Raw genomic sequence first — 57,671 nt, 5'->3', positions numbered from 1 at the left:
TCGCCATCAAGCGGCTCGCGCAGCCGCGCGACATCACCGAGCTCCTGCTCTTCCTGACCTCGGAGGCGGCGTCGTTCATCACCGGCTCGGAGTTCGTCGCCGACGGCGGGCTGCTCCTGGGACCCGCCGTCCCGGCTGACGCTGCGTGATCGGCGCCGCGCCGCTCCACCACCAGCCGCACTCACAGGAGGACCCGTGGACGAGCGCACACGCCGCGCGCTGGAAATCACCCCGGCGTCGTCGGCCCGAGCCCGCACCATCGACATCACCACGACGGGCGCACGCACAGGGCTCGCGCGACGCATCGAGATCTGGTTCTACAGGGCCGGCGGACAGGTCTACCTGACCACCCAGCCCGCCCGGCGCAGCTGGTACGCGAACCTGCTGGCCCACCCCGACTTCACCTTCCACCTCAAGAACGAGGTGCGAGCGGACCTGCCGGCCCGGGCCGAGCCCGTCCTGGACCCAGAGGAACGTCGACGCATCTTCAGCGAGATCGTCGCGGACCTCAACCAGCCGCTGCACCGGGGCTACCTGGCGCAGCCCGTCGAGCCGGTGGAGCAGTGGGTCACCGGCAGCCCACTGGTGCACGTCACCTTCCACGACGACGAGGAGCCGAACGACGCGTGAAGAAGCGCGCACCGGGTGGTCAGGGACTGGTCAGCTCCGAGATCGGCCACGGGGCGATGGGCACCTCCACGGCGTACGGGTCCAGCGACCAGCCCGACCCGTCCCGGGCCATCGCCGCTGCCCGTGAGGCCGAGGCGACTCACTACGACACCGCCGAGCTGTACGGCTGGGGCGAGGACGAGCGGATCGCCAGCACGACGACGACCTCGTGGTCGCGCACCCGGCGCGACGCGGTCGAAGGCTGCGGCGGGGGTGCGGGTCGGGCTGCCGCTGACGTGTTCGGAGTCCGTGCACGCAGCGTCGGACTCGCGCTGCTGCCTGCGCGAGTCGATGAACAGCACGTGTCGCAAGGTTCGAGGCTCGACCGCGGCAGGACCCCGCTCGGGGGGAGGTGCCCCGCTCGTGCGCGCCTCCACGGCCGAAGGAGGTGCCGACCCGTGCCGGGAGTGGCGCTCGCGGCCGTCCCCGCGGCGCACCGCGCACCGCGCTCTCGGCACCGGCTCACGCCGGCACACCAGAGGCCCGCTTGATGAAGCTGTCGAAAGCACGGTCGGGCAGCGTCCTGCGCAGGAGGACCAGCGGCTTCGCTCCGAAGCCGACGCGGTAGCGGGTGCGGGGGCGACGGCTGGTGGCGGCGGTGGTGACGGCTTCGGCGATGACGCTGGTCGGCGAGGTCGACCGAGCGTCAGGTCGTGAGCTGCTGGCGAGGGAGGCCGCCATCGCGGTGGCCTGCTCGCGGTAGGGGCCCGAGCCGGAGGTGGCTCGCAGCTTGTCGGCCGCGATCGCTCCCCACTCCGTGCGGACGGATCCGGGCTCGATGACGATGACGTCGATGCCGAAGCGTCGCAGCTCCAGCCGCAGGGCGTCGCTGAGCCCTTCGACGGCGTACTTGCTGGCGTGGTACCAGGCGCCCATCGGGGTGGCGAACTGCCCTCCCATGGAGGCGATGTTGACGATCCTGCCGCTGCGTCGAGCGCGCATGGTCGGCAGCACCAGCTGCGTCATCTGGGCGAGCCCGAAGACGTTGACGTCCATCTGCGCGCGTGCTTCGTCGAGGGGCACGTCCTCGAGCGCGCCGTACGAGCCGTAGCCCGCACCGTTGACGAGGACGTCGATGCGGCCGTGATCGGTGAGGACCTGCTGCACGGCGCTCTTGGTGGAGGTGTCGTCCGTGACGTCCAGCGCCAGGGGGTGCACTCCTGCCTGCGCCAGGTCGGACATGCGGTCCACCCGGCGCGCTGCGCCGTAGACGGTGAAGCCCGCTGTGCGCAAGCGGCGGGCGGTGGCCTCACCGATGCCCGAGGAGGCTCCGGTGACGAGTGCGACCTTGGTGGTCATGAGTCTTCCTTCCGGTGCGCGAGCCGGCGCGCGTGAGGGGCGGGAGCGAGCGGTGGTGCCGTGCGGCGAGCGGAGCGGAGGTCAGAGCACGGCCGGCTGGTCGGCACTGGCCGCAGGGTCGGCGAAGAGGTCCTCGTCCGTGCGGGCCCGCCACGCGCGCTGCTGCACGGCCTGGATCCACGGGACGATCCCCTCCGGGACCACGGTGCGGAACATCGGCGACTCCGCCTCCACGACGTTCACCAGCGCTTCGACCGCGACAGCGGGATCGAGCTGCTCGCGCAGGCCCTCGCTGAGGCCGGCGAGCAGCTGCGGCGGCGAGAACGAGGCGGCCGGGTCGAACCAGCGCAGCATCGTCTCGGCACCCCGATCGTTGAACCCCGTGCCGAACAGTCCCGGGTTGAGCGTGCACACCTGGACGCCGGTGCCGGTCAGCTCCGCCTTGAGCCCTTCGCTCAAGCTCTCCAGCGCGTGCTTGGTCGCGGTGTACGCGGCGGCGAGAGGTACAGTGACCAGCCCGCCCATCGACGAGACGTTGACGATCCTGCCCGAACCACGTGCCACCATGCGCGGGACCACCGCCTGGCACATCGCCAGCGTCCCGAACACGTTGACCTCGAAGTTGCGGCGCACCCGGGCCAGCGGGATCTCGGCCACGGGACCGGTCTCCATGACCCCTGCGTTGTTGACGAGGACGTCGAGGTCCTCGCGGGCGACCACGGCGACGTCCGTGGCGTCGGTGACGTCGAGCACGAGCACCTGCAGGTGCACGCCTCTTCCGGCGGCAGCCGCGAGCAGTTCGGTGGCCTGCGGGGCGATCTGCACGGCGGCGAGCACGTCGTGACCGCGCTGAGCCAGTTCGAGGGCCGCGCCTCGCCCGAAGCCGGTCGCTGCTCCCGTGATGAGCACTCTCATGGTTCCTCCACCTGGTGTCGTGTGGTCGCTGACAGGGGTCGGCTGTGTCGTGCGGTCTCCGCTGCGCTGCGGAGCGCACCCGTTCGAGTGCCGCCGGGCTCGACGACCCGCGCACGTCCCCGCGTTCAGGCCGCGCCGGCGGTGCCGGCGAGGCGGAGAGAGCGGGCGGAGCGGTGCAGGCGCAGCGCGGAGGTGAGGAAGAAGACGGCGCCGAGGACGGCGTAGCCGGCGAGCACCGAGAGCGTGGCGTCACCGCTCCCCGTGGCGGTCACAGCGAACATCGCACCGGCGAGCACCGACAACCCCCCGCTGAGCAGCATGGGCCAGCGACCCCGTGCCCGTCCGCGCACGAGCGCGACGAGGAGCTGGGCCGCGCCCGCAGCGATGGCCCAGATGCCCCAGACCAGCAGGACATGCTGGGTGTCGCTCCCCACGGTGGCCAGGACCACCGCGGCCAGTGCGCTGATCGCGACGTTGGCGCGCACGGCGATCCGGGAGCGCGCGCTCCCGGTCGCGTCCCAGCGGTCGAGCATCAGCGCGAGGACGTCGATGAGCGGGTAGGTCACCAGCAGCACGATCGTCACCGTGCTCGGGGCAGGTCCGGATGAGGTGAGCGCGAACGCGGCGGCCCACGCGAGGGCGGCGGCGGCACGTGCGAGGTGCAGGCGCCGCAGGCGCCGCGTCGGGTCCAGGGCGGGTGGTGTCGGTGCTGCCGGCGTCGTCGCTGCGCTGCTCGCTGTGCTCACGGTCTGGCTCCCGGGGTCCGTCGGTCGGCGTGCGTCGCCGGTCAGCGCCAGACCGTAGGCAGGGGCAGTGGAAGGCGAGTGGAGCGTTGTGAACGGCTCCCCGGGAGCCTCAGGGCAGCAGGGGGTCGCGACGGCGCGCGAACAGGGGGGCGCCGCGCCGCAGGGACAGCTCACGGGCTGCAGCGACCTGCTGCTGCACCGCGTCGCCGTCTTCACCGCGGGCTCGCATCAACGAGGCGTCGATCATCAGCAGCAGGCCTTCGGGGTAGCGCTGCCCGTAGCGCTCCAGGCACTCGTGAGCTCGGCCCAGCGATGCGGCAGCCGTCCCCAGCTCGCCGGCGGCGATGGCCATCTCGGCGTGCAGCCCGAGCCAGAGCGCCGCGCAGGAACGCACCGGTCGCGTCAGGTGCGTGTCGATGAGCTCCGCGGCCCGCGCCAGGGCCTGCGCGGGGTCCTGGCCGGTCAGCGCCCGCGCCCAGCACAGCCCGAGCCGCACCTGCGGGGCGTGGAAGACGTACGAGGCGTCGGGGTCGGCCTGCACACCGCGCAGCGCCCCCTGCAGGGCCCGCTGCGGCCGCCCCGCCATCGCCGCGGTGCGCACGGTGTGCATCGCCCAGACGGTGGTGGCGAAGGGCTGCGCGTCGGCGCGCAGCTCGAGCTCGTCCAGCAGCGTGCGGGCACGCTCCTCGTCGCCGTGCACGGCGGAGACCTCGGCGAGCATGGCCAGCGCGTGCAGCTGCAGGTCCTGGGCGACCGGGTCCCCGGAGGCACCCGAGGTGGCTCCGGCCAGCAGGTGGCTGGAGGCGAGCAGGTCGGTGTGGGCTGCACCGACGTCGCCGTCGCTGTACTGCTGCAGGCCCCACGCCTGCAGGCCGTAGGCACGTACCAGCCTCGACGACGAGGCCTGAGCGCGCTGGTGCAGCGCCCGGGCGATCGGGGTGCTGCGCCCGGTGTCCAGAGCCTGGGAGTGAGCTGTCCAGCGCGAGAAGGTGAACATCGTCGCCTCCTCCTCCCGGCCCAGCTCGCGGGCCAGGTGCTGAGCCCGCTGCAGCAGGTCGAGGGAGTCCAGGCCGTACATCGAGCGCATCCCCGTCACCGCGACGAGCTCACCGAGGGCCGACAGCTCCAGGGGTGCCGCCCCGGCCGCGCGCGCGGCCTGCACGGCGAGGCGGAACCAGCGTTCGGCGGCTTCCAGCGCCGTCCTGAGCACCGCCAGGCGCCCGGCGCGCAGCAACGCCGTGGCCACGCGCCGCGGCTCGGCGAAGGCGCCGGCGGACCACAGGTGGTGGGCCACCCGCTCCAGGACCGCATCGTCACCGCCGAGCTGCTCCAGCGCGTCCGCGATCCGCAGGTGCAGCGGCCCGGTCTCGTGAGCCGGCACCGCGTGCAGCACGCTCTCGCGCACCAGGTCGTGAGCGAAGCGCACGCTGGATCCGCTGCACCCCTCGAGCTCCAGCAGGCCCAGGGCGGTGATCGGCTCGAGGGTGGCCAGGCAGGTGTCCAGGCCGAGGCCGCAGACCGCGGCGAGCAGCTGCAGCTCGCCGTCGCGGCCGATGAGCGCGGCGGTGCGCAGCAGGCGCGCCGCCGACTCCTCCAGCTTGGCGACCCGGCTCGCCACGACGTCCCTCACCGACCCCGGGACGGCGTCCTGCACCCCTGCTGCGCCGGGTGCGGTCGTGGGCTCCACCCCCAGCCGCGCGAGTTCGCGCACGAAGAACGGGTTGCCGCCGGTGCGGTCGTGCACGTCCAGCGCCGCGCCCGAGCCGATCGCGACGCCGGTCTCCTCGCGCACCAGCTGCGCGACCTCCCCGGGCGTCAGCGGCCCGAGGTGCATCCGGCGGTGGCCCGGCGCCCGGGCCAGCACCGCCAGCGTGCGTGCCAGCTCGCTGCCCGGCACCGGGTCGCGGTCGCGCAGGGCGGCGAGGACGCCGACGCCTCGCGGCGCGCGCGCCACCAGGTGCTCCAGCAGGCGCAGCGAGGCGGTGTCGGCCCACTGCAGGTCGTCGACGACCAGCAGGACGGGCCCGGCCGCGGCGACCTCGGCCAGGAGCGTGCGCACCTGCTCGAAGAGGCGGAACTGCGCGCTGGCGTCGGGCGCGACCGGGCCGTCCACCGCTGCGCCGGCACCCACCAGCAGGGGGGCGAGGCCCTGGGCGGCCGGCGAGGCGAGCGCGTCCGCGGGAGCCGCAGCCGTCAGCTCCTGCAGCACCGAGGTCCACGGCCACAAGCTCGGCACGCCTCGGCCCTCCTGGCAGCGGCCCCAGGCGACCAGACCGCCACGCGTGGTGACCTCAGCGCCGGTCCACCGCAGCAGGTGCGTCTTGCCCGCACCAGGCTCACCGTCGATGACGGTGACCGTCGTGCCACCGTGGAGCAGCGTTCGCGCTGCGTGGTGCAGGTGCGTGCGCTCCTCGCGGCGACCGACCACCTGCTCCTGGTGAGGCGCTCTCGCGGACCTCGCCTCGGCAGGCGGGGCCGGCACGGTGCGGGTGGTGGCCAGCTGGCGGCGGCCGGTGCGCTGCACCAGGGCCTGCTGGTGCGCGGCGCGCAGCGCGTCCCCCGGCTCCACTCCCAGCTCGTCGGCGAGGCGAGCGCGCACCCGTGCGTGCACGGCCAGTGCCTCAGCTCGCTGCCCGGCTGCGGTCAGCGAGCGGATGAGGCTGGCGTGGACGCGCTCGTGCAGCGGCGCGGTGCGCGCGGCCAGGCGCAGGGCCGGCAGCACCTGCAGCGCGGCGTCACAGCCGATGGCCAGGTCAGCGGCCCTGATGCTGTTCTCGTGCAGCTCCTCGTCGAGACCGGCGAAGACCGCCGCCGCAGCCGGCTCGTGCGTCAAGCCGTGCCCCGAGCGGTCGCGCCACTGGCTCAACGCCCGCACGTACAGGCGCACGGCGTCCTCCGGCCGGCCGCCGGCCTCCGCGGTGCGCGCTGCACCGACCAGGCTCCGGAACACCGCGAGGTCCAGGACGTCCGCGTCGGCGCGGCACAGGTAGCCGCCCCCGTGGCGCAGCAGGTGGGAGCCGGACGCGCGTGCCGGCAGCTCCGGCTCCATGACGCGTCGCAGTGAGCCGACGTACTTGTGGACCACGTTGAGAGCGCTCGGAGGCGGCCGATCGCCCCAGAGCATCTCGATCAGGTCGTCGGTGGACACCGGGCGGCCGGAGAGCGCCAGCAGGAGCGCGAGGAGGCGGGTGCGCTGCAGGGGACCGGTGTCCACCTCCGTGCCGTCGCGCCACACGCGCACCGGCCCCAGGACCTGCAGGCGCAGCGCAGGACGTGCCAGGGGGCCGGCACCCGTACCCGGGTCGAGCGCGCTCGTCGTCACGGCCGCCCATCCTCCAGCGCGCCGCCCAGGGGCCGGTGCGGGTCCCCGCTCGCCGACGCGCCGCTCACCCTCCCCGCGCGACGGGTTCGCGGGTCCGACCGCTCCGCGGTGCGCGCGCCGGCGGCGAGGGGCCGGCCGTCCCGGCTGTCGATGCGCACGCGGGGCGGCGGGGCGTCGACCGGGCAGCACATCGGGTGCAGGGCAGCGGCCGGCCCGGTGGGGCGCTGCTCCGAGGGTCCACCGGCCGGGTCCGGGGAGCGCAGACCGGTCCAGGCGATCCCGGCGCCGAGGAGCGCCAGCACCGCGCACGCCAGCACGGCCGCGGCGAAACCCCGGCTCAGCGCCTGCGGATCGGTGTAGTCCTCACCGCTCAGGCCCACCAGCAGCGGCAGGCCGCTGACGGCGGCCAGCTGGGCGGTGCGCGCGACGGCGTTGCTGACCCCCGAGGCGGCACCGGCGTGCGCGGCCGGGGCGGCGGCCAGCGCCGTCGCCGTCACCGGGGCCACGGTCGCGCTCAGCCCCACGGCGACGACGAGCACCGCCGGCAGCACGTCCCCGAGGTAGGAGGCGCCGGGCTCGATGCGGCGCATCAGCAGCATCCCGGCGGCCATCAAGACCGGACCCGCGGTCAGCGGCAGCCGGGGCCCGGTGCGCTGCGCCAGCCGCCCCGCCCGGCTGGACAGCAGCAGCAGCACCAGCGTCATGGGCACCGTCGCCGCACCGGCCTGCAGCGGGCTGTAGCCCAGCCCGTTCTGCAGCTGCACCACGAGCAGGAAGAAGACCCCGCCCAGCCCCGCGTAGACCGCGAACGTCACCGCGTTGGCGACGACGAACCGCGAGGAGGCGAGGACGGCCGGCGGCACCAGCGGCTCGGGGTGGCGCCGCTCGACGAGCACGAGGGCGAGCGCGGCCGACACACCCACGGCCAGCGCGGCCGCGACCAGTCCCCACGGCCCCGTGGTCGCTCGCACCAGGGCGTAGGTGAGCCCGCCGAGCGCCAGCACCGTCAGCACCGCTCCCGCCGCGTCGAGGGGCGCCCGCTCCCGCTGCGCGCGGGGGTCGCCGGCCCCGGTCGGCGGCCGGGGCGCGGGGCGCGGCTCGGGCAGGTGCCGGACGGCGGCAGCGGCGGCCAGCAGGCCCAGCGGCACCGGCAGCAGGAAGACGGCCCGCCAGGAGGACTCCACCAGCAGCCCGCCCAGCAGCGGGCCGACGGCTCCGGCGATGCCGCCCAGCGCCGACCACGACCCGATGGCGCGGGCGCGGTCGGCGGGGCGCAGCATCGACTCCAGCACGGCCAGGCTGCCGGGCACCAGCAGCGCCGCACCCACGCCCTGCACGGCGCGGGCGACGACGAGCAGCGGCAGGGTCGGCGCGAGCGCGCACCCGGTGGAGGCCAGGCAGAACAGCAGGGCGCCGGCCACGAAGGTGCGCCGACGGCCGAAGCGGTCACCCACCGCCCCGCCCAGCAGCACCAGCGACGCCAGCGCCAGCAGGTAGGCGTTCAGGACCCACTGCAGACCGCTGACGCCGGCGTCGAGGTCGGCGCCGATGCTGGGCAGCGCGACGTTGACCACGGTGGCCTCGAGCTGGGCCAGGGCGCTGCCGAGCACGGCGACGACCAGCAGCCAGCGACCCCGGGCGCTGGCCAGGGCCAGCTGCGGCACGGCCGGCGCGGTGCCGGCGCTCACGACCGCTCCGCCCTGGAACGGCCGGGGTTGCACCGCAACCGCTCGGGAGCCACCGGCGCCGAGCCGCCCAACCCGCCCACCTCGCGCACCCCGTCCACCTCGCACCTCGTCCGCCTCGTCGGCGCCGTCGCCCGGCTGCGCCCACGATCGCCGCGCCACCGGATCGCCGTCCAGATCCCACTGCTGGAACGGGCACCGTCCCGCGCGCTCCGACACGCTGGAACCGTGCGCGCCACCGCCGGTCCGGGTCAGGACGACCTCTTCCTCGGCATCGACCTGGGCTGGGTCGAGACGTCGAAGGGCCGCACCGGCCTGGCGGCGGTCGACGGCAGCGGCCGGCTCACCGCCTGCGCCCGCGTCCGGACGGACGACGAGATCGCCGCGTGGGTGGCGCAGCAGCCCGGGCGCGTGGTGGTCGCGGCCGTGGACGCGCCGCTCGTCGTGCCCAACGCGACCGGCTCGCGGGAGCCGGAGAAGCTGATGGGCAAGCACTTCGGCAGCTTCGGCGCCTCCGCCTACCCGTCCAACCACGCCCTGGTGGGCGCCCGACCGCGCGCGCAGCGGCTGGCGGAACGGTTCGGGTGGGCCGTGGACCCCGCCGCACCCACCGGCGGGACCGGGACCGTGTGCATCGAGGTCTACCCGCACCCGGCGATGGTCGGGCTCTTCGTGCTGGGCTACCGGCTGGGTTACAAGAAGGGCGGCACCGCACGACGAGCGCCCGCGTTCGCCGAACTGGCGGGGCACCTGGAGTCGATCGCGGTCCTGCGGCTGGCCGAGCACCCGAGGTGGCAGGAGATCCGGCGGACGATCGCCGCCCCCGCGCCCGGTGACCTGAACCGCGTCGAGGACGAGGTGGACGCGGTCCTGTGCGCCCACCTCGCCTGGCTCTGGCACCACCACCGGGAGGCGCTGCACGTGTACGGCAGCCTGGAGGAGGGCTACGTCGTCGCGCCACCACCCCCGACGCACCGGGCGGTGCGCCCGGTCGCCGCGCGGCCGCCGGTGGCGCCTCCCCGCGAGCCGCCACCGCGGTAGTCCTCACCGGCCGCCGGTGCTGCTCCCCTGCAGCACGGGCACCGCGCGGCTCTCGCGCACGCGCGCCGGGTCCGGCACGACGACCACGGGCACGTCGGCGCCGTGGAGGACGGCGTGGCTGGTCGAGCCCAGCAGCGCGGAGGCGAACGCCCCGTGCCCGCGGCTGCCGACCACGAGGAGCCGCGCCCGCTGGGAGACGTCCAGCAGCGCGTCGGAGGCGAAGGGGTCCTCCACCACCCGGGTCTCCACGAACAGCCCGGGGTGCTCGCGCCCCAGCCGCAGCACCACCGCCTCCAGCTCCCGGCGCGCGTCGTGCAGCCCCTGCAGCGCGCGCCGCTCGACGTCCCGGGGCGTCGCGGCGCGCGGGGGCACGCCGCACGGCTGCCAGGCGCGCACGACCAGCAGCTCCTCGGCGTCGCGCCGGGCCAGCGCGGCGGCGAAGCCCACCGCCGCGTCGGCGGCGGTGGAGCCGTCGTGCCCGACCACCACGCCCCGCGCGGCGTCGGGGGGCGCCGCGCGCACCACGGCGACCGGGCACGGGGCGTGCGCGGTCAGGAACAGGGCCGTCGACCCCAGCGCACCGGCACGGCGCCGCGCGTGGCTGCGCGCGCCCAGCACGAGCAGCTCGGCGCGCCCGGAGGCGTGCAGCAGCGCGCGGCGGGGACGGTCGTGCACCACCTCGGTGGACACCGTCAGCGCGGGCGCGGCGTGCAGGGCCTGCCGGCGCAGCTGCTGCAGCACCCGCTCGTCCACGCCGTCGAGCTCCCGCAGCGCCTCGGCGGGCGACCACCCGAGCGCCTCGGCGGCGCCGGGGTGCTCGCCGACGTGGACCAGGTGCAGCGCGCACCCGCGCCCGAGCGCCTCCGCCGCGGCCCAGCGCACCGCCGGCCACGCCGAGTCCCGGTCCGCCACCGCCACCACGACCGCGCCCATCGGTGCTCCTCGACCAGCGGTGCCGCGCGGCGGTCCGGCGCCGCCCCGGCGCGCGGGAGGGCCGCGCTGCCGCGAGGGTGCGCCGGCGCCGGGCGGACCGGCAGGGACCAACGTCCCCGGGTCCGGCCCGCTCGCCGCCGGGGCGCGGCGTCAGCCCAGCAGCAGGCTCGCCGTGAAGCCGGTGGCCACCAGGGAGCTGGCCAGCAGCAGCAGGGAGGCGCCCGCGGGCGCCGACACGAGCACGAGCAGGGTGGCGCTGACGGCGAGGAGGGCGCCGAGCAGCATGAGCGCGCTGGCGGTCGCGTGCGCGGCCCGGCGCCCGTCGACGCCGACGGCAGCGGCCCCCGGACGCGCCGGCACGGGCTCCCGCCCTCCCTGGATCCTCACGGTGGGTACATCGCTCATCACATCGAGGCGTTACGCGGGGGACCGCCGCTCCGGGGTGCGATCGACCGGCCCACCTCGGGGGGTCGCGGACCTGACCGATCGCCGTCCGCGCGGCGCGCAGCCGCCCTATGGTTGAACGGTGCACGGGTCGAGGACCATCGGAGAGCGGTGGGCCGGCCTCGGCCTCGTCCAGCGGGAGGGCGCGCTGCGCCCGGACGAGCGCGAGGACGCGCCCCCCGGGGTCGTCGACGAGCCGTGCCGGCGCGGCGTGCGCTCGTGCGGCTGACGCCGCGCCCGCGGCGCGCACCCTCGCCCCCGAGCCCGGCGAGGACCGAGCACCCGGCCGCCGGCGCGCTGCCCCGGCACGTCGCCGACGCGATCGCCGCGTTCGTCCTGGACCGCTGCCGCAGCGGCTCGTGGGCGCTGGACGAGCAGCAGAGCGCCGCGCGCGCCGGCCAGGCCGACGTCGTGCTGCGCTACCGCGACGCCGTGCGCGACGGGCACGAGCTGACCGCCGACAACCTCGCGCACGCCCTGCTCGACATCGCCGCCACCTACGGCCACCACGCCCGCTTCGACCGGGCCTGGCTGCACTGGCAGCAGATCGTCGCCGGCCTGGAGGAGCGCGTGGGACCGGGCGCGGGGGGCCGGGGAGCGCCGCCGGCCGGGTGAGGCACCCCGCCGGCCCCCCGGGCCGTCCGGGACCGAGGTCCCTGGTACCGGCCGGGCGGCCGGCGCAGGCTGCGTCCGGCCGCGTCGCCCGCACCCCCACCAGGAGGACCGCCTTGCTGCCAGGACCGGACCGCGAACCCGCCCGCACCGCGGTGGTGACGGGTGGGGCACCACCCCGGCGGTGGTTCGACCCCTGGGGCACCGCCACCGGTGCGGTGCTGCGCGCGGCGCGGCACCGCTCGCCACTGCTGCCGCGCGCGCTGCTGGTGGAGGCCGTCGCGCGCCTCGTGCTGCTGGCCGCCCTCCTCGCGGTGTCGGCGTGGGCGCTGCTGACGGCCCCGGCCGCCGGTCAGCGCGCCGCCGACGCCACCCGCCGCCACCCGCCCGCGGTCGAGCTGGTCGCCGCTCACGTGGAGCGGCTGCCCGCCCACCGGGCCCCGGGGGGCCGCCTGGGCGCACCGCGGTGGCTGGTCGCGTACGCCTGGGAGGGCGGGGCCGTCCGCCGGGAGGTGTTCCCCGAGCAGCTGACCGCCGCGGGCGCCCCCCGCAGCGGGCGGACCGGGGACGTGGTCCTGCTCCGGGTCGACCCGGCCGACGGCGCGCTGGCCCACGAGCCGGTGACGCCCTGGCGGGCGCGGGACGCCGCCGTCACCAGCCGGATCCTGCTGGTGGTGCTGCTCACCGGCGCGCACCTGGTGCTGCTCCTGCTGCTCGCCGGTGCCGTCCAGCGCCGGCGCGCGAGCGCCTGGGAGCGCGACTGGCTCGCCGTGGACCCCGGACGCCCGGCGGGCGGCGGGACGTGGCGGTGAGGGGACGGGTGGGGGGACGGGTAGGGGGACGAACGTCCCTCGCGACGCGCCGCCCGCCCGGGCAGCGTGGGCACCGGCGAGCAGAGCACCGGGAGGTGCGGGCGGTGGTGCGACCCCCGCGCGCGCGGTCCGGCTGGGGGACCGCCCGCTGCGGGTGGCTCCGAGGACGTGGCCCCCGCGGCGGGCCCGCACCCGCGGCACCGGCGTCCGCTCACCCGTCCCCCGGCAGCGGCACGCTCCACACCAGGCGGGTGCCGCGGCCCTCCGCGGTCAGCGGCGAGGTGGCGGTGCACTCGCCGCCGCGGCGCCGCGCGCGCTCGCGCAGGTTCGCCAGCCCGCTGCGGCGCGTGGCCCCGCCCATGCCGGCGCCGTCGTCGGTGACCGCCACGCGCAGGCCCTGCGGCCCGACGCCCACGTCGACGTCGACGCCGTGGGCGTGCGCGTGGCGGGCCGCGTTGCTCAGGGCCTCGCGCAGCACGGTGGCGACCTCCCCGGTGAGGGCGGGGTCGACGACCGTGTCCAGGGGGCCCTCGAAGCGCACCGCGGGGCGGAAGCCCAGCGCGGGCACCACCTCGTGCGCCACCGCCAGCACCTGCTGGCGCAGCCCGGTGGCGGCGTCGTCGCGCCGGCGCAGCTCGAAGATGGCCGTGCGCAGGGCGCGGATGGTGCCGTCGAGCTCCTCGACCGTGTCGACGAGCGCGTCGCGCTCCTGCGGGTCGCGCTCGCGCGCCGCCCGGGCGGAGAGGGTCAGCCCGACGGCGAAGAGGCGCTGGATGACGTCGTCGTGCAGCTCGCGGGCGATGCGCTGGCGGTCGTCGACCAGGAGCAGCTGCCGGCGCGCCTCCTGCGCCAGGCGCAGCTCCAGCGCCAGGCCCACGTGCCCGGCGAAGTCGGCCACCATCGCCTGGTCGGCGGCGTCGAAGGGGGTGCTGCCGGGGCGGCGGGTCAGCGAGAGCACCCCGGCGCGGTCGCCGCCGGCGCGGGGCACGCGCACGAGGACGCCGGGCCCCAGCGGCACGCCGGGGGCCGCGTGGGCGCGCCCGCCGGCGGCGCCGTCCTCGACGAGCAGGTCGCGGTCCTCGCTCAGCGCCAGCCCCGACAGCGAGCGCTCGCGCGGAACGGTGGTGCCCAGCAGCGCCGCCGCGCCCTGCCCGTCGGCGGCGACCACCTCCAGGTCACCGCCGTCGGGGCCGTCCGGGCCGGCGGGCCCGGCCAGCAGCACCACGGCGAGGTCGGCCCCGGCCAGCTCGCGCGCGCGCCGGCAGATCAGCGCGAACGGGTCCACGGCCGCCGAGAGCAGTTCGCGCACGATGGCCGCCGACGCCTCCAGCCAGCGCTGGCGGCGCTGCGCGACGTCGTAGAGGCGGGCGTTGTCGATGGCGACGCCCGCCGCGGACGCCAGGGCGACGAGCAGTTCCTCGTCGTCGGCGCTGAACTCGCTGCTCCTGCCGTCGCCGCCCACCTTGTCCGCGAGGTACAGGTTGCCGAAGACCCTCTCCCGCACGCGCACCGGGACGCCGAGGAAACCGCGCATCGGCGGGTGCCCGGACGGGAAACCCGCCGAGGCGGGGTGCTGGGTGAGGTCCACCAGGCGCAGGGGTTCGGGGTGGGTGATCAGCTGCCCCAGGAGCCCGGCGCCGCGCGGGAGGCGGCCGATCGCGGCGGCCGTGCCCTCGTCGACGCCGACGGCGAGGAACTGCGCCAGCGTCCCGTCGCCGCCGATCACCCCCAGCGCGCCGTATCGGGCGCCGACCAGCCGGCAGGCGACCTCGGTGATGCGGCGCAGCAGCACCGGCAGGCTCACCTCCGCGCTCACGGCGCGGGTGGCCTCCAGCAGACCGCGCAACCGGCTCTGCGTCTGCAGGACGTCCTGCGCCCGCTCGACGAGCTGCTCGAGCAGCTCGTCGAGCTCCAGGCGCGCGATCTGCGGGAACGCGATGGCGTCCTCGCCGGGTGGCGCGGCTCGCCCGCCCTCCCGGGCGGCCGCGCGGCCCCCGGTGCCGACCGGTCCTGCCACCGGCGTCACCCCCCGGACGACGAGCAACCACCACCCCGTCGGCGGCCGCACTGCCCGCTCGTCGAAGCCGACCCTAACGACGTCGCCGCGCGCTGTGAACCGGCCGACGGGCCCCTCACCCCCCGGCGGGCCCACCCGCCCGCCCGCCCGTCGCGGCGCGAGCGGGCCCGGCGCGCGGCCCGGGCGGCGGGACGACGAGCACGGGCACGCCGCTGCGGCGCAGCACGTCCTCGCTGGTGGAGCCCAGCAGGGCGGGGTCCTCCGCGCCGTGCCCACCCCTGCCCACCACGAGCACCCGCGCCCCGCGCGCGGCGTCCAGCAGGGCGCCGGCGGCGTCGGCGGCCTCCACCGCGCGGGTGCGCACCTCCACGTCCGGGTGCCGCCGCGCCACGCGCTCGGCCTCGTCCTCGAGCTGCCGGCGCCGGCGCTCGCCGAGCAGCTCCGCGCGGCGCAGCAGTTCCGAGGGGCGCCAGGTGGCCACCTCGTCCTCCACCGCGCTCACCCGGACCAGCAGCAGCTCCTCACCGAGCAGGTCCGCCTCGGCCGCGGCGAGGTCGGCGGCGTGCTGGGCGCCCGGGGAACCGTCGCACCCGGCGACCACGCCGCGCGCGGGCCCGCCCGGCGACCGCGCCGGGACGAGCACGACGGGGCACGGCGCGCGGTCGGCCACGTCCCGGGCGGTCGACCCCAGCCCGTGGCCGCCGGCTCCCACGACGAGCACGGCGGCGTGCCGGGCGGCGGAGAGCAGCGCCTCGCGCGGGCTGCTCCAGGAGAACGCGCCCGTCACCGCCGACCCGCCCGGCACCGCCGACCCGCCCGGCACCGCCGGCCTGCCGGAGGTGGCGGCCCGGGTCGCCGCGGCGAGCACCTCGTGCGCGCGGCGCTCGACGGCCTCGCGCTCGTGCCGGCCGAAGCGCTGCGGTTCCGGCACGCAGTGCACGAGCACCAGACCCGTGCCGGCGCGGGCGGCGCGCTCACCCGCCCAGGCGACGGCCGCCTCCCCCGCGGGACGCCCGTCGACCCCCACCACGACCGTGCCCACCGGGTCGCCCACCGGGTCGCCCACCGGGTCGCCCACCGGGTCGCCCACCGGGTCGCCCACCGCAGCGTCCACCGGCACCGCCCCCTCGTCCCGGGCCCGGCGGCGGACCCGGTCGCCGCCGCGGGCTCGCGGGCGACCCTGCTGCGGCGCGAGGGGGGTCGGCAGGGCCGAAGGTCCCGCTGCGCGACGGCCCCGCGGGCAACCCGGCGAGGGGTCCGGCACGAACCCGGCAGGGACCCGGCGCAGGACCGGCGGGGAGCCGGCGGGTGGGCACGAGGGCCCTTGACGAGCCCGCGCGCGGAATGTTCCCTCGAACTCGAAGGACGAGGAGGCGGTCGTGAGCGGGGGCAGCGGGGGTTCCGCCCGGGTCCCGCGCGCGCCGCGGGACCGCGGCGGTGCCGGGCGCGGGCTCCGCGCCCTCGCCCTGGCGGCGCTGAGCGCCTACGCCGTCGCGGTCGCCGTCGGGGCCCTGACCGCACCGGTCACCGTCCTGCTGGCCGCGGCGGTGGCGGCGCTGCTGCTGGTGGTGGTGCCGGTCGCCGCGGACCCGGGGCTGACGGCGGCGGACCGGCCGCGGCACCTGGTGCTCGCCCTGGTCGCCGCCGTGGCGGGCCTGGGGCCCTTCCTCGCGGGCGTGCACGGCCTCGGCCGCGCCGGTCAGGTGCTGGCGGCCTTCGTCACGGCCTCCTGCGGCGCACTGGTGGTGCACGCGCTGCTGCACCCCGAGCAGGCGCGCGCCGCGCTGGCCGCCGCGCCGCCGCCCGCCGGGCCGACCGCCCCGGGCACGGCGGGGCTGCCGGAACTGCTGGGCGCCCTCACCCTGGAGGCGCTGTGCGAGGAGTGGAACTCGTTGCAGCGGCGCTGCGCGCAGGGGGACGCGCGGTCCCGCGCCGAGGCCTCCACGGCCGCGGCGCTGGTGCTGGGGGAACTGCGCCGGCGCAACCCCGACGGCGTCGAGCGGTGGCTGCGGGAGGACCCCGGCGCACCGCCCGACCACCACCTGCGCGCGCGCCCGCCCGAGACCGCTCCGTGAGGCGCTCGCACCGCGGCCGACCCGCGGGAGCCGGCTACGCGGGTCCGGCCGCCACGACCGCCACCGGTGCGCGGGCGGTGTGCAGCAGGGCGCGCGTGACGGCACCGGTGGGCGCCACCGCTCGCGCGGAGGGGTGGCGGTCCCCGCGAGCGCCCAGCACGAGCAGCCGCGCACCGCGGGAAGCGCGCAGCACCGCGCCGGCGGTGCTGGGCGCGCGCACGGAGAGCGGGTGGACCCGCACGCCGGGGCAGGTCTCGAGGGCCAGTTCCACCGCCTCGTCCAGCAGTGTCGCGCTGCGCCCGGCGAACCAGGCGACGACGGGCCCGGCGGTCCCCGCGGCCTCCCGCCCGGCGGTCCCCGCGGCCTCCCGCCCGTCGCCGGGGGCGGAGCCGCCCCCACCGGGCGCCGTCGACGGACCGCCGGGCCGGCTCGCCGCGCCGGGTCCCGGGTGCACCGCCAGTCCGGGGTAGGTGTCCAGGTCGTCCCAGGCGTGCAGCACCGTCAGCCCCTCCCCGGACCGCTCGGCCGCCCGCGCGGCGAAGCGCACCGCCGCGCGCGCGTCGGCGCTGCCGTCCACGCCGACGAGCACGCCCGACGCGCCCCGCACCGGGTCGTGCGCGAGCACCACGAGCGGCACCGGGCAGGTGCCGGCCAGCGCGGCGCTGGTGGAGCCCAGCGCGAGCCCGGGCGCGCCCGAGCGGCCGCGCGCGCCCACGACCACCAGGTCGCTGCCGGCGGCGGCCCCGGCCAGGACGTCGCGGGCGCGCCCGTGCACCGTGTGGGTGCTCACCCGCAGCCCGGGGGCGGCCTCGCGCACCGCGGCGCACGCCTGCTGCAGCACGCGGGCGGCGGCGCGGGCGACCGCCGCCCGGTGCTCCTCGGGGGTGCCCGGCAGCAGGCCGTGGTGCACGGCGTGCAGGACCCGCAGCTGCGCGCGGCGGCGCGACGCCTCCCGCGCGGCCCAGCGCAGCGCGGCCCCGGAGCTGTCCGGGTCGCACACCCCCACGCTGACGACGCCCCGCTCGCTCACGGGTGGGCTCCGCGGCGCTGCACCGTCGTCAGGCGGGGCGCCGGGGGGTGCTGTGCAGCGAGTCGGCGGTCAGCAGGGCGGCCTGGGTGCGGCTGTGCAGGCCCAGCTTCGCCAGCACGGTGGTGATGTAGTTCTTCACCGTCTTCTCCGCCAGGTGCAGCTCCCCGGCGATCTGCCGGTTCGTCAGCCCCTGGCTGACGAAGGTGAGCACCCGCCGCTCCTGGGCGGTCAGCTGCGCCAGGCGCGGGTCCGCCGCCAGGGGGTCCTGCAGCCTGCGGCGCACCTGCGCCACCGCCCGCTCGTCCAGCAGCGTCCCCCCGGCCGCGACCGCGCGGATCGAGCGCTTGAGCTCGTCGACCCTGATCTGCTTGAGGAGGTACCCGGCCGCCCCGGCCAGCACCGAGGTCAGCAGCGCCTCGTCGTCGTCGTAGGAGGTGAGGATCACGCACCGGGTGCGCGGGGAGACCATCCGCGCCTGCCGGCACACCTCGGCGCCCGAGCCGTCCGGCAGCCGGCCGTCCAGCACGGCCACGTCCGGCTGCAGGACGGTGATGCCGGCCACCGCCTCGGCCGCCGTGCCCGCCTCCCCGACGACCCGCACGTCGCCGTCGGCCTCCAGCAGCGAGCGCAGCCCCGCGCGCACCACCGCGTGGTCGTCGGCCAGGAAGACGTCGATGCCCCCCACGGAACCCCTCCTCCCCGCCCGCCGCGCACCGCGGCGCCCGGGCCACTGTGGACGCCCGCGCGGCCGCCCCGCACGGGACCTAGGTCCTCCTGGACTCGGCGGCGCGGGGGCCGTGCCCGCCGTGAGGAGGGGGCGCGGCGGGCACGGCACCGCCCAGTGCAGCACCGCCGCGCGGCGCCCGCACCGCCCGGGGCGCGGGACGGCACACCCCTGCCGCACCGCCGGCGCCGCTCGCCACGGCGCCGCTGGTCACGGCGCCGGCGTCGCGGGGCGCTCCACGCCGGCGCGCAGCTCCTGCAGGGTGGGCTCGCGCAGGACGCGGCCGTCGGGGGCCAGCACGACGGGCACCTCGGCGCCCGCCGCCCCGGCACCCGCGCCCACGTCCTCCCACAACCGCCGGCCCTGCGGGTCGGAGCCGGGCTCGAGCCACTCGAAGGGCACCCCCGCCCGCTCGAGCAGGCGGGCCAGCTCGGCGCTGGCCGGCCAGTCGCGCTCGCCGACCACGCGCAGGCCGTCCGCGCGGCCGATCAGCCACGCGCGGCGCACCAGGAAGGCGCGGGTGATCAGCTCCCCGAGCTCGGGCTGGCGCGCCAGCAGCGCGCGCAGCTGCTGCACGGTGAGCACCACGACCTCGGCGTCGGTCAGCGCGACGAGGGACCTGTTGGGGCGCTGCCCGCTGAGCATGTTGAGCCCGCCGAAGAACCGGTCGGGGCCGAAGACCACCACGACCCGCGCCTGCCGGTCCCGCCGCGGGTCGAACGCGCCGTCGCCGACCGGTCCCTCGACGATGCCGACGCGCCCGTCCGTGACGACGACGAAGTCGTACTCGAGCCCGCCGGCGCGCACCAGCACCTCGCCCGCGCCCACGCGGCGGCGCCGGCCGGCGCGGCGCAGCAGCGCGACGTGCGCGGGCGACAACCGCGGCGAGCTGGCGTCCTCGGGTGTCTCGTGCAGCGCGTCGACCTCCGGCAGGGACGCCGGCGGGGTGAACGTCAGCGACGCGGGCGCCGGCTGCGGCGCGACCGGCGCCGGGGCGGGCCCGGGCGCGGTGCCGGGGTCGGCGCCGGGGCCGGCGCCGGGCGCGGTGCGCCGCGGGTCGCCGGCGCGCAGGGCCGCGGCCAGCGCCTCGGTGTCGCCGGGACCCTCGTGGCGCACGCCGTTGACGAAGAACGTGGGCGTCCCGCGCACGCCGCTGACCTCCGCGCCGGCGACGTCCTCGCGCACCCGGGCGGCGAAGGCGCCCTCGCCCAGGTCGCGGCTGAAGCGGCCCAGGTCCAGCCCGAGGGCGGCGGCGTGCTCGAGCAGCTGCGCCGCGTCGAGCTGGTCCTGGTGGGCGAAGAGCCGGTCGTGCATGGGCCAGAAGGCGCCCTGGGCGTGGGCGGCCTCGGCCGCCTCGGCGGCCAGCTCGGCGTGCGGGTGCACGTCCGGCAGCGGCAGGTGCCGGAAGACGTAGCGCAGCTCGTCGCCGAAGAGCGCGCGCAGCTCCTCCACGACCCCGGTGGCCCGCCCGCAGAACGGGCACTCGAAGTCGCCGTGCTCCACCAGCGTGAGCGGCGCGTCCACGCGCCCGCGCACGTGGTCGCGCGCGGGGTCCACCGGCGGGTCCAGCAGCGACGGGCGCGCCGGCACGCGCCGGCGCAACCCGGCCAGCTGGAACCACGCCGTGCCCAGCAGCACCGAGAGCAGCGCCGCGGTCAGCACCCCGACCATCGCCTCCTCGCGCAGGCGCTCGTCGGTGAAGGCCAGGTCCGCCACGAAGAGGGAGACGGTGAAACCCAGACCGCTCAGCGCCGCACCGCCCCACACCGCGCGCAGCCCCACCCCGGGCGGCAGCGCGCCCAGGCGCAGCCGCACCGCCAGCGTCGAGGCCAGCCCGATGCCGAGGAACTTCCCGCCCACCAGGCCGGCGACCACGCCGATCGTCACCGGGGAGGTGAGCGCGCGCACGAGCAGGTCGCCGCTGAAGCGCACCCCGGCGTTGGACAGCGCGAACACCGGCACGATGACGTACGCGCTCCACGGCGTCAGCAGCGCGCCGATGCGCTCGTTGGGCGAGATGGAGCGCTCCACCGACAGCTTCGCCTGGCGCGCGGACTCCACCCGCGGGGCCTGGCGGAAGGCGCGCACCAGCGCCCCGGCCGACTCCACCTCCTCCCGGCGCGGGGGGTAGGCGCTGACCAGCAGGCCCAGGACGACACCGGCGATGGTCGGGTGCACCCCGGAGGCCTCCATCGCCAGCCAGGTCAGCACCGTCAGCACGAAGTAGAAGGGCCCGCGCCACACCCGCGCGCGCATCAGCGCCCAGAACAGCACCGCGCACGCGGCCGCGGCCGCCAGCGCGAGCAGGTCCACGTCGCTGGAGTAGAAGAACGCGATCGCCGCCAGCGCGCCGATGTCGTCGACCACCGACATCGACAGCAGGAACACCCGCAGCTGGGTGGAGGCGCGCGGGCCCACCAGCGCCAGGGCGCCGAGCAGGAACGCGGTGTCGGTGGCCATGGCCACGCCCCAGCCGTGCGCTCCGGGACCGCCCGCGTTGACGAGCCAGTAGACCAGCGCGGGCACCGCCAGGCCCGCCAGCGCGGCCAGGGCGGGCACCGCCAGGCGGCTGCGCTGGGTCAGCTCCCCCATCGACAGCTCCCGGCGCACCTCCATGCCGACGATGAAGAAGAAGAACACCATCAGCCCGTCGTTGACCCAGTGCCGCAGGTCCAGGTCCACGCCGTGCCCGCCGAGCTGGAACGAGAGCCGGGTGTGCCACAGCGCGTCGTAGCCGCCGCCGGGCACGTTCGCCCACACCAGCGCCAGCACGGTCGCACCCAGCAGCAGGGCCGAGCCGGTCGCCTCGGTGCGCAGCAGCCGCCGCAGCGGCACGGACAGCTGGGCGACGAGGTGGCCCGAGGACCTCGCCGGGCCGCGCGGCGCGGTGCCGGTGGCGGCCCCGTGCCCGCCGTGCCCGCCGCCGCGTCGTGCGGAGCGCGTTGCTGGTGTCACCGTGAGCCCCCTGCCGTCCCGTCCCCCGCCGACCGCCCCCGGTCGGTCACCCGATCACGCGGCCCCGGCGGCGTCAACGGGTCCCGCCGGGTCGGTCGGGGTGCGGGCGCCCCCTCAGCCGGGACCCGCGCCCCGCTGCGCGTCCGCCTGCGTGCCCTCCTGCGCGTCCTGCTGCGCGTAGGAGGGGGCCGCGCGCCGCTCGACGGTCACGCGCTCGCTGCCGAGGCCCTCGACCGTGACGTCGTCCACGGCGACGAGCCGCCGCGTGGCCGGGTCGAAGTGCAGCACGGACAGCTGCAGCGGCAGCGGCTCGCCACCGTCCAGCGCGCGCAGCCCGGCGCCGCCGGAGGAGCCCTGCGTCAGCTCCAGGGTGCCGTGGACGGTGCGGTGCCGGCGCTCGTGCACGTGCCCGTCCAGGACGAGCGGGACGAGCCCGTGCAGCGGCCGCGCCATCGCCGGCTCGTGCACCAGCGCCACGTCGACGGGCTCCGGGGACTCCCGCACGGCCCGCGCCAGCAGCTCGCCGGCGCGGGCGAGCTCGCGGGCCGCGCGCTCCGGGGCGGCCCCCACCCGCTTGACGGGCGTGAAGCGCGGGTCGCCGGTCCCGGCCACGCGCAGGCCGGCGACCTCGGTGATCGCGCCGTCGTCGAGGACCGTGACACCGGGCAGCGACGCCAGGTACGCCTGCGTCGCGGCGGAGTCGTGGTTGCCGCGGACCCACACGTAGGGCACCGGCAGGTCCGCCAGGGGGGCGAGCAGCCCGTTCTCCACGTCCGTGCCCAGGTCGGTGGAGTCGCCGGTGTCCAGCACCGCCCGCACGTCGAACTGCTCGACCAGCGAGCGCACCAGCGGGCGCACCGCGGCGTTGTTGTGCACGTCGGAGACCCACAGCAGCCGCGTGGCGCCCTCCCCGGCCGGCTCGGTCAGGGTCCGCAGGCGCGCCCACAGCCCGGTCGCGTTCGAGGTCAGCTGCACCAGCCGCTCGCCGTAGGTGTCGAGACCGGCGCGCGCCTCGCGCACCGCGCCCACCAGGTCCGGCACCCGGGCCAGCGGCCCGGTGCCCGTGGGCCGCGCGAGCGCCTGCGGGCGGGCGGTGCCCGCGGTGACGGCACCGCCGACGGCCAGGGCGGCCAGCACCGCGGCGCTGCCGCCCCCCACGGCGCGCGCGTCGCGGAAGACCGCCGCGCACGTCAGCGCCCCCGCGCCCAGCGCCACGAGCGCGCTGCGCAGCACCAGGGCGCGCAGCGCGGCCCGCACGTCCCCCTCGACCTCGCCGGCCAGCCGCCCGCGCTCGGCGGCGTCGGTGAGCAGCCCGCGGGCCGCGGGCAGGTCGACCTCCTCCACGCCCACGCGCAGCGCGAAGGGCCCCGCGTGGGTGTCCATCCTCAACGACCCCGCGGGGGGCAGGGCGACCCGCGTGCCCCCGCGGGCGGACAGCGCCAGCGACAGCCGCGCCCTCACCGGCCCGACGTCGCGGCGCACGCCGCCGGCCGCGACGACCGCCGCCGCGGCCGCCGAGCAGGACAGCACCACCACCGACGCGCGGCGGGCCAGGCGCCACCCGCGCCCCGTGCCACCGGTGCCGCCGGTGCCCCCGGTGCTGCGCGAGCCGGTGGGCCGGGTGCCCAGGTGCTCCAGCAGGCGCCTGGTGGTGCTCGTCACGTGGGACCCCCGTGTGCGTCGAGCTGCGCGCGGGCCGCAGCGGCCGCACCGACCGGCGGGGCGCAGCGTGGTGGACCGGCGGCCGGCGCCCCACGCTGCCACCCCGGGTGCGGGGGCGCGAGCGCGTCCTCGGCGCACCGCGGGCCGGGCGCGGCGGTGGTCCCGGCGCGCCCCCACCGCCCCGGCCGTCCGGGGCGTTCCACCCGCCCCGACCGCACCCCCGCCGGACCTGGCACGGACCTGACGGCACCGCGGGACGGGGACCGCGGCGCTGGCAGGCTGGCGGCTCGCACGTCCCCGATCCCCACGGTTCCCGTACGCACCGCAGCTGCAGGCCACCGGTTCGCAGGACCGGTGGGACCCACCGGACCAGGAGACCCCCGTGCCCGTGCACCCCACCGTGACCGTCGACGGAACCCGCCTCACCGAGCGCTGGTCCAGCGACGTGGACCGCTCCTGCGACGTGCTCGGGGTGCTCATCACCCGCCCCGACGGCAGCTCGTACGACGCCACCCGCCGCACCGCCGTGCCCTTGGGCGCCGCACCGCGCACCTTCACCACCGACCTGGGCGAGCTGGAGGCGGGCACCTACCGGGCGGAACCCTTCCACCTGCTGGGCGGGTCGTGGTCCCTGGGCGGCGCCGTGCCGTTCACGGTGGGCAGCGGGGAGCGCGGGCACGCCGGTGCGCGGGACCCGCGGGCCGCGCCCGCCGCGCTGGCCGTCAGCGCCATGCCCGCGACCGCCCGCACCGGGTGGGTGCGCGTGTACGCCGAGGACTTCACCACCTACGCCGCGCGCGGGCAGTTCCAGGCGAAGTACCCGGCGGTGAAGGACTACGGCAACAGCACGGTCAAGCAGGACACCTTCCGGCGCGGCGCCTACAACGCGGCCGCCACCATGAGCGCGCACGACTCCGTGGCCGACTGCCACTTCCGGGTCGTCGACGGGGTGCCCACCGGCAACGTCATCGTGCCGCACGACTGGTTCAACGCCACGCCCGGGCACCGCTTCGAGATGCGCTACCGGGTCACCAGCTCCACCAGCCCCAACGGCTTCAAGATGGCCGCGATGCTGTGGCCCTCCTCCGACGTGTGGGCCGAGGGGGAGGTCGACTACCCCGAGGGCGACTTCACCGGCCGCCAGCAGGGGTTCGTGCACCGCACGATCGCCGGGCGCGAGGACGAGAACGCGCACTGGTTCAACGGCGCCTCGAACTGGGCCTGGCACACCGCGGCCATCGAGTGGACCAGGGGGCTGCTGGTGTTCACGCTCGACGGGCGCGAGGTCTCGCGGTACTCCGGCAGCAGCGTGCCCACCACGCCGCACCAGTGGCGCCTGCAGGTGGAGACGGAGCTGAACCACGAGCCGATCGCCTCCACGGCGGGCGGCCACCTGGAGATCGACTACTTCGTCATCGAGCGCAAGCGCTGAGCGAGCGGGCCGGCGCCGCGGGGGCCGGCGCTGCGGGGCCCGGTGGGGCGGGCATGCTCGGGGAGTGAGCACCCACCCCCCGCCCGGCCCGGGGTCGATGACCCGCGGGCTGACGCTGCTGTTCGCCGTCGCCGGCGGGCTGGCCGTCGGCAACCTGTACTGGGCCCAGCCGCTGCTGGACTTCATCGCCGGCGACCTGGACGCCCCCACGAGCAGCGCGGGGTGGCTGGTGACGCTCACCCAGCTCGGCTACGCGCTCGGGATCCTGTTCGTCGTCCCGCTCGGCGACGCGCTGGACCGGCGCCGGCTCGTGCCGGCGGTGCTGCTGTGCTCGGCGGTGGCGCTGGCCGCGTGCGCGGCCGCGCCCTCGCTGCCGTTCCTGCTGGTGGCGACCACCGTGCTGGGCGCGACCACCGTCGCCGGGCAGCTGCTCACCCCGCTGGCCGGGGACCTGGCCGGCGACGCCGAGCGCGGCAGGGTGGTCGGCACCGTCGTGGCCGGCCTGCTCACCGGCATCCTCGTCTCCCGCACGGTCAGCGGCGCGGTCGCCGGCGTCGCCGGGTGGCGGGCGGTGTTCGTCGCCGCCGCGGTCGCCGCGGTCGTCCTGGCGGCGGTGCTGCACCGCGCGATCCCCCGGCTGCCGCCGCGCCCGCGCACCCGCTACCGCGCGCTGATCGCCTCGGTGGGCCTGCTCGTGGTGCACGAGCGCGCGGTGCGCTGGACGCTGGTGCTGGCCGCCACCGGGTTCGCCACCTTCACGATGTTCTGGACGGCGCTGACGTTCCTGCTCAGCTCCCCGCCGTTCGAGCACCCCGTGCAGGTCATCGGCGCGTTCGGGCTGGCCGGGCTGGCCGGGGCGGTCGCCGCCCAGCGGGTGGGCCGGCTGCACGACCGCGGCCGGTCGCTGCCGGCGACCGGCGTCGCGTGCGCCCTGCTGCTGGTCTCCTTCGTCGTGGCCGCGCTCGGCGCCCGCTCCGCGGCGCTCGTGCTGGTCGCCGTCGTCCTGCTCGACGTCTCCGTGCAGGGGCTGAACGTCCTGAACCAGACCCGGGTGCTGGCCGTCTCCCCCGGGCAGCGCAGCCGGCTGAACACCGCGTTCGTCACGGGCAACTTCACCGGCGGCGCCCTCGGTTCGTCGGCCGCGACGGTGCTGTGGTCGGCGGGCGGCTGGCAGGCCGTGTGCACCGCGGGCGCGGCCCTGAGCGCGTTCGCGCTGCTGGTGTGGCTGATCGGGCGGCGCGGCCCGCTGCGGGACCCGCAGCCGCGGAGCGCGGCCGCCGGGAGACCGGCCTGAGCGGCGCCGTCCGCTCCCGACGAGCGCCCCCGCCCCTTCCGCGAGAGCCTGGCCCCTCGTCCCCGCCGCGACCGCGGGCCGGGGCAGGTCCTGAGGAAGGGTGCTCATGTCCGAGCGTCAGACCGTCATCCGTTCCATGCACGACCTCGGCCTGGCGGCCTGGTTCGGCGGCTCCCTGTTCGGCGCCGTCGGCCTCAACGGCGCCTCGGCCGCCGTGTCCGACCCGGGCGACCGCACCCACGTGGCCACCGCCGGCTGGGCGCGCTGGGCGCCGGTCAACGCCGCCGCCATCGCCGTGCACAGCATCGGCGGCATCGGCCTGATCCTCGGCAACCGCGGGCGCGTGGCCGCGCAGGCCGGCACCCGCGGCAACACCGTCGTCAAGGCGGCCCTGACGCTGGCCGCGATGGGCGTGACCGCGTACTCCGGCTCGCAGGGCGCCAAGCTGGGCACCGACTCGCACGCCCCGGCCGCCTCGGGCGTGGACCCCTCCCCGGAGACCCCGGCCGACATCGCCGCCGCCCAGCGCCGGCTGAAGGTGCTGCAGTGGTCGATCCCGGCCCTGACCGGCGTGCTGCTGGTCCTGGGCGCCCAGCAGGGCGAGCAGCAGAAGGCCGAGCAGGTCGGGCGCGGCCTGCTCTCCAACCTCAAGCTCTGAGCACCCCGGGCGCCGGCCCGGCCCCGCGGGGCCGGGTCAGCGCCCGCCCGGCGCGGGCCGGGCCAGCACCAGCACGGCACCCACCCCCACCACGACGAGCACGCCGTGGCAGGCGGCGATCTGCGGCGTGCTGAGCACCCCGGTCAGCCGCCCGGCGAGCAGCCCGGGGACGGCGGCGCTGCCGTAGCTGAGCAGGAAGACCGTGGAGAGCGACCCGGCGCGCTCGGCCGGCGCGGTGCGCGCCAGCAGGCTGCGCATGGCCGCCGTCTGGGCGGCGCCCTGCGCCACGCCCGCCAGCAGGCTCGCGGCGAGGAAGGGCACGACCGCCCCCGCGGCCAGGGCGGCCAGGACCCCCGCGAAGCACAGCGCGTAGGCCAGCGCCCCCAGCCGCACCGCCCGGTCCGGGCGCAGCCGGGCCGCCAGCGGACCGCCCAGGACGCTGAGCAGGGTGAACGAGCCGAACACCGCACCGGCCGTCAGGGCCGCGCCCGAGCCGAGCTGGTCGAGGGCGATCGAGGGCCCGAACGCCTGGTAGAAACCCCCCACGGACCAGGTGGCCAGCACCAGCGCCGCCACGACGAGCAGGGCCCGCCGGGCCCCGGCCGGCACCAGCACGCGCGGGCGCAGCGAGGCGGCCGCGCGCCGCGCCGTCGTCCGGCGGACCGTCTCCGGGCTCAGCGCCACCAGCGCGGCGGCCGCCAGCAGCAGGCCGCCCACCACGACGTAGCCGAGCTGGCGCGGCGCGGGCGCGTGGTCCACCAGCGCCCCGGAGACCAGCGCCCCCACGGGGATGCCCAGCATCGGGGCGGTGCCGGTGACCGCCGCGGGCAGCCACCGGCGCCGCTCGGGCGCGGAGTCGACGACGAGCGCGCCCAGCGCGCTGGAGGCCAGCCCCGTGGACAGCCCCTGCAGGAACCGCCCGCCCGCCAGCTCGGCGAGCCCGTCCACGTCCAGCAGCACCGCGAGCCCCAGCGCGGAGCCGAGCAGCGCGGCCACCCCCACGGGCCGGCGCCCCAGGTGGTCGGACAGGCGCCCGAGCACCAGCAGCGACAGGGCCGCCGCGGCGAGGTAGACGACGGTGGCGACCGTCAGGTCGGCGTTCGTCAGCCCGTCGCGGGCGCGGTAGTCGTTGTAGTGCGGGATCGGGGTGCCGGCCGAGGCGAAGACCAGGACGAGCGCGGCGCACGCGACGGCGAACGCGGCGGTGCGCGGCAGCCGGCGGCGCGCCCGGGCCCGCGCGGCGGTGGGGGTGGACGTGGTGGGCTCCTCCGGGGTCGTGGCGCCGCCCGTGCTCGGCGCGGCCCGGCGGCCACCCTCCCACGGCGCCCGGCGCTGCGCTTGACGCCCACCCGCGCCGCCTCCTACCGTCGGCGCACCATCCAGAGCGGCTGAGAGACCTGGCTCGTCGACGCCGCAGCAACCACCCGTGAGGGCAGGTGCTCCCGCCAGGACCGATGGAGGAACGCGTGTCCGCACACCTCGGGGAGCCCGCCCCGTCCGGCGCCGCCCGGGCGCTGACGAGCAGCCACCTCACCGCGCGATGGCACGTGGACCTCATGCGGTGCACCAGCGCGATCTGTCGCTGACCCCGGCCCGCACCACCCGCGGCACCACCCGCCGCACCGCGCCGCTCCCCCGGCACGCGCCCGTGGAGGGCGCACAGCCCCCAGCACCCGCCGCCCGCACGTCCCCGCGCCGTCGAACGGAACAGCCATGACCCTCAGCACCGCCGCGCCCGCCCCCGTCGCCGCCCCGCGCGCCGCCGAGCCGGCCCCCGCCCCCCTCGACCTCGAACCGCTCGACCTCGAGCCGCTCGGCCCGTCCTTCGGCGCGCGCGTCCACGGGCTCGACCTCGCGCGCGCCACCGACGCGCAGGTGCGGGCGCTGCGCACCGCCCTGGCCGAGCACAAGGTGCTCTTCCTGCCCGGCCAGCACGACCTCGACCCCGACAGCCAGGTGGCCTTCGGCCGGCGCTTCGGGGACGTGACCGAGTCGCACCCGGTGGTTCCCGGCGTGGACGAGGAGCACCCCGAGATCTACGCGCTGGACAGCGCCGAGGGCGGTTTCGCCGACGTGTGGCACACCGACGTGACGTTCGTGCGCCGCCCGCCGCTGGGGTCGGTGCTGCGCGCCGTGGTGCTGCCGCCGCTGGGCGGGGACACCCAGTGGGCCGACCTGCAGCTGGCCTACGAGTCCCTCAGCGCCCCCGTGCAGCGCCTGGCCGACCAGCTCACCGCGGTGCACGACGGGACCCGCGAGTTCGGCTACTACCTCGCCCAGCGGCAGGGCCGCGAGACGACGTGGGAGGGCGAGCGGTTCCGCGCCCTGGTGCCCGTGGAGCACCCGGTGGTGCGCGTGCACCCCGAGACCGGCCGCAAGGGCCTGTTCGTCAACCCGGGTTTCACCTCCCACATCGCCGGGGTCTCCGACGCGGAGAGCCGCTACCTGCTCGACCTCTTCTACGCGCACACCACCAAGCCGGAGCACGTCGTGCGCCACCGCTGGTCCGTGGGCGACGTGGCGATCTGGGACAACCGCTCCACCGTGCACTACGCCACCCGCGACTACGGCGACCAGCGCCGCGTCATGCACCGCATCACGCTGCGGGGCGACGAGCCCCGCGGTCCCGTGGTGGGCTGACCCGCTCCGGCCGGACCCGCGCCACCACCCCGTCACCCGCTCCCGCCCCGGGGCCCCGCAACACCGAGCGGACCCCGGGGTCGCGGGAGCACCCCGGATGAAGAGGAACCATGCGCTTCGCGCCCGCTCGACCCCGCGCCCGATCGATCCTGCTGACCACCGCCCTGGCCGCCTCGCTGGCCACCGCCGGTTGCGGCGGGGACTCCTCCACCGGCGCCTCCGGCGAGGAGGGCATCACGGTGCAGACCGCCCAGTTCAGCTGGAGCGCCGCCGCCCTGACCAACGCGATCCTCGCGCGCATCGCCGCCGACCACCCCGACCTGGGCGTGGCGGAGCTGGAGACCACCCAGCTCGACCCGGCCGCCGCGTGGGCCGGCGCCCAGCGCGGCGACGTCGACCTGCTGACGGAGGTCGCCCTGCCGAACCAGCAGGCGTTCGCCGACGAGGCGGCCGAGCAGGTCGACATCGTCTCCGAGACGTACGGCAACGCCTCCCAGGGCTGGTTCGTGCCGCGCTACGCCGTCGAGCCCGGCGGCGAGCTGGAGGGCCTGCGCAGCGTCACCCAGCTGAACGACTACGCCGAGCAGCTCGGCGGGAAGTTCTACGACGCCGACCCCGGGTACGTCACCACCGAGCAGAACACCAAGCGTCTGCAGGGGTACGGGATCGAGCTGGAGCACGTCGTGGCCGGCGAGGCGGCCGAGCTGGCGCAGCTGGAGCGCGCCTACGGCCGCGAGGAGCCGATCGTGCTGTACCTGTACCACCCGCACGCGGTCTTCGCGCAGTACGACATGGTCCAGCTGGAGGAACCCACCCCGTACACCGACGGCTGCCTGACCACCGGCGACGGCGCCTGCGCGATGCCCGCCTACAGCGCCAACATCGCCGCCAGCAAGGAGCTGCAGGAGCAGGCACCGCGCTTCACCGCGCTGCTGGAGGACTTCCGCCTGCCCCTGGAGGACGTCGAGGCCCTGCAGAAGGCCGTGGACGTCGACGGCGAGGACGTCGAGGAGGTCGCGGCCACGTGGGTGGAGGAGAACCGCTCGACGGTGGACTCGTGGGTGGCCGGGGCGTGAGCGAGGTCCCCGCGCTGCGGGCCACCGGGCTGACGAAGGTCTTCGGCGCGCGCGCCCAGGAGGCCCTGCGCCTGGCCCGCGAGGGCGTCGGGCGCGCGGAGGTCCAGCGGCGCACCGGCGCCACCGTGGCCGTCCACGACGTGAGCTTCACCGTGCAGCGCGGGGAGTTCTTCGTGGTGATGGGCCTGTCGGGCTCGGGCAAGTCGACGCTGGTGCGCCTGCTGAACCGGCTCGTCGAACCCACGGCCGGGTCCGTCGAGGTCGGCGGGCGCGACCTGGGTTCGGCCGGCGCCGCGGAGCTGCGCCACCTGCGCAACCGCGAGGTCGGCATGGTGTTCCAGCACTTCGCGCTCTTCCCGCACCGCACGGTGCGCGAGAACGCCGCCTACGGCCTGGCGGTGCGCGGCGCGAGCGCGGCCGAGCAGCGCGAGCGCACCGACTGGGCGCTGGAGACGGTGGGGTTGCTGGACCGCGCCGACGCGCTGCCCGAGCAGCTCTCCGGCGGCATGAAGCAGCGCGTCGGGCTGGCGCGCGGGCTGGCCGCCGACACCAGCGTGCTGCTCATGGACGAGCCGTTCTCCGCGCTGGACCCCCTCATCCGGCGCGACATGCAGGAACTGCTGCTGCGCCTGCAGTCCGAGCTGCGCAAGACCGTCGTGTTCATCACGCACGACCTCAACGAGGCGATGCGCCTGGGCGACCGGATCCTGCTGCTGAAGGACGGGCGCGCGGTGCAGCTGGGCACCGGCCCGCAGATCATCTCCGCGCCCGCCGACGCCTACGTCGCCGACTTCGTCTCCGACGTGGACCGCACCCGCGTGCTGACCGCCGGCGACGTCCTGCGCGAACCGCGCCTGACGGTGCGCCTGGGCGACCCGGTCGCCGACGTGCTGCGCGCCCTGGGCGCCGCGGAGGCCACCGGCGCGTACGTCCTGGACGGCGAGCGCCGCATCGTCGGCGTGGCGCTGGACGAGGCGCTGGCGCGCGCGGCCGCCGAGGGCCGCACCACCGTGCGGGCCGGGGACCTCGTGGCGCACCACGTCACCACGCCGCCGGAGCGCCCGCTCATCGACCTGCTGGCGCTGCTGGGCCGGCACCCGGTGCCGCTGGCCGTCGTGGACGAGCGCTCGCGCCTGCTGGGGGTGGTGCCGCGCGCGGCCGTCCTGGACGCCCTGGCCGCCACCCCGGCCGCGCCCCCCACCACCGTCGACCTGACCGACGGCCCGACCGGCGGACGGACCGGCGGACGGGCCGCCGGTGCGGCCCCCGCGACCTCCACGAGGAGCTGACGTGCCACGCATCCCCGTCGGGCAGTGGGTCTCCGACCTCGTCGACCGGCTCCTGCTCGTCGCGCCCTGGCTCTTCGACGGCGTCTCCGCGGCGGTGGAGGCCGTCGTGGACGCCCTGACCGCGGCGCTGAGCGCCCCGCCCGCGTGGGTGTGGGTGGTCCTGCTGGCCCTGGCGGGCCTGCTCGTGCGTGGCTGGGGCCTGGCGGTGGGCACCGCCGTGGCGCTGGGGCTGGTGCTCTCCCTGGACCTGTGGGAGGAGACGGTGCAGACCCTGTCGCTGGTGCTGGTGGCGGCCGCCGCCGCGATCGCCGTGGGCATCCCGCTGGGGGTGCTGGCCGCGCGGCACCGCGGGGTCAGCCTCGTGCTGCGCCCGGTGCTGGACTTCATGCAGACCACCCCGGTGTTCGTCTACCTGATCCCGGCGGTGTTCTTCTTCGGCGTCGGCGTGGTGCCCGGGGTGGTGGCCACGGCCGTGTTCGCGCTGGCGCCGGCGGTGCGGCTGACGGAGCTGGGCATCCGCCACGTCGACCGCGAGGTCGTCGAGGCCGCGCACGCCTTCGGCGCCCGCCCCGGGCAGGTGCTGCGCGGGGTGCAGCTGCCGATGGCGCTGCCCTCGATCATGACGGGCGTCAACCAGGTGATCATGCTGTCGCTGTCGATGGTCGTCGTCGCCGGCCTGAGCGGCGCCGCCGGCCTGGGGGCCGTCGTGGTGCGCGCGGTGACCCAGCTCGACGTGGCCACCGGCGTCGAGGGCGGCCTGGCCGTGGTGCTGCTGGCCATCCTGCTGGACCGCTTCACCGGGGCGCTGGCCGCGCGCCGCCCGGCCCGGCGCCGGCTGCCGGGCCCGGCCGCGGTGCCGGGCGGGGGGCGGCGGGGGCGGGCGCCGGGCTGACGCCCGGGCCGGGGACCGGGCCGCCGACCGGCTCGTCCCGAGGCGCTCCCGCGCTCACCCCTCGCGCGGGGCGGTGCCCGCGCCGGGCTGCAGGAGCTCGGCGACGTCCGCGGCCCACGCGGTGGCGTCCACCGCCTCGCCGGCGTCCTCGTCCGGGCGCCCGCCGCGCTCCGCGCGCGGCTCGAACCACACGGTCTTGCCCGGTCCGTCGCCCTCGGAGCGCACCTGCACGCCCCAGCCGGTGGACACCGACGCGACCAGCTGCAGGCCCCTGCCGGTGGTGGCCGAGGCGCCCGGGCGGCGCACCTGCACCGGCACGGGCGAGCTGTCGGAGACCTCCACGCGCACCCGGCCGTCCTCGCCGACGCGCACCGCCACGGAGAACGCGGTGCGCGCGTGCAGCACCGCGTTGGTCACCAGCTCCGAGACGCCCAGCTCCGCCGAGCCCTCCAGCTCCGGCGCGCCCAGCTCGGCCAGCGCCCGGCGCACGTGGCGCCGGGCGGTGCCCACGGCGCTGGCCACGGAGTCCAGCACGAGCGGGGCGCCGACCAGCCGGCCGTCCGCCGCGGCGCCCGGGCCGGGCGCGGTCGTCTCGAGGGGCGCGGGCAGCGGGGGCAGCGCGGGCTCCGGCTCCTCGGGCGCCCCGCGCTGCGAGGGCCCGTGCCAGGAACGCGGCTCGGCGCCGGCGAGCTGGGCGAGGAACTCCCCGAACACCCAGCGGCGCAGCGCCACCAGCTCCTCGGGCGCCGGCAGCGTCAGCAGCTGCTCGGAGCGGCAGAACCCGTCGGCCTCCTCCAGCACGTCCAGCAGGTCGCGCACGTACCCGGCCGAACCGGGTGCGGCGTCGTAGGCGACGTCGAGGAACTCCCGCCCGGCCGCCAGCGCCTCCTCCATCGCGCGCGTGGGCAGGGCCCGCTGGGGCGCGTAGGTGGTCTCCAGCTCACCGGCCAGCTCCAGCAGGCGCGCCGGCAGCGAGCTCGCCGGCCGCTGCCCGCTGATCCGCACCAGGGCCAGCTCGCGCAGCAGGCCCTCCACGTGCCGGCCCAGGCGCTCGCGCGAGCGCAGCGGCACCCCCAGCAGGTGCACCCGCACCGTCGCCCCGTCCCCGTCCCCGGCTCCCCCGCTCACCCCCCGACCATGGCACGGGCGGCGCGCGCCCACCGCGCGGGGCGTGCTGGTGCGGCGTGCTGGTCCGGCGTGCTGGTCCGGCGTGCCGGCGGGCGTGCCGGAGCCGCTCCCCGCGGCGGGGCGTGCCGCTAGGGTCGGAGCGGGTGCGTCGGGCAGCCCGGTCGGCGTCGTCGACCCAGCGGGCGTGCGCCGGCGCCGACGGGGCCGGAGCGGTCCCGCAGCGCGCGGCCGCGGCACGGCCGGGATCGGAGCGAGATGGACACCGCCGTCACCGCCCTCGTCGTCGTGGGGGCGCTCGTCGTCCTGGCGCTGGTGGCGCTCGTCGCCGTCAAGACGCGCTACAAGATCGCCAGCCCGTCCGAAGCGCTGATCATCGTCGGCAAGAAGGGCAAGCCGGTCACCAACCCGCAGACGGGCGAGGTGAGCACCGACCTGTCCGGGCAGAAGGTCGTCATGGGCGCGGGCGTGTTCGTCAAGCCGCTCGTGCAGCAGGCGCACCGCCTGTCGCTGTCCTCGGTGCGCATCCCCATCTCCATCCGCGGGGCGGTCTCGCGCCAGGGCATCCGCCTGAACGTCGACGGCGTGGCCATCGTCAAGGTCGGCGGCACCGAGGACCTCGTGCGCGCCGCCTCCCAGCGCTTCCTGCAGCAGCAGAAGGAGATCGAGCCCTTCACGCAGGAGGTCCTCGCCGGCAGCCTGCGCGGCGTCATCGGCACCCTGACGGTCGAGGAGATCATCCGCGACCGCGTCGCCTTCGCCCGCCAGGTGGAGGAGGAGGCCGTCACCAGCCTGAACAACCAGGGCCTGGTGCTGGACACGCTGCAGATCCAGGACGTCAGCGACGACGGCAACTACCTCAAGGACCTGGGCCGGCCCGAGGCGGCCAACGCCCGCCGCGCCGCGGAGATCGCCGAAGCCAACAACGCGCAGGAGGCGCAGCAGGCCAAGGCGCTGTCCGACGCCAAGATCGCCGAGGCCCAGCGCGACCTGGCGCTGCAGCAGGCGCAGTTCCGCGCCGACCAGGACAAGGCGGCCGCCGAGGCCGACGCCGCCGGTCGCCTGGCCGAGGCCGCCGCCCAGCAGCAGGTCCTGCAGGAGCAGGAGCGCGTCGCGCAGCGGCAGGCGGAGCTGACCGAGCGCAAGCTGGACACCGAGGTGCGCAAGCCCGCCGACGCGCGCCGCTACGAGGCCGAGCAGCAGGCGCTGGCGCAGAAGACGGCGCGCGTGCTCTCCGCCGAGGCCGAGCAGCAGGCCGCCGTCGCCGCCGCGCAGGCCGAGGCCGAGCGGGTGCGGCTGTCCGCCGAGGCCGAGGCGGCCCGGGTGCGGCTGGCCGCCCAGGCGGAGCTGCAGCGGCGCACCGCCGACGCCGACGCGGTGCGCCTGGAGGGGCAGGCGCAGGCGGAGTCGATCTCGGCCACCGGTGCGGCCAAGGCCGAGGCGCTGCGGAAGGAGGCCCAGGCGCTGAAGGAGTTCGGCGAGGCGGCGCTGACCCAGCGCGCCCTGGACGTGCTGCCGGAGCTGGCGCAGGCGCTGGCCAGCCCCATCGCGGGCATCAAGGACCTCACCGTCATCTCCAACGACGGCGCCGGGGCGCTCAGCCGCTCCGTGGGCTCCAACGTGCAGGAGACCCTGGAGGTCCTCAGGCGCACCACCGGCCTGGACGTCACCCGCCTGCTGCACGGCCTCGGCGCCGAGCAGGCCGGTGAGCGGGCCGCCCGGGCGGGCGAGCAGGTGCGCCCGCTGGACGGCAGCCGGGTGCGCTCGGCGGAGTCGGCGCCGCGGTGAGCGCGGCACCGCCCTGCGTGCAGGGGCACGGCCGGTCGGGTGGTCGTGCACCGCGCGGGGCGGTCGGGGGCCGGCAGCGCCCGGCGGGCACGGCGCGCGGCGATAACCTCCCCGGCGTGCTCGCAGCGCTCCGGTCCGCCAGGGCGCTGGGCCCGCTCCTCGTCGCCGCGCTCGCCGCGGGCGCCTTCTGGACCGCGCGCGGGGCGCTGATCGACGACTCGTACATCACCCTGACGTACGCGCGCAACGTCGCCCTGAACGGCACGTGGGGGCTGCTGAGCGACGTGCCGTCGGCGACGGCCACCTCGCCGCTGTGGGTGCTGCTGCTGGCCGGGGTCACCGCGCTGGTGCGCGAGCCGCTGTGGGCGCTGGGGGTGCTGCACGTGGCCGTGGCCGCGGCCGGCACCGCCGTGCTCGGCGCCCTGGCGCGCCGCACGGGCCTGCCGGCGTGGACCGCGCCGGCGGCCGCGGCGGCGGTGCTGGTCAACCCGCTGCTGCTCAGCGCGGTGGGCATGGAGTCCCTGCTGCTGGTCGTGCTGCTCGCCGCGCTGGCGCTGGCGGGCTCGGCCCGGCGCCCGGTCGTCTTCGGGGTGCTGGCCGGAGCGGCGTTCCTGACGCGCATGGACGCCGCCGCCTCGATCGCGGTGCTGGCGCTGCTCAGCCCCGGGGTGCTGCGCCGCCTGCACGTGGCCGTGCCGGTGGCGCTGGCCGTGGCGGCGAGCTGGATGACGTGGAGCTGGTTCCACCTGGGCACCGCCGTGCCGGACACGTTCGTCATCAAGGGCCAGCAGCACAGCTGGGGACCGTGGTCGGTCGCCAACGGGCGCGCGTGGTTCATCGAGCTGTACGGCGACGACGCCGTCGTCGCCTTCGCCCCCCTGGCGCTGGTGGTGCCCGCGCTGGTGGTGCTGGCCGTGCTGGGCCGCCGGCTGCTGCCGTGGCTGGCGCTGACGCTGGCGGGGCTGGCGCACTGGGGCACGCTGGTGCTCATCGTCGTGCCGCCCTACCACTGGTACTACGCGCCGGCGCTGGCGTCCGGGTCGATCGGCGCCGTGGCGGCGGTGGCCGCCCTCGCCCCGCGCCGCGCCGCGCACCGCCGCGGCTCGCGGGCCGCGGCGCTGCTGGGGCCGGCGGTGGTGGCCGCGGTGGTGCTCGCGCCGGCGCTGGTCGTCGACCTCGGCCGCGCCCTGCCGTGGCGGGTGGCGCCCGTGCAGACGAACTGGGCCAGCTCCGCGGCCTACGACGCCATGGGCGAGGGGCTGCGCGAGGAGCTCGACGGGGACCGGCTGCTCACCTTCGGCGAGATCGGGCACCTGGCGTACCTGTGCGACTGCGTGGTCGACGGCTTCGCCGACCCGGCGCTGGTCGAGGACGGCGTGCGCGAGGCGCTGGACGACGCCGGCTCGTGGATGCGCCCGGTGCTGGAGCTGAACTACCGCCACCGCGACTTCTCCCAGCGGCCCGTGCCGCTGGTGGGGCACCTGGCGGTGCTGCCGCCGACGGAGCGGGCGCCGTCGCCGTCGTGGCCGCTGGACCTGCTGCCCGGCGGCGGCACGGTGCACGTGGTGCGCGACCGCACCTAGCGCCGCACCCGGGGCCGCGGGCCGCTCGCGCTCAGTCCGCCCGGCGCCGGCGGTAGGTGCGCGTCTTGTGCCGGTTGCCGCACACCCCCATCGAGCACCAGCGCCCGCCGCCGCTGCGGGAGGTGTCGTGGAAGGCCCACCGGCAGTCCGGTGCAGCGCACAGCTTCAGCCGGCCCCAGCGCCCCGCGGCCACGCCGGCCGCGACGGCCTCGACGACGGCGTCCAGGCCGGGCACGCCGGTGCCGGCGCCCAGGCGCAACCGGCCGGCGGGGTCGGGCACCAGGCGCAGCGGGAAGCCGGCCAGCGCCCGGGCGGCGCGCGCGGCCGCGGCGGCGTCCCCGGAGCCGGAGCCGGAGCCGGCGCCGCCGTCGGCCTCGAGCCCGGTGGTGAGCGCCGCGCGCAGGGCGTCGCGCAGGGAGCGGGCGGCCGCCAGCTCGGCGGGACCCGGCGCCCGCTCGCCCGCGGGCAGGCCGTGCGCGCGCAGCCAGGTGTCGAGGGCCTCGGGCGAGGTGAGCTCGTCGGCGCGGGTGTGCTGCTGCCCGTGCCGGTGGAAGGTGCGCTCGTCGAGGGTGTTGAGGAACCGCTCGACGAGGTCGAGCCCACCCGCGGGAGCGCCCGCGGGCCCGGTCGGGTCGGCGGGCGCGGTCTCGAGCACGACACCACTGTACGACGTCAGTGGTGTTGACGGGTGCCGACACCGGCAATACCGTTCAACGGTGTCGATTCCCCTGGAGCACCCGACCACCTCCGGCGCCGGCACCTCGCGCGCGCCGGCCGGCCCGCCGCGGCGCCCCGGCCGGGGGGTGGTGTCCCCGTGAGGCCCCACGCCCTCGCCCGCACCGACCCGGCGGCCGTCGACGACCTGCGCGAGCGGCTGCAGCGGTACCGCCGGGTGCCGAGCGTGCAGCTCACCGGCACGCCGTCGGGCGGGCTCGGCGTGCCGGCGCCGCTGCTCGAGGCGCTGCTCGCGCGCTGGCGCGACGGGTTCGACTGGCCCGCGCAGGAGGAGCGCATCGCCGCCCTGCCGTGGTGGCGGACCGAGCGCACCGCCGTCCCCCTGCGCGCGGTCGTCGCCCCCGCGGCCGGCACCGGGCCCGCGCCGGTCGTCGTCCTGCTGCACGGCTGGCCCGACTCCGTGCTGCGCTTCGAGCGCCTCCTGCCGCTGCTGCGCGACGTGACCGTCGTGGTGCCGGCGCTGCCGGGTTACCCGTTCGCCGCGCCGGTGCCCGGCGGCGGGCTGCCGCCGGTGGCGGCGGCCGACGCCGTCGCGGACGCCCTGGCCGAGCTGGGCGTGCAGCGGTGCGTGGTCTCCGCCGGCGACGTGGGCTGCGACGTCGCCGAGGCGCTGGCCGCGCGCCACTCCGGGCTCGTCTCCGCGCTGCACCTGACCGACGTCTCGCAGCACCACTTCCTGCACGACCCGCCGCAGGACCTCGACGCCGAGGAGCGCGCGTACGCGGCCCGCGGCGCCCGCTGGCAGGCGGCCGAGGGCGCGTACATGCACGAGCAGTCCACGCGCCCGAACACCCTCGCGGTGGGCCTGGGCGACTCCCCCGCCGGGCTGGCGGCGTGGGTCGTGGAGAAGCTGCTGCGCTGGAGCGACGGCGACGGCTCGCTGACCGACGTCTTCAGCCTCGACGAGGCGCTGACGTGGGTGAGCGCGTACTGGTTCACCGGCTGCATCGGCACCTCGTTCACGCCCTACGCCGCCGGTGGCGCGAGGGGCTGGCCGCGCGTGGAGGTCCCCACGGTCGTCACGCTCTTCCCCCGCGACCTCGTCAACGCACCGCGGCGCTTCGCCGAGCGGTTCTTCGACGTGGTCGCCTGGCGCGAGCACGAGCGCGGCGGGCACTTCGCGGCGTGGGAGCGCCCGCACGACTACCTGTGGGGCGTGCGCACCGCGCTGGAGGTGGGGGGCGGGGTCTGAGGCGCGGAGCACCGCGACCGGGCGCGCCGTCCGCGCGGGCGCCGCAGGAGCGGCGTCCGCGCGGACGGCGGGGCGCGCGAGCGGGCGTCAGCGCACCGGGCGGGCGCACCACCGGTGGTCGCGCCGGTCGTGGTGGCCGTGCCCGCCGTGCCCGCGCCCGGGTGGGCAGGCCCGGCGCAGCGCCGGGGCGGTGGTGGGGGCGACGTGGCCGTCGGCGACCTGCTCGAAGGCGTAGGCCATGCCGATCAGGTCGGCGTCGGCCCACGCGCGTCCCATCAGCTGCAGGCTGACCGGGGCGCCGTTGGCGTCCACCCCCGCCGGGACGGCGACGGTCGGCACGCCGGAGCCGCCCGAGGGGGTGTCGCGGCGGCCGAAGCTCGAACGGTTCCCGCCGCCGTCGTTCAGGCTGATCTCCGAGAGCAACCCCGGGTACACCACGGCGTCGACGCCCTGCTCGTCCATCCAGGCCGCGATGTTCGCCTTGTACTGCGCCCGGTAGCCGCGCCAGGCGGCGACCTCCGCCTCGGTCATGCGCTGCTTGCCCTCGCAGAACTCCGGCGCGTAGCGGGTGTAGGGCAGCTTGTCCTGCGAGCAGACCACGTCGGCCGGGGAGTCGAACCCCAGCTCCGGGTGGGACTCCAGGTAGCGCGCCCAGCCCTCCCAGTTGGCGTCCACCGCCGGCCGCTGCGGGGCCACGGGGCCCTCGGCGAGCTCGACGACCTCCGCGCCCGCGGTGCGGAGGTGCTCCAGCGCGCCCCGGGTCGCCTCGATCGTGGTCGTGGTGCCGTACGGGTCCTCCCAGGCTGCGGGCAGCAGGCCGATGCGCTTGCCGCGCAGCGCCCCGGCGTCCAGCACGCTGCGCCAGTCCTGCGGGCGGTGGGCGTCGGCCTCGGCGGTCTCGGGGTTCTGCGGGTCGGTTCCGGAGGTGACGTTGAGCAGGTCGGCGAGGTCGGGGACGGAGCGCGCCATGCCGCCGGCGTAGTCCTGCAGCCACACCAGCGGCATCACGCCACGGTCGGACTGCATGCCGTCGGTGCCGCGCAGGGTCACGAGGCTGGCCGCGGTGGCCGGGGCGTACAGCGAGTCCCCGGTCTGCGAGCCCAGGGCCGCCGCCGCCATGCTGGTGGCGGTGGCCACGGCGGACCCGCCGGAGGAGGCCAGCGCCGAGCGGGAGGGCTCGAAGGCGTTCCACACGGTGCCGTAGGCGCTGTCGGAGTACGACCCGGACGTGGCGTACTCCTCCATGCTGGCCTTGCCGATGACGACGGCCCCGGCCTCGCGCAGCTTCGCGACCTGGTACGCGTCCTCGGCGGGACGGAACCCCTCGAACGTCAGGGAGCCGTTGGTGGTGGGCATGTCCTTCGTGTCGTACAGGTCCTTCACCGCGACGGGGATGCCCAGCAGCGCACCGTCCTCGCCGGCCGCGCGGCGGGAGTCCGCGGCCGCCGCCTGCTCCAGGGCGTCGGCGGCGACGGTGGTGTAGGCGTTGAACGCGAACTGGCCCTCGTCGTAGGCGGCGATGCGGTCCAGGTACGCCCGGGTGATCTGCACGGAGGTGGTGCGCCCGGCCCGCAGGTCCGCGCGCAGCTCGGCGATCGTCTTGTCGACCACGTCGTAGGGGGACGTGGTCACCGCGGCGGGCTCGCGCGGGGCCGGCGGCTGCGGCACCCGTGCGGCGCCGCGCCCGCGGCAGTGCCCCGGGCGCGCTCCGGCGGCCGCCGGGGAGAGGTCCTCGAAGTTGGTGATCGAGCAGACCTGCGCGCGCGAGAGCCCCTCGAGCACCGGCTCGGCGGCCAGCTCCGCCGCCGCGGCGCCCACCTCGTCGAGCTCGGCGCCGAGCGTGTCGGGGGTGACGGGCTCACCGACGACGAGGAAGTGCAGCAGCGAGGCGCTGGCGCCGGGGGCGAGGGTCAGGGTGTGCACGTAGGCGGGGAAGTTCGCCGCGTGCCCCTCGGTGCCCATCGGCTGCGAGAACGTGTCGCGCAGCCAGTTCCCGGTGCGCGTGAAGGAGCCGGTGACGGTGGCGGTGGGCCCGCCGGTGGTGGCACCGGCCTCGGTGCCGCTGGCGGAGGCGGTCCACACGTCGTCCGCGGCCACCGCGGCGTCCCCGCTGGAGGTGGTCACGACCCGGCTCGCGGTGGTACCGGTGGCGCCGTACCCGGTCTGCCCGCCGAAGGCGACCTGCACGGTCAGCGCACCGCGGGTGGTGTTGGTGAAGGTGTCCAGCCAGCGGCCGGAACCCCGCTCGCGCAGGACGTCGACGGTGCGCGAGACGCGCACCCCGCCGAGGTCCACCGACCGAGTGCTCTCGAACCGGCCGGTCCCGCGCTCGACGAGGCCGAAACCGCGCAGCAGTTCGCCGTCGAAGCGGTGCCGGCGCCCGGAGTCGACGCTGACCCGGATGCCGCCGTAGCCGTTGAGCATCGTGGAGTACGGCGCTTCGACGCCGGTGCCGGTCTGGGTGGCCCGGACGCTGCCCGTGTCCGTCCCCGGGGGCGCGGAGTCCTGGATGCCCCAGGACGTGCCGTCGGCGTCGGTGACGTAGGTGAAGGCGCTGGCGGTGCCGGCGGGGACGACCAGCGCGGCGGTCGCCAGGGGCGCGGCGATCAGCGCCGTCAGGCGCGACCTGTTCATCGGGGTGAGCTCCTGCCCTCGGGGACACGGGTGGCACGGGCTCGGCCGTGCCCCGCGCACCATCCTCTCCCTGTGTTTCTCCTGTGTTTCCTCGCCGTCACGTCGGGCGACCGGTCGGTCAGCGCGGGTCCGCGGGGAGCAGCTCCAGCAGGGCGCGGTCGGCGCCCGCGGGCGCGGCCACGGCCAGCCCGACGGGCAGGGCACCGACGCGGGGCGCGGGCAGGGCGAGCACCGGCACGCCCGCCAGGGACCCCAGCGACGTCAGCGTCAGGGTCGCGGCGCGCGCCGCCTCCAGCTCGCCGGCCGCGGCGTCGGCGCGCGGGGCGGGGCCGGCGGTGGCGGGCAGGCACAGCAGCCCCGCCTCGTCGCCGTCCCCGGCGAGCAGGCCGGCCAGCCACTCCCGCCGCGCGGCCAGCACGGCGCGCGCGGCGGCCTCCTCGTGCGCGCCGACGTCGCGCCCGGCGCGGAAGCGGGCCGCCACGGGCGCGGAGAGCGCACCGGGGTGGGCCTCGACGAAACCCCCGTGCGCGCGCCACGCCTCGGCCGCCTGCACGGTGCGGAACGCCGCGGTCCACGCGGCGGCGTCCGCGGGCGCGACGGGCTCGTCGAGCTCGCGCAGGGGCAGGCCGGTGCGCCGGGCGAGGTCGCGGGCGGCGGCCTCGACGGCGCGGGCGGTGGCCGGCCCGGCGAGCGCGGTCAGGGCGGGCAGGTGCAGCAGCGCGGCCGGGCGCGGTGCCGCCCCGGCGGGCAGCAGCGCGCCGGCGGCGGCGCGCAGGTGCGCGGCGTCGCGCGCGAGCACCCCGACGGTGTCGAAGGAGGGCGCCAGGGGCAGCACCCCGGCGGTGGGCACCGCCCCGTGCGTGGGGCGCAGCGCGTGCAGGCCGCACCACGAGGCGGGCACGCGCAGGGAGCCGGCCGTGTCCGTGCCCAGGCCGACGTCGGCCCGGCCGGCGGCGACCGCGGAGGCCGGGCCGCTGGTGGAACCGCCGGGCAGGTGGCCGGGGGCGGCCGGGTTCGGCGGGGTGCCGTGGTGGGCGTTGGCGCCCATGAGCGAGAACGCCAGCTCGTCGGTCTGCGCGATGCCCACCACGTCGGCGCCGGCGTCGAGCAGGAACTGCAGCGCGGCGGCGTGGCGGGGCTGCACGGCGGCGCGCTCGCACCAGGTGGGCACCCCGGCGCCGGTGCGGTGGCCGGCGACGGCCAGGACGTCCTTGACGGCCACGCGCACCCCGGTGAGCGGGCCGCCGGCGCGCCCGCGCACGAGGGGCTCGCCGGCGGGCGGCACCCGCCAGGTCGCCGACGGGGCGGCGGGGCCGTCCGGGGCGTCGGGGCCCGCGGGGGCGGCGGGCGGGTGGCGCGGGGGCTCGAGCGTCACGGCGGCTCCTGGCGTCCGGTGCTCCGCAGGGGGTTCCGCGGTGGAACGATCGTTGCATAAACTCGTTCCGTGGAACACGTGGACCAGCTCGTCGACGCGCCGCCGCCGCTGCGGACCGAGCAGGTCGCGCCGCCGCCGCGCCTGCTCATGGGGCCCGGCCCGGTCAACGCCGACCCGCGGGTGCTGCGCGCGATGTCCGCGCAGCTCGTGGGGCAGTACGACCCGGCGATGACGGCGTACATGGACGAGACGATGGAGCTGTACCGGCGGGTGCTGCGCACCCGCAACGAGGCCACCGTCCTGGTCGACGGCACCTCCCGCGCCGGCATCGAGGCGGTGATGGTCTCCCTGCTCGAACCCGGCGACCGCGTCCTGGTGCCGGTGTTCGGCCGCTTCGGGCACCTGCTGCGCGAGATCGCCGAGCGCTGCGGCGCGGAGGTGCACGTGCGCGAGGTGGAGTGGGGTTCGGTGTTCACCCCCGACGCGGTCGAGCGGGCGGTGCGCGAGGTGCGCCCCGAGCTGCTCGCCGTGGTGCAGGGCGACACCTCCACCACGATGAACCAGCCGCTGGCCGAGCTGGGCGAGATCGCCCACCGCCACGGCGCGCTGCTCTACAGCGACGTCACCGCCAGCCTGGGCGGCAACGAGTTCGCCATGGACGCCTGGGGCGTGGACGCGGCCACCGCCGGGTTGCAGAAGTGCCTGGGCGGCCCCTCCGGCAGCGCACCGACGAGCCTGTCCCCGCGCGCGGTGCAGGTGCTCGACCGGCGCCGCCACGTCGAGGCGGGCCTGCGCCCGGACCCGTACGCCGACCCCGACGACCCCGACGGCGCGGGCGGCGGGCGGCGGATCCGCTCGAACTACTTCGACCTGGCGATGGTGCTGGACTACTGGGGCCCGCGGCGGCTGAACCACCACACCGAGGCCACCTCGATGCTCTACGGCGCGCGCGAGTGCGCCCGGCTGCTGGTGGCCGAGGGGCTGGAGGCGGCCGTGGCCCGCCACCGCCTGCACGGGCGGGCCGTGCTCGCCGGGGTGCGCGGGCTGGGCCTGCGGGTCTTCGGCGACGTCGAGCACAAGATGCACAACGTCGTCGCGGTGGAGGTCCCCGACGGCGCCGGCGACGGCGAGGGCGTGCGCGCGGCGCTGCTGGCCGACTACGGCATCGAGATCGGCACCTCGTTCGGCCCGCTGGCCGGGAAGGTCTGGCGCATCGGCACGATGGGCTACAACGCGCGCAAGGACGCGGTCCTGACCACCCTGGCCGCGCTGGAGGCCGTGCTGCGCTCGGGCGGGGTGGCCGTCACCGCCGGTGGCGGCACCGGTGCCGCGCAGGAGGTCTACGCCGACGCGCGCACCGCGGCGGGGCAACCCGCGGGGCAGCCGGTGGGGGTGCCGGCGTGAGCGGCGCCGGGGACGTCGGCGCGGACGCGGCGCGGGTGCTGGCGCGCTGCGACGAGGTGGCGGCGCTGTCCAGCCGCCCGGACGGGATCGAGCGGGTGCACCTGACGCCCGAGCACGCGGCCGTGAACCGCCTGGTGGCCGGGTGGATGGCCGAGGCGGGCCTGCGCACGTGGCAGGACGCGGCGGGGAACCTGTGCGGGCGGCTGGAGGGGCCGGTGCCCGGCGCACCGGCGCTGCTGCTGGGCTCGCACCTGGACACCGTCCCCGACGCCGGGCGCTACGACGGCGTGCTGGGCGTGCTGCTGGCGGTCGCCGCGGTGCAGCGGCTGCGGGAGACGGGCGCGGCGCTGCCGTTCGCGCTGGAGGTCGTCGCCTTCACCGACGAGGAGGGCACCCGCTTCGGCACCGCCCTGCTGGGCAGCCGCGCCCTGGCCGGCACGTGGGACCCGGCGTGGTGGTCGCTGACCGACGCCGACGGCACGACGCTGCGCGAGGCGGCGAGCGCTTTCGGGCTCGACCCCGGCGCGGTGGGCGACGCGGCCCGCTCCCCCGGCGAGCTCGTCGGCTACCTCGAGGCGCACATCGAGCAGGGCCCGCTGCTGGAGGACGCCGACCGGGCGCTGGGCGTGGTGACGTCCATCGCGGGCGCGCGGCGGTTCTCGTGCACGGTCACCGGCGAGGCCCGCCACGCCGGCGGCACCCCGTACGACCGGCGCCGCGACGCGCTGTGCGCGGCCGCCGAGGTGGTGCTGCTCGTCGAGCGCACCGCCCGCGCCCGCGGCGTCATCGCCACCGTCGGCCGCCTGGAGGTCTCCCCCGGCGCGGTGAACGTCGTGCCGGGGCGCGTGGAGCTGAGCGTGGACCTGCGCGCCGAGCACGACGCGCACCGCGACGCGGTCTGGGAGGAGCTGCGCGCGGGGGCCGAGCGGCTGTGCGCGGCGCGCGGCTGCGGTTTCGCCGCGCACGAGCACCACAGCGCCGACGGTGTCGCGTGCGCGCCCGCGCTGCGCGACGCGGTGCGCCGCGGCATCGCCGCCACCGGCGACACCGACCCGCCGGAGCTGTTCAGCAAGGCCGGTCACGACGCCATGGCGCTGGCGACGCTGACGGACGTGGCGATGCTGTTCGTGCGCTGCGCCGGCGGGATCAGCCACGCGCCGGAGGAGTCCGTGCGCGCCGACGACGTCGCCGCCGCCCTCGACGCGCTGACCGCGGCGGTGCTCGCCGTCGCCGCGGACCGCGCGACGCACCCGGCACCGGTGCGGTGAACCCCGCGCCGCGGGAGGGGAGCGACCAGCCGATCGAGCGCCGCATCGACCGCGCCTACGCGCAGCTGGGGCCGCAGGAGCAGCGCGTCGCCGACGCGCTGATGGACCGCCTCGCCGACGTCGCCGTGCACAGCGCCGCGGAGCTGGCCGAGCTCAGCGGCACCTCCAAGGCCACCGTCAGCCGGTTCTTCCGGCGCCTGGGTTACGCCGGTTCCGCCGAGGCGCGCGAGGACGCGCGGGCGCTGCGCGGGACCGGGGTGCCGCTGGGCGGGTCGGCCGGCCCGCACGGCCCGCAGGGTTTCGCCGCCCACCTGGAGCAGGAGCGGCGCAACCTCGCGCTGGCCTGCACCTCGCTGGCCGAGCAGGACCCCGACGCGGTGGCGGGGCTGCTCGCCGGGGCGCGCCGCGTGCTCGTGGTGGGTTTCCGCAACAGCCACCCGGTCGCGCTGCACCTGCGCCAGCAGCTGCTGCAGTGCCGCCCGGACGTGCACCTGGCCCCGCAACCGGGGCAGTCCCTGGGCGAGGAGCTGGCCGGCCTCGGCGACGCGGACGCGGTGGTGCTCGTCGGTTTTCGCCGCCGCCCGCGCGGTTTCGCGGCGCTGGCGCGGGCGGTGGCGGAGGGGGCGGCCGCCTCGGTCCTGCTGACGGACGCCGCGGGGCGCCGCCACGGCGCGGGGTTCACGCACGTGCTGCAGGTGCCCACCGACGGCGTCGGCGCGTTCGACAGCTACGCGGCGGTGATGAGCACGGTGAGCCTGCTGGCCGGTGGCGTGCTGGCCGCGCGCCCGCGCGAGGGGCGCCGGCGCGTGGCGGGCATCACCGCCCTCTACACGGCGCTGGAGGAGCTGGAGGGGCGCTGAACCCCCGGCTCACCGGGGCCCGGCGGCCCGCCGGCGCGGGCGCGCCGCACCGCGCGCCACACCCGGTCGCGCGTCATGGGCAGCTCGTGCAGGCGCACCCCCACCGCGTCGCGCACGGCGTTGGCGAGGGCGGGCGCGACGGGGTTGTACGGCGACTCGCTCATGGACTTCGCCCCCAGCGGGCCGAACTCGTCGCGGGTGTCGGCGAACAGCACCTCGGTGTCGGGCACGTCCGCCGAGCGCGGCACGTGGTACGAGCGCAGCTCGGTGGTGGTCACCCGGCCCTCGGCGTCCAGGCGCAGCTCCTCGTGCAGGGCCGTGCCGATGGCCTGCGCGACACCGCCCTCGACCTGCCCGCGGCACTGCGCGGGGTTCAGGACGACTCCCGCGTCGGCGGCCTGCACCGAGCGCAGCAGGCGCACCTCCCCGGTGGCGGTGTCCACCGCCACCCGCACGGCGTGCACGTTGAAGGCCACCGAGCGCCGGGCGGGGTCCTCGCGGCCCTCGGCGCGCGGGGGCGCGCCGGTGGCGCGCACCTCGGCGGCGTGCACGGCCGCCAGCGGCACCAGGCGCTCCCCGCAGCGCACCCCGTCGCGCTCGAGGACGGCCGCGCCCGCCTCGACCCCGGCGACCAGCGCGGCGCGCGCCTCGACCCGCTCGCGCAGCGCCCGGCACGCGCGCAGCAGCGCCGTGCCGGCCACGACGACGCCGGCGGAGCCGAACGCTCCGGTGTCGCGGGTGGTGGCGTCGGTGTCGGACTGCAGCAGCCGCAGGCGCCCGGGCTCGGTGGCCAGCGCCCCGGCGGCCAGCTGGGTGTGCACGGTGGTGGTGCCGTTGCCGAACTCGGTGGTACCCACCCGCAGCTCCCAGGTGCCGTCCGCCGCCAGCGACGCCGACGTCTCCGCCACGTGCCCGCGCGGCGGCACGGTGGCGATCATGGTGGCGGCCATCCCCTCGCCGGTGCGCCACGTCGGCCCGACCGGCGCCGGCTCGCCGCCGCGCGCGAGCGCCGCCTGCGCCAGGTCCAGGCACTGGTCCAGGCCGTAGCTGCCGAAGCGCAGGCCGTCGTCGGCGCCGCCGCGGTGGGGGTCGGAGGTGACGACGAACGGGTCGCCGGGCACGACGACGTTGCGCCGGCGCAGCTCGAAGGGGTCCAGGTGCAGCTCGCGGGCCAGGTCGTCCAGGGCGGACTCGATCGCGAACTGCACCTGCCCCAGCCCGTAGCCGCGGAACGCCCCGCCGGGCAGGGTGGTGGTGTAGACCGCGCGCGCGTCCACCCGCTTGTTCGGGCAGCGGTACAGCGCCACCGACTCGTGGCAACCGTGGAACATCACCCCGGGGCTGTGGTTGCCGTGGGCGCCGGCGTCGACGAGCACGTCCAGGGCCAGCGCGGTAAGGGTCCCGTCCGCGTCGGCGCCCACCCGCACCGACACCCGGAACGGGTGCCTGCTGGGCACGCGGGTCAGCTCGTCGGTGCGGGTGAGCTCCAGCTGCACCGGGCGCCCGGTGCGCAGGACGGCCAGCGCGACGACGTCCTCGGTGAGCATCTCCTGCTTGCCGCCGAAACCCCCGCCGACGCGGGCGGTGAGCACCCGCACCCGCTCGCTCGGCAGCGAGAACACGCGGGCGACCTCGTCGCGCACGAGGAACGGCACCTGGGTGCTGGTGCGCAGCACCAGGCGCCCGTCGTCGTCGAGCCAGCCGGTGGTGGCGTGCGTCTCCATCGCCACGTGCGAGACGCGCGCGGTGCGGTAGGTGCCGCCGGCCACGGCGTGCGCGGCGGCCAGCGCGGCCTCCACGTCGCCCACCCCGCCGTGCAGCTCGGCGACGAGGTTGCGCGCGGGGTCGGCGATGCGCGAGGCGGGGCCCTTGTCGCCGTGCACGGCCGCGGTGCCCGGCTCGGTGGCGGTCTCCGGGTCCAGCACCGCGGGCAGCACCTCGTACTCCACGGCGACCAGGCGGCACGCCTCCTCCGCGAGCGCGAGCGTCTCGGCCACGGCCACGGCCACCCGCTGGCCGTGGAAGCGCACGACGTCGTCGAGGACGCGGGTGTCGTCCGGGTCGTCGAGGCGGTCGTGGTGACGGGCGGTGGAGAACAGCACGCCGGGGTCGTCGTGGTGGGTGAGCACCGCGTGCACGCCCGGCAGCGCCAGCGCCGCGGCGGTGTCGATCGAGCGCACCCGCGCGTGCGCGTGCGGGCTGCCCAGGACGGCGGCGTGCAGCAGGCCGGGCACGTGCAGGTCCAGGGTGAACGGCTCGCGGCCGGTGACGACGCGGCGCGCGGCCGGGGCCGGGGCGGAGGCCCCCGGCAGCGCGGGGGCGCACCCGTCCGCGCACCCGGTCGCCGTCCCGCACCCGGGCGCCGCCCCGGGCGCGGAGGCGGCCACGGCGGCGCGCACGGAGCGGTACCCGGTGCAGCGGCACAGGTTCCCCTTCAGCGCCTGGTCCAGGTCCGCGCGCTGCTCCTCCTCGAGGGCGGCGACGGAGACCACCGCACCGGGGGTGCAGAAGCCGCACTGGAAACCCGCCTGCTCGACGAACGCGCGCTGCACCGGGTGCAGGTCCTCCGGGGTGCCCAGCCCGGCGGCGGTGGTCACCTCCCGGCCGTGCGCGCGCACCGCCGGGTACAGGCACGAGCGCACCGGGCCGCCGTCGACGAGGACGGTGCACGCCCCGCAGTCGCCGCTGTCGCAGCCCTTCTTCACCGCGTGGTGCCCGCCCTCGCGCAGCAGCGTGCGCAGGCACTGACCCGGGCGCGGCTCGGCGCGCACCTCGGCGCCGTCGACCGTGAACCTCACCGCGCACCCCCGTCGCCCCCGGGGGCCCCGGCGCCCCCGTCGTCGACCGCGCCGCCCTGGCGCGGCACGAGCGCCCCGCCCGCGCCACCCGCCCCGCCCGCCGGTGGCCGGGCCAGTTCCGCGCGCACCTCCTCGGCCAGCACCGCGGTGACCGCGCGCCGCCAGTCGGGGGCGCCGTGCACGTCGTCGAACCACTCCCCGACCCCCTCCACCGCCGCGCGCAGCTCGTCCGCGGCGGGCACGCCGGGGAAGTCCAGGCGCACCGGCCGGGGGGTGGCGGCGGTGACGTGCACGGCCAGGGCGCCGGCGGGGTCCAGCCGGCCGATCACCACCGAGGCCGAGCGGCCCACGGGGCTGAGCGAGGTGCGCCGCAGCGCGGTGCGCGAGCGCAGGGCGCGCTCGGGCAGGTGCAGCGCGCGCAGCACCTCCCCCGGCGCCAGGCAGGTGCGTCCCGGGCCGGTCACCAGCTCGGCCACCGGCAGGTGCCGGGACCCGCCGGCCGTCCACACCTCGGCGGTGCCCTCCAGGGCGCTGGCCAGGGAGGTCATCGCCCCCGCGGGCAGGGCCAGGCAGACGTTGCCGCCGACCGTGGCGGTGCGGCACACCGCGGCGGAGGCCACCAGCGCCGCCGCGCACCGCGCCAGCAGCGGGTGCGCCGCCCAGCCCGGCTGCGCCGGCAGCGCCGCGAGCTGCCCGATCGTGCAGGTGGCGGCGACCTCCAGCCCGCGCGGGGAGACGGTCAGCGCCGGCCAGTCCAGCGTGGTCAGGTCCACCAGGGTGCGCAGGTGCGGCTGCGGGGTGGAGAACAGCCACGTGCCGCCTGCGAGGATCGCGGTGCCGGGGTCGGCCAGGTCGGCCAGGTCGGCCAGGTCGGCGCGGGTGCGCGCGGAGCGGACCTCGGTGACGGTGTTCAGGTCCACGGGGGGAACCTCCCGGTGGCGGGGTCGGCGACGGGTGCGAGGAGGTCGGGGCGGTGCTGGTGCGGGACCTGCTGGAGGCGGCCGAACTGCGCCTGCGCCTGCTGTGGGGCGGGGAGGCGGAGCTGGCGCGGCCGGTCTCCGGCGCCTGCACCAGCGACCTGCTGCGCCCGGGCCGCTACGTCGAGGCGGGCCAGGTGCTGCTGACGGGCCTGGTCTGGCACGGCGCGCCGGCCGACAGCGAGGTGTTCGTCGCCGACGCCGCGGCGGCCGGGGCCAGCGCCGTCGCCGCCGGTGAGGGCCTGCTCGGCGCGGTGCCGCAGGACGTGGCCGAGGCCGCGGCCCGCCACGGCCTGGCGCTGCTGGCCGTGCCGGCCGACGTGCCCTTCCACCGGGTGCAGGCGCACGTGGACGGCGGCGCGCAGTCCGAGCGGGTGCGCCGGCTGACCGCCGACCTCGCGCGCCAGCGCCGGCTGCTGGAGGAGCTCGCCGAGGGCCGCAGCCTGGAGGACCTGGCGCTGGCCACCTCGCGCCGGCTGCGGCTGCGCGTGCGGGTGCTCACCGCCACCGGCCGCGCCGTGGTCGCGGGCGTGCCGCCGCTGCCCGCCGAGACCGTCGACGACGTGGTGCGCGCTGCCGGGGCGGCCGCCGCGCTGCCGGCGGTGGTGCGCCTGCCGTCGGGCACGTGGAGCGTGCTGGGCGTGGGCCCGCGCGGCGCCCACCGCGCGCAGTCGTGGTTCCTCGTCGTGGACGGCGACCTCGGCGGCTGGGAGCCGGCCACCGCCGAGGCGGTGCGCGAGCTGGCCGGTGCCGCGGCCCTGCAGCGCTCGCGCGAGCACGGCGAGGCGCGCGCGGCGCGGGTGCTGGCCGACGAGGCGGTGCGCGCCGCGGAGGACGGCTCGGGGCGCACCGCGCTGGCCGGCTGCCTGCAGCGCGCCGGGCTGGACCCGCGCGCCGGCCTGGTGGTGGCCACCGCCGACGCGCCGGGCGCTCCGCGGGACCTGGCCCGCGAGCTGCTGGCGGACGCGGTCGCGCAGCTGGGCCCGCCGGTGGTCGGTGCCGCCGCCGACGGCGGGGCGGTGGCCCTGGTGCCCGCCGCCGAGGCCCGCGAGGTCTCCGCGCTGCTGCACCGGGCGCTGGCGCGCGCCGGCGCGGCGCTGCCCGGCGCGCGGCTGGTGGCCGGGGTGGGCGCGGCCGCCGGGGCCGAGGACCTCGGCGACGCGCTGCGCTCGGCCGTGCACGCGCTCCGGCTGGCGCGCGAGTCCGGCGAGGCGGTCTCGGTGGTGCTGGCCGACGAGCTCGCCTCGGCGGTGCGGCTGCTGCGCGCGGTGCCCGAGCACCTGCGCCGCGCGTTCGCCGCCGACGTGCTCGGCCCGCTGCTGGACGCCTCCCCCGCCCACGCGGAGCTGCTGGCGACGCTGCGCGAGTTCGTGGCCTGCTCGGGGGCGTGGGCGCGCGCGGCCCAGCGCCTGCACGTGCACCAGAACACCGTGCGCTACCGCATCGCGCGCGTGGAGGGCCTGCTCGGCCGCGACGTGCGCGACCTGGACGACCTGGTCGACCTGCGCATCGCCCTGGACGTGCTCGACGCCGGGCACGTCAGTACTCCACACGCGAGCGCGCGCCCAGCCACGCCTCGAACGGGCGCACCGCCCCGGCGGTGACCACGTGCTCCACCGGCACCGCCCACGTGGAGCGGTCGCGCGCGAGCATCTCGTAGAACGCGAGGTCGTCGAAACCCCCGCGGGCGGCGTCGTGGCGGTCGGCGGCGTAGACCACCCGGTCCACGCGCGCCCACAGCGAGGCCGTCAGGCACATCGGGCACGGCTCGCAGCTGCTGTAGAGCGTCGCCCCTGCCAGCGAGAAGGTGCCCAGCGCGGCGCAGGCGGCGCGGATCGCGACGACCTCGGCGTGCGCGGTCGGGTCGTTGTCGCGGGTGACGCGGTTGCCGCCGGCGCCGACGTCGCGACCGCCCAGGCGCACGAGCGCGCCGAACGGGCCGCCGCCCTCGGCGACGTTGCGCGCGGCGATCTCCACCGCGCGCGCCAGGTGCTCGGCGTCCTCCACCGCGCGGGCCACCGCGCCGTCCACCGCGTCCCCCGCCACGACCACCGCCCGGCCCCTCACGCCCGCCCCGCCCCGGCCCGCCACGCCGACGGCGCGGGCGGGACCTCCTCGCGCGCGACGCTCGCCTCGATGAGGCCGTAGGGGCGGTCCTCGGCGCGGAACACCTCGCCGGGGTTCTGCAGCCCGAACGGCGTGAGGTCGACGGGGAAGTGGTGCTTGTTCGGCGCGCTCAGCCGCACCTCCACCACGTCCGGGAACCGCTGCAGGACGGCCTCACCCATGTGCCACAGCGTCTGCTGCAGCGCCAGGGAGTGCACGGTGGCGAACTGCTCCAGCAGGACCCGCCGGATGCCGGCGTGCACCTCGTCCCAGGCGACGTCGGTGCCCGTGAAGCGCCAGCGCGCCAGCAGGGACGTGGCCATCACCCGGTCGTGCGTCTCGGCCAGCGTCGTGTACTCGTCGACGAGGAAGCCGGAGAACTCCGAGCCGGTGGACTTCAGCACCACGAGGTCCTTCAGGCCGCCGACGACCCACGCGCGCTGCTGCCCGCCCTCGCCCTCCACGGTGACGGCCGCGGTGCGCACGTCGTGGCCGGCGCGCTCCCACGTGTGGTCGTGGGGTTCCCCGTCGACCTCCACGCGCCGCCAGGCGTGCTCCTCGACCTCCACGCGCGCGCCGGTGACCGGTGCCACGTCGTCGACGAAGTGCCGCGCCAGGGCCAGGGCGTACTCCTCCACCGTGCCCAGCCCCTGCTCCTTGGCGTAGGCGTAGCAGGTGTTCTTCTGGCTGTCGGTGGGCAGCACGCGCGACTGGTCCCCGCGCAGGTACGCGTCGGCGAAGTCCCCGCGCAGCGAGGTGGAGACGGTGACGTCGCGGATCTCGTGGCGGGGGCTGTCCCGCCGGATGCGCACCACGCGGTTCTCGGCCTTGCCGTACTGGTGGGCGTCCAGGACGATCGGCATCTCAGCTCCCGCGGTAGGTGGAGTAGGCGTACGGCGCCAGCAGCAGCGGGACGTGCAGGTGGTCCTCGCCGGCGACGGTGAACGTCACGACCACCTCCGGGTGGAACGCCGCCGCGCCGCGTCGGGCGAACCAGTCGCCGGTGGCGAACGCGAGCGCGTACGCGCCCGGCGCCAGGGCGGTGTCGACGAGGGCGCCGACCCTGCCGTCGGCGTCGGTGGTGGCAGAGGCCAGCTCGGCGCCGCCGGGGGCGCGCAGCACGACGGCGACGCCGGCGGCCGGGGTGCCGGTGGTGGTGTCCAGGACGTGGGTGCTCACGCGCGTCACCCGCCACCGCCCGCCACGGGGTCGCCCGCCGCGAGGTCGGCGACCAGCCGCCGCACGCGCAGCCGCGTGATGGCGGCCAGCTCCCCGCGCAGCACCGCGCGCTCGGTGGCCGGGTCGTTGCCCAGCCGGGCGCGCAGCGTGGCCAGCAGGTCCTCGGCGCTGCGCCCGCTCGCGCACACCAGGTACACGTGGCCGAAGCGCTCCTCGTAGGCGCGGTTGCCCTCGGCCAGCGCGGCGAGCACGTCGCCGTCCGCGGCCAGCGCCGCGGCCTGCTCGCGGCTCGAGGCCGCGCTCGCGGAGCGCTCGCCGATGCGCGGGTGCCCGGCCAGGGCCGCGTCGACGTCGTCCTCCCCGGTGCGCGCCAGCTCCTCGTCGCAGGCGCGCAGCAGCGCGCCGAGGTCCCCGTGCGGGCCGCGGGTGGCCACGCGCCGCGCCCAGCGCGGCGCCGAGCAGCACGTCAGGAGCAGTTCCGCGGCCCGCTCGCGCGGCAGGGCGTCGAACGCCGCGGTGCCCGGGTCCGGGACCCCCGCGGGGTCCGGCGCCGACGGGCCCGGCCCGGTCGTCGCGGTCATCGCCCACCCCCCTCGTGCCTGCTCGCGGCCGGGGCGCGCTGCGCCCCGGCGGTCCTGCCGGACGTCCAGCATGTCCGCGTGCGCCGCGCCCGGCACGCACCGCACGACCAGAGTCCAGCACCCCCCCGGGGCCGCCGTTGGCGTTCCGCACAAGCACCGCCCCCGGGGGCCGGAACGGAAACACGGCCGTAACCGGGCGTGCGACCGGGCGCAACACTGCTCGCCACGCGCGCGTCGGCGGTGGTCGAATGCCCCTCGGAGGCCGGTCGGGTACCGGGGCGGGCGCGGACCCGCGGGGAGGGGGGCGGCGTGCGCGAACACCTCGGGGCGCTGGCGCGCTGCAGCGCGGAGGGCGGCTGGGCGCTGGCCACGGTCGTGGCCACGCGCGGGTCGGCGCCCAGACCGGTGGGCACGGCGGTGCTCGTCGGCGCCGACGGCACCATCGCCGGCAGCCTGTCGGGCGGCTGCATCGAGTCGGCCGTGCACGAGGTCGCCCAGCGGGTCCTGGCCACCGGCACCGCCTCGCTGCAGCGCTACGGCGTGGCCGACGAGGACGCCCTCGCGGTGGGCACCACCTGCGGCGGCGAGCTCGACGTGCTCGTCGAGCGGGTGGAGGCGCGCGACGCGGCCCTGTGGCGGCGGGCGGCGGAGGCGGTGGCGGCGGAGGAACCGGTCGTGCTCGGGGTGGTCGTCGAGCACCCGGACCCGGCCGCGGTCGGGCGCCGCTTCCTCGTCGACGCCTCCGGCTCCCTCGTCGACGCCTCCGGCGGCGTCTCCCCGCTCGGCCCGCCGGCGCTGGAGGGGGCCGTGGCCGCCGACGCCGCGGACCTGCTGGGCCGCGACGCGGCGCTCTCGCGCACCCACGGCACCGCGGGCGGCGCGCGGGTGCGCGTGTGCCTGGCGCCGCTGTCGCCGCGCCGTCGGCTGCTCGTCTTCGGCTCCGTGGACGTCGCCGCGGCCGCCGCGGCGATGGGCGCGCAGCTGGGGTTCCGGGTCACCGTGTGCGACGCGCGCGCCGCGCTGACCACCCCTGAGCGCTTCCCCGGCGTGCAGGACCTCGTGGTGGACCTGCCGCACCGCTACCTGGCCCGCGAGCGCGACGCCGGCCGGCTCGGGCGCGCCCCCGTGCTGCTGGTGCTCACGCACGACGCCCGCTTCGACGTGCCGCTGCTGCGCACCGCGCTGCACCTGCCGGAGCTGGGGTACCTGGGGGCGATGGGCTCGCGGCGCACCCACGAGGAGCGGGCGGCGCGGCTGGCGGCCGAGGGCCTGGGCGAGCTGGCCGCGCAGCTCCTGCGCAGCCCGCTGGGGCTGGACCTGGGCGGCAGCTCCCCGGCCGAGACGGCGCTGAGCGTGCTGGCGGAGGTGGTGGCGGTGCTCAACGGCCGCTCCGGGCGCCCGCTGTCGACGACGACCGGGCCCCTGCACGGGTCGGGCACCGCACCGGCCGGGCAGTGCCCGCCCGGGGTGCGCGAGTTCGCGGCGGTGTGAGGTGAGGGCGGTGGGGCTGGTGCTGGCGGCGGGGTCCGGGCGGCGGATGGGGGCGCCGAAGGCGTTGCTGCGCACGACGTCCGGGGAGAGCTGGGCCGCGCGCGCCGCGCGGGTGCTGGGCGAGGGCGGGTGCTCGCCGGTGCTGGTGACCACCGGCGCCGGGGGTGAGCAGGTGGCGCGCGGGCTGCCCGCGGGGGTGCGCGCGCTGCCCGTGGCGGACGCCGCCACCGGCCTGGGCGCCGGGCTGCGCGCCGGCCTGGACGCCGCCGGCGCGCTGCACCCGGACCTCGACGCGGTGGTGGTCACGCTGGTGGACCTGCCGGACGTCGACGCGCGGGCGGTGGCCTCCGTGCTGGCCGCCGCCGGGCCGCACCCGCGCTCGGCGCTGGTGCGCGCCACCTGGGCCGGCCGGCCCGGGCACCCGGTGCTGCTGGGGCGCGACGCGCTGCCGGCCGCGCGGCGCGGCGCGCGCGGGGACACCGGCGCGCGCGGGCTGCTGGCGGGCGCGGACGTGGTCCTCGTCGAGCAGCACCCCGCCCCCGGCCGCGGCGGGGACGTGGACTCCCCCGGCCTGCTGCCCGCCGGCACGCGCTGGCCGGACGGGGTGGACGCCCCCGCCCCGGCGGTCGCCGAGGGGGTTTCGCGGTGAGCGCCGGGCTGAGCGAGCAGGAGCGCCGCCTGCTGCTGCAGGAGCACGCGCAGCACCCCGTGGGCCGCGGGCTGGTCGGAGCGCCCGGCGCGCACGAGGTGGAGGTGGTGCGCACCAGCCCGCTGTGCGGGGACGAGGTGCGCCTGCGGCTGCGCCTGGACGGCGAGCGGGTGGCCGCGCTGTCGTGGGAGCACGAGGGCTGCTCGCTGAGCGCGGCCGCGACCTCGGCGCTGGCGGCCGCCGTGCTGGAGCGGCCGGTGCGGCGGCGCGGTGCCGCGGAGCTGCGCGGGCTGCTGGCGCGCTACGCCGCCCGCTGCGCCGGTGGACCCGAGGAGGTGGACGGGGCGGACGAGGTGGACGAGCCGGGCTCGCCGGGGCAGCCGTCCGACCTGGCCGTGGTCGCGGACCTGGCGGCGGGGTCGGCGCGGCGCGGGTGCGCCGTGCTGGGGGCGCAGGCCCTGGGCGCGGCGCTGCAGGAGGCGTTCGGGCCCGCCGCACCGCCCGGGTGAGGCCGCGGGGGCGCTGGTCCTGGGACCGGCGGGTCCTGGCTGCCGCCCGGGCGGTGCGGCGGGCCCGTGGAGCTGCGCCGGTGCTGCGCCCGTTCAGGCGGAGCGGGTGGTCACGATGCCGCCGTCGACGGCGATCTCCGCGCCGTGCACGTACGCCGAGCGCTCCGAGAGCAGCCAGGCCACCGCCTCGGCGACCTCCTCGGGCTCGCCGGGGCGCCCGGCGGGGGTGCCGGCGGTCATGGCGGCGATCACGTCGCCGTCGGCGGCGTTGACCGGGGTGCGGGTGGCTCCGGGTGAGACGGTGTTCACCCGCACCCCGCGCGGGCCGAACTCGGCGGCCCAGCTGCGCGCGAGCTGGATCTCGGCGGCCTTGGTCGCCGAGTACAGCCCGACGAAGGGGTGCCCCACGTGGGCCATCCAGGAGCCGATGACGACGATCGCGCCGTGCCCGCGCCCGGCCATCGCCGGGGCCAGGGCCGCGGTCAGCACGTGCGGGGCGCGCACGTTGACCGCCAGCGTGGCCTCCAGGTCCGCGTCGTCGAGGTGGACGGTGTCCACGGCCGGGCACAGGGCCGCGTTGTGCACGAGCGCGTCCAGCCTGCCGCCGGCGGCGTCGGTGGCGGCGCGGGCGAAGGCGCGCAGCTCCCCGGGGCTCGCGGCGAGGTCGGAGGGGACGAAGACGGCCCCCCCACCGCCGGTGCCGGCCGCGGCGTCGAGGTCCGCCACGACGGACTTCCCGCGGACCTCGTCGCGGCCGGTGACGACGACGCGCCAGCCCTGCGCGGCCAGGACGCGGGCGGTGGCCGCGCCGATGCCGCTGGTGGAGCCGGTGACCAGGACGGTGCGCGGCTCGCCGGTGCGCTCCTGCCCGGCGCGTGCTCCTGCGGTGCGGGGTCCTGCGTGGTGCTCTGCGGTGGTCATGGCGTCCACCTCAGCCGGGCCCGGGGTCTGGCACCAGGGCACGTGGTGCCTAGGACCGGCGAGGCCTGGATGCGTCCAGCGGTCCACTGCCGCGCCGAACCCGACCTCGCATCGACCGCGGCTCGCAACGACCCGGCGACGACCCGGGCGATGACCTGCGACGCGCGAGGCACCTGGGGGGGGGGGGGGGGGGGGGGGGGGGGGGGGGGGGGGGGGGGGGGGGGGGGGGGGGGGGGGGGGGGGGGGGGGGGGGGGGGGGGGGGGGGGGGGGGGG

At 77.9% G+C, this 57,671-nt stretch carries 49 protein-coding genes and 1 riboswitch (1 of these 50 running past the window's edge); of the genes, 24 read left to right on the top strand and 25 right to left on the bottom strand.

Translation table 11 applies throughout. From position 1 onward, the window contains the following. Positions 1–149, top strand: the 3' end of a protein-coding gene (locus ACRYMN_RS05105; protein WP_432492645.1) for an SDR family oxidoreductase. Its footprint begins 628 nt before the window's first position; the window shows 149 of its 777 coding nt (coding positions 629–777); its start codon lies off the left edge, out of view; it ends in the stop codon at positions 147–149. A gap of 46 nt (positions 150–195) precedes the next feature. Beyond that, complete coding sequence (locus ACRYMN_RS05100; RefSeq protein ID WP_432492643.1) at positions 196–630, top strand: nitroreductase/quinone reductase family protein; 435 nt, start codon at positions 196–198, stop codon at positions 628–630. Positions 631–1,131: 501 nt separating this feature from the next. On the opposite strand, the gene ACRYMN_RS05095 is transcribed toward ACRYMN_RS05100, so the two are convergent. From ACRYMN_RS05095 to ACRYMN_RS05075, 5 genes are all read right to left on the bottom strand, one after another. Further along, on the bottom strand, positions 1,132–1,968 hold the full coding sequence (locus ACRYMN_RS05095) for an oxidoreductase (protein WP_432492641.1): 837 nt from the start codon (positions 1,966–1,968) through the stop codon (positions 1,132–1,134). 81 nt (positions 1,969–2,049) lie between these two features. Continuing rightward, positions 2,050–2,883 (bottom strand): SDR family oxidoreductase, encoded by an 834-nt coding sequence (locus ACRYMN_RS05090; RefSeq protein WP_432492639.1) that lies wholly within the window; start codon positions 2,881–2,883, stop codon positions 2,050–2,052. Between the two features lie 125 nt (positions 2,884–3,008). Further along, positions 3,009–3,458 carry a DUF308 domain-containing protein gene (locus ACRYMN_RS05085; protein WP_432492637.1) on the bottom strand — a complete coding sequence of 150 codons (450 nt, stop codon included), beginning with the start codon at positions 3,456–3,458 and terminating at the stop codon, positions 3,009–3,011. A gap of 280 nt (positions 3,459–3,738) precedes the next feature. Further along, positions 3,739–6,951 (bottom strand): ATP-binding protein, encoded by a 3,213-nt coding sequence (locus ACRYMN_RS05080; RefSeq protein WP_432492635.1) that lies wholly within the window; start codon positions 6,949–6,951, stop codon positions 3,739–3,741. Next, on the bottom strand, positions 6,948–8,639 hold the full coding sequence (locus tag ACRYMN_RS05075; protein ID WP_432492633.1) for an MFS transporter: 1,692 nt from the start codon (positions 8,637–8,639) through the stop codon (positions 6,948–6,950). Before ACRYMN_RS05075 ends, ACRYMN_RS05080 begins: the two co-directional genes overlap by 4 nt. 225 nt (positions 8,640–8,864) lie before the next feature. On the opposite strand from ACRYMN_RS05075, the gene ACRYMN_RS05070 reads away from it, so the two are divergent. Then, entirely contained in the window at positions 8,865–9,677 is an 813-nt protein-coding gene (locus ACRYMN_RS05070; protein ID WP_432492631.1) for a DUF429 domain-containing protein, read from the top strand. A 3-nt stretch (positions 9,678–9,680) separates the two neighbouring features. Here the strand turns inward: ACRYMN_RS05070 and ACRYMN_RS05065 are convergent, their stop codons facing one another. Then, positions 9,681–10,610 carry a universal stress protein gene (locus tag ACRYMN_RS05065; RefSeq protein WP_432492629.1) on the bottom strand — a complete coding sequence of 310 codons (930 nt, stop codon included), beginning with the start codon at positions 10,608–10,610 and terminating at the stop codon, positions 9,681–9,683. Between the two features lie 150 nt (positions 10,611–10,760). Next, complete coding sequence (locus ACRYMN_RS05060) at positions 10,761–10,997, bottom strand: hypothetical protein (RefSeq protein WP_432492627.1); 237 nt, start codon at positions 10,995–10,997, stop codon at positions 10,761–10,763. A gap of 139 nt (positions 10,998–11,136) precedes the next feature. Between ACRYMN_RS05060 and ACRYMN_RS05055 the strand changes: the two genes are divergently transcribed. The 3 genes from ACRYMN_RS05055 (at position 11,137) to ACRYMN_RS05045 (ending at position 12,478) form a co-directional block, all read left to right on the top strand. Then, on the top strand, positions 11,137–11,283 hold the full coding sequence (locus tag ACRYMN_RS05055; RefSeq protein ID WP_432492625.1) for a hypothetical protein: 147 nt from the start codon (positions 11,137–11,139) through the stop codon (positions 11,281–11,283). Beyond that, a complete protein-coding gene (locus ACRYMN_RS05050; RefSeq protein WP_432492623.1) occupies positions 11,274–11,669 on the top strand; it encodes a hypothetical protein in 396 nt (131 codons plus the stop codon). Before ACRYMN_RS05055 ends, ACRYMN_RS05050 begins: the two co-directional genes overlap by 10 nt. Positions 11,670–11,782: 113 nt before the next feature. Continuing rightward, complete coding sequence (locus tag ACRYMN_RS05045; protein ID WP_432492621.1) at positions 11,783–12,478, top strand: hypothetical protein; 696 nt, start codon at positions 11,783–11,785, stop codon at positions 12,476–12,478. A gap of 211 nt (positions 12,479–12,689) precedes the next feature. Here the strand turns inward: ACRYMN_RS05045 and ACRYMN_RS05040 are convergent, their stop codons facing one another. Together ACRYMN_RS05040 and ACRYMN_RS05035 are read right to left on the bottom strand one after the other, a co-directional pair. Beyond that, positions 12,690–14,495: a sensor histidine kinase gene (locus tag ACRYMN_RS05040; RefSeq protein WP_432492619.1), complete on the bottom strand. Its 1,806-nt coding sequence runs from the start codon at positions 14,493–14,495 to the stop codon at positions 12,690–12,692. Between the two features lie 115 nt (positions 14,496–14,610). Next, positions 14,611–15,615: a universal stress protein gene (locus tag ACRYMN_RS05035; protein WP_432492617.1), complete on the bottom strand. Its 1,005-nt coding sequence runs from the start codon at positions 15,613–15,615 to the stop codon at positions 14,611–14,613. 259 nt (positions 15,616–15,874) lie between these two features. Between ACRYMN_RS05035 and ACRYMN_RS05030 the strand changes: the two genes are divergently transcribed. Continuing rightward, positions 15,875–16,570 carry a hypothetical protein gene (locus ACRYMN_RS05030; protein ID WP_432492615.1) on the top strand — a complete coding sequence of 232 codons (696 nt, stop codon included), beginning with the start codon at positions 15,875–15,877 and terminating at the stop codon, positions 16,568–16,570. A 34-nt stretch (positions 16,571–16,604) separates the two neighbouring features. Here the strand turns inward: ACRYMN_RS05030 and ACRYMN_RS05025 are convergent, their stop codons facing one another. From ACRYMN_RS05025 to ACRYMN_RS05010, 4 genes are all read right to left on the bottom strand, one after another. Beyond that, a complete protein-coding gene (locus ACRYMN_RS05025) occupies positions 16,605–17,600 on the bottom strand; it encodes a universal stress protein (RefSeq protein WP_432492613.1) in 996 nt (331 codons plus the stop codon). A 28-nt stretch (positions 17,601–17,628) separates the two neighbouring features. Continuing rightward, positions 17,629–18,285 carry a response regulator gene (locus ACRYMN_RS05020; protein WP_432492611.1) on the bottom strand — a complete coding sequence of 219 codons (657 nt, stop codon included), beginning with the start codon at positions 18,283–18,285 and terminating at the stop codon, positions 17,629–17,631. Positions 18,286–18,534: 249 nt separating this feature from the next. Further along, complete coding sequence (gene nhaA, locus ACRYMN_RS05015; RefSeq protein WP_432492609.1) at positions 18,535–21,279, bottom strand: Na+/H+ antiporter NhaA; 2,745 nt, start codon at positions 21,277–21,279, stop codon at positions 18,535–18,537. 114 nt (positions 21,280–21,393) lie between these two features. Beyond that, a complete protein-coding gene (locus ACRYMN_RS05010) occupies positions 21,394–22,941 on the bottom strand; it encodes a metallophosphoesterase family protein (protein WP_432492607.1) in 1,548 nt (515 codons plus the stop codon). Between the two features lie 382 nt (positions 22,942–23,323). On the opposite strand from ACRYMN_RS05010, the gene ACRYMN_RS05005 reads away from it, so the two are divergent. The 3 genes from ACRYMN_RS05005 (at position 23,324) to ACRYMN_RS04995 (ending at position 26,325) form a co-directional block, all read left to right on the top strand. After that, the gene (locus ACRYMN_RS05005; protein WP_432492605.1) at positions 23,324–24,373 is read left to right on the top strand and encodes a LamG domain-containing protein; all 1,050 of its coding nucleotides are present in this window, start codon (positions 23,324–23,326) and stop codon (positions 24,371–24,373) included. A 64-nt stretch (positions 24,374–24,437) separates the two neighbouring features. Continuing rightward, positions 24,438–25,667 carry an MFS transporter gene (locus ACRYMN_RS05000; RefSeq protein WP_432492603.1) on the top strand — a complete coding sequence of 410 codons (1,230 nt, stop codon included), beginning with the start codon at positions 24,438–24,440 and terminating at the stop codon, positions 25,665–25,667. A 106-nt stretch (positions 25,668–25,773) separates the two neighbouring features. Beyond that, positions 25,774–26,325: a hypothetical protein gene (locus tag ACRYMN_RS04995; protein ID WP_432492601.1), complete on the top strand. Its 552-nt coding sequence runs from the start codon at positions 25,774–25,776 to the stop codon at positions 26,323–26,325. A gap of 36 nt (positions 26,326–26,361) precedes the next feature. Here the strand turns inward: ACRYMN_RS04995 and ACRYMN_RS04990 are convergent, their stop codons facing one another. Beyond that, positions 26,362–27,495: an MFS transporter gene (locus ACRYMN_RS04990; RefSeq protein ID WP_432492735.1), complete on the bottom strand. Its 1,134-nt coding sequence runs from the start codon at positions 27,493–27,495 to the stop codon at positions 26,362–26,364. A gap of 202 nt (positions 27,496–27,697) precedes the next feature. Beyond that, positions 27,698–27,786, top strand: a riboswitch (SAM riboswitch). Between the two features lie 252 nt (positions 27,787–28,038). Here ACRYMN_RS04990 and ACRYMN_RS04985 point away from each other — a divergent pair. From ACRYMN_RS04985 to ACRYMN_RS04970, 4 genes are all read left to right on the top strand, one after another. Next, positions 28,039–28,965: a TauD/TfdA dioxygenase family protein gene (locus tag ACRYMN_RS04985; protein ID WP_432492599.1), complete on the top strand. Its 927-nt coding sequence runs from the start codon at positions 28,039–28,041 to the stop codon at positions 28,963–28,965. Positions 28,966–29,075: 110 nt separating this feature from the next. Beyond that, entirely contained in the window at positions 29,076–30,041 is a 966-nt protein-coding gene (locus tag ACRYMN_RS04980) for a glycine betaine ABC transporter substrate-binding protein (RefSeq protein ID WP_432492597.1), read from the top strand. Then, entirely contained in the window at positions 30,038–31,330 is a 1,293-nt protein-coding gene (locus ACRYMN_RS04975) for a quaternary amine ABC transporter ATP-binding protein (protein WP_432492595.1), read from the top strand. The genes ACRYMN_RS04980 and ACRYMN_RS04975 overlap by 4 nt, the downstream gene beginning before the upstream one ends. A gap of 1 nt (position 31,331) precedes the next feature. Further along, positions 31,332–32,222 (top strand): ABC transporter permease, encoded by an 891-nt coding sequence (locus ACRYMN_RS04970; RefSeq protein WP_432492593.1) that lies wholly within the window; start codon positions 31,332–31,334, stop codon positions 32,220–32,222. Positions 32,223–32,276: 54 nt separating this feature from the next. On the opposite strand, the gene ACRYMN_RS04965 is transcribed toward ACRYMN_RS04970, so the two are convergent. Continuing rightward, positions 32,277–33,350 carry an ATP-binding protein gene (locus tag ACRYMN_RS04965; RefSeq protein ID WP_432492591.1) on the bottom strand — a complete coding sequence of 358 codons (1,074 nt, stop codon included), beginning with the start codon at positions 33,348–33,350 and terminating at the stop codon, positions 32,277–32,279. 255 nt (positions 33,351–33,605) lie between these two features. Between ACRYMN_RS04965 and ACRYMN_RS04960 the strand changes: the two genes are divergently transcribed. Beyond that, positions 33,606–35,135, top strand: a complete 1,530-nt coding sequence (locus ACRYMN_RS04960) for a flotillin family protein (RefSeq protein WP_432492589.1) — start codon at positions 33,606–33,608, stop codon at positions 35,133–35,135. Positions 35,136–35,251: 116 nt separating this feature from the next. Further along, the gene (locus ACRYMN_RS04955; protein ID WP_432492587.1) at positions 35,252–36,718 is read left to right on the top strand and encodes a hypothetical protein; all 1,467 of its coding nucleotides are present in this window, start codon (positions 35,252–35,254) and stop codon (positions 36,716–36,718) included. A 31-nt stretch (positions 36,719–36,749) separates the two neighbouring features. On the opposite strand, the gene ACRYMN_RS04950 is transcribed toward ACRYMN_RS04955, so the two are convergent. Next, positions 36,750–37,373, bottom strand: a complete 624-nt coding sequence (locus tag ACRYMN_RS04950; RefSeq protein WP_432492585.1) for a CGNR zinc finger domain-containing protein — start codon at positions 37,371–37,373, stop codon at positions 36,750–36,752. Between the two features lie 159 nt (positions 37,374–37,532). Between ACRYMN_RS04950 and ACRYMN_RS04945 the strand changes: the two genes are divergently transcribed. Then, positions 37,533–38,645: an epoxide hydrolase family protein gene (locus tag ACRYMN_RS04945; protein ID WP_432492583.1), complete on the top strand. Its 1,113-nt coding sequence runs from the start codon at positions 37,533–37,535 to the stop codon at positions 38,643–38,645. An 87-nt stretch (positions 38,646–38,732) separates the two neighbouring features. Here ACRYMN_RS04945 and ACRYMN_RS04940 read toward each other — a convergent pair whose 3' ends face one another. Beyond that, positions 38,733–41,279, bottom strand: a complete 2,547-nt coding sequence (locus tag ACRYMN_RS04940; protein WP_432492581.1) for an amidase — start codon at positions 41,277–41,279, stop codon at positions 38,733–38,735. A gap of 118 nt (positions 41,280–41,397) precedes the next feature. Then, positions 41,398–42,654 (bottom strand): amidase family protein, encoded by a 1,257-nt coding sequence (locus tag ACRYMN_RS04935; RefSeq protein WP_432492579.1) that lies wholly within the window; start codon positions 42,652–42,654, stop codon positions 41,398–41,400. A gap of 147 nt (positions 42,655–42,801) precedes the next feature. Between ACRYMN_RS04935 and ACRYMN_RS04930 the strand changes: the two genes are divergently transcribed. Genes ACRYMN_RS04930 through ACRYMN_RS04920 form a run of 3 tightly spaced genes read left to right on the top strand, consistent with a single transcriptional unit; the run spans position 42,802 to position 46,186 of the window. After that, positions 42,802–44,058, top strand: a complete 1,257-nt coding sequence (locus ACRYMN_RS04930; RefSeq protein WP_432492733.1) for a pyridoxal-phosphate-dependent aminotransferase family protein — start codon at positions 42,802–42,804, stop codon at positions 44,056–44,058. Then, positions 44,055–45,326, top strand: a complete 1,272-nt coding sequence (locus ACRYMN_RS04925) for an allantoate amidohydrolase (protein WP_432492577.1) — start codon at positions 44,055–44,057, stop codon at positions 45,324–45,326. Before ACRYMN_RS04930 ends, ACRYMN_RS04925 begins: the two co-directional genes overlap by 4 nt. After that, positions 45,323–46,186, top strand: a complete 864-nt coding sequence (locus ACRYMN_RS04920; protein ID WP_432492575.1) for a MurR/RpiR family transcriptional regulator — start codon at positions 45,323–45,325, stop codon at positions 46,184–46,186. The genes ACRYMN_RS04925 and ACRYMN_RS04920 overlap by 4 nt, the downstream gene beginning before the upstream one ends. On the opposite strand, the gene ACRYMN_RS04915 is transcribed toward ACRYMN_RS04920, so the two are convergent. Both ACRYMN_RS04915 and ACRYMN_RS04910 read right to left on the bottom strand, forming a co-directional pair. Beyond that, positions 46,153–48,984: a molybdopterin-dependent oxidoreductase gene (locus tag ACRYMN_RS04915; RefSeq protein WP_432492573.1), complete on the bottom strand. Its 2,832-nt coding sequence runs from the start codon at positions 48,982–48,984 to the stop codon at positions 46,153–46,155. The two genes, ACRYMN_RS04920 and ACRYMN_RS04915, sit on opposite strands and share 34 nt — an antisense overlap. After that, entirely contained in the window at positions 48,981–49,904 is a 924-nt protein-coding gene (locus ACRYMN_RS04910) for an FAD binding domain-containing protein (protein WP_432492571.1), read from the bottom strand. The genes ACRYMN_RS04915 and ACRYMN_RS04910 overlap by 4 nt, the downstream gene beginning before the upstream one ends. Before the next feature lie 53 nt (positions 49,905–49,957). Here ACRYMN_RS04910 and ACRYMN_RS04905 point away from each other — a divergent pair, with 53 nt between their 5' ends. Beyond that, positions 49,958–51,565 (top strand): helix-turn-helix domain-containing protein, encoded by a 1,608-nt coding sequence (locus ACRYMN_RS04905; RefSeq protein WP_432492569.1) that lies wholly within the window; start codon positions 49,958–49,960, stop codon positions 51,563–51,565. Here the strand turns inward: ACRYMN_RS04905 and ACRYMN_RS04900 are convergent. The 4 genes from ACRYMN_RS04900 to uraD are packed head-to-tail and all read right to left on the bottom strand — an operon-like array spanning position 51,501 to position 53,827. Further along, positions 51,501–52,007, bottom strand: coding sequence for a nucleoside deaminase (locus ACRYMN_RS04900; RefSeq protein ID WP_432492731.1), 507 nt, complete (start codon positions 52,005–52,007; stop codon positions 51,501–51,503). The genes ACRYMN_RS04905 and ACRYMN_RS04900 overlap by 65 nt on opposite strands. Positions 52,008–52,024: 17 nt before the next feature. Further along, positions 52,025–52,930 (bottom strand): factor-independent urate hydroxylase, encoded by a 906-nt coding sequence (gene pucL / locus ACRYMN_RS04895; RefSeq protein WP_432492567.1) that lies wholly within the window; start codon positions 52,928–52,930, stop codon positions 52,025–52,027. Position 52,931: 1 nt separating this feature from the next. Further along, positions 52,932–53,255, bottom strand: a complete 324-nt coding sequence (gene uraH, locus ACRYMN_RS04890; RefSeq protein ID WP_432492565.1) for a hydroxyisourate hydrolase — start codon at positions 53,253–53,255, stop codon at positions 52,932–52,934. After that, entirely contained in the window at positions 53,252–53,827 is a 576-nt protein-coding gene (gene uraD, locus ACRYMN_RS04885; protein ID WP_432492563.1) for a 2-oxo-4-hydroxy-4-carboxy-5-ureidoimidazoline decarboxylase, read from the bottom strand. The genes uraH and uraD overlap by 4 nt, the downstream gene beginning before the upstream one ends. A gap of 309 nt (positions 53,828–54,136) precedes the next feature. Here uraD and ACRYMN_RS04880 point away from each other — a divergent pair, with 309 nt between their 5' ends. From ACRYMN_RS04880 to ACRYMN_RS04870, 3 genes are read left to right on the top strand one after another with little or no spacing between them, the layout of a single operon-like run. After that, positions 54,137–55,318 carry an XdhC family protein gene (locus ACRYMN_RS04880; RefSeq protein WP_432492561.1) on the top strand — a complete coding sequence of 394 codons (1,182 nt, stop codon included), beginning with the start codon at positions 54,137–54,139 and terminating at the stop codon, positions 55,316–55,318. Positions 55,319–55,328: 10 nt separating this feature from the next. Next, on the top strand, positions 55,329–55,967 hold the full coding sequence (locus ACRYMN_RS04875; RefSeq protein ID WP_432492559.1) for a nucleotidyltransferase family protein: 639 nt from the start codon (positions 55,329–55,331) through the stop codon (positions 55,965–55,967). Further along, positions 55,964–56,476 carry an iron-sulfur cluster assembly scaffold protein gene (locus ACRYMN_RS04870; protein ID WP_432492557.1) on the top strand — a complete coding sequence of 171 codons (513 nt, stop codon included), beginning with the start codon at positions 55,964–55,966 and terminating at the stop codon, positions 56,474–56,476. Before ACRYMN_RS04875 ends, ACRYMN_RS04870 begins: the two co-directional genes overlap by 4 nt. A 93-nt stretch (positions 56,477–56,569) precedes the next feature. On the opposite strand, the gene ACRYMN_RS04865 is transcribed toward ACRYMN_RS04870, so the two are convergent. Beyond that, entirely contained in the window at positions 56,570–57,397 is an 828-nt protein-coding gene (locus ACRYMN_RS04865; protein ID WP_432492555.1) for an SDR family NAD(P)-dependent oxidoreductase, read from the bottom strand. Between the last annotated feature and the right edge of the window lie 274 nt (positions 57,398–57,671).

The organism is Kineococcus gypseus (genome assembly GCF_050871305.1).
In the GTDB taxonomy this organism is placed as follows: Bacteria; Actinomycetota; Actinomycetes; order Actinomycetales; family Kineococcaceae; genus Kineococcus; species Kineococcus gypseus.
Note: the sequence above shows the minus strand (reverse complement) of the source record. Positions and strands in the feature narration are given on the sequence as shown.

Excerpts from the sequence above, each read along its gene's own strand:
- ACRYMN_RS05095 (WP_432492641.1), bottom strand. The coding sequence starts at position 1,968 with ATGACCACCAAGGTCGCACTCGTCACCGGAGCCTCCTCGGGCATCGGT.
- ACRYMN_RS05065 (WP_432492629.1), bottom strand. The coding sequence starts at position 10,610 with ATGGGCGCGGTCGTGGTGGCGGTGGCGGACCGGGACTCGGCGTGGCCG.
- ACRYMN_RS04940 (WP_432492581.1), bottom strand. The coding sequence starts at position 41,279 with ATGAACAGGTCGCGCCTGACGGCGCTGATCGCCGCGCCCCTGGCGACC.
- ACRYMN_RS04865 (WP_432492555.1), bottom strand. The coding sequence starts at position 57,397 with ATGACCACCGCAGAGCACCACGCAGGACCCCGCACCGCAGGAGCACGC.
- pucL (WP_432492567.1), bottom strand. The coding sequence starts at position 52,930 with ATGCCGATCGTCCTGGACGCCCACCAGTACGGCAAGGCCGAGAACCGC.
- ACRYMN_RS04985 (WP_432492599.1), top strand. The coding sequence starts at position 28,039 with ATGACCCTCAGCACCGCCGCGCCCGCCCCCGTCGCCGCCCCGCGCGCC.
- ACRYMN_RS04930 (WP_432492733.1), top strand. The coding sequence starts at position 42,802 with ATGGGGCCCGGCCCGGTCAACGCCGACCCGCGGGTGCTGCGCGCGATG.
- ACRYMN_RS04995 (WP_432492601.1), top strand. The coding sequence starts at position 25,774 with ATGTCCGAGCGTCAGACCGTCATCCGTTCCATGCACGACCTCGGCCTG.
- ACRYMN_RS05090 (WP_432492639.1), bottom strand. The coding sequence starts at position 2,883 with ATGAGAGTGCTCATCACGGGAGCAGCGACCGGCTTCGGGCGAGGCGCG.
- uraD (WP_432492563.1), bottom strand. The coding sequence starts at position 53,827 with ATGACCGCGACGACCGGGCCGGGCCCGTCGGCGCCGGACCCCGCGGGG.
- ACRYMN_RS04980 (WP_432492597.1), top strand. The coding sequence starts at position 29,076 with ATGCGCTTCGCGCCCGCTCGACCCCGCGCCCGATCGATCCTGCTGACC.
- ACRYMN_RS04960 (WP_432492589.1), top strand. The coding sequence starts at position 33,606 with ATGGACACCGCCGTCACCGCCCTCGTCGTCGTGGGGGCGCTCGTCGTC.